50 protein-coding genes and 1 other annotated feature (1 of these 51 running past the window's edge) are annotated in these 57,671 nt (G+C 45.6%); of the genes, 29 read left to right on the top strand and 21 right to left on the bottom strand.

The features are described from left to right. Both srmB and OH458_RS16940 read right to left on the bottom strand, forming a co-directional pair. A protein-coding gene (gene srmB / locus OH458_RS16945; RefSeq protein WP_269979206.1) for an ATP-dependent RNA helicase SrmB crosses the window boundary here: on the bottom strand, positions 1 to 16 show its start. The gene continues 1,223 nt to the left of window position 1, outside the view; 16 of the gene's 1,239 nt are visible here — the first part of the coding sequence; its start codon is at positions 14 to 16; the stop codon falls past the left edge of the window. A 90-nt stretch (positions 17 to 106) separates the two neighbouring features. After that, entirely contained in the window at positions 107 to 814 is a 708-nt protein-coding gene (locus tag OH458_RS16940) for a tRNA1(Val) (adenine(37)-N6)-methyltransferase (RefSeq protein WP_269979205.1), read from the bottom strand. Between the two features lie 316 nt (positions 815 to 1,130). On the opposite strand from OH458_RS16940, the gene brnQ reads away from it, so the two are divergent. From brnQ to OH458_RS16915, 5 genes are all read left to right on the top strand, one after another. Further along, positions 1,131 to 2,444, top strand: a complete 1,314-nt coding sequence (gene brnQ, locus OH458_RS16935; protein ID WP_269979204.1) for a branched-chain amino acid transport system II carrier protein — start codon at positions 1,131 to 1,133, stop codon at positions 2,442 to 2,444. Between the two features lie 162 nt (positions 2,445 to 2,606). Then, positions 2,607 to 3,705, top strand: a protein-coding gene (prfB, locus tag OH458_RS16930; protein WP_126575070.1) for a peptide chain release factor 2 whose coding sequence is annotated in 2 segments (ribosomal slippage) — positions 2,607 to 2,681 and positions 2,683 to 3,705 — 1,098 coding nt in all. Because the reading frame shifts where the segments join, the coding sequence is not laid out codon by codon here. Positions 3,706 to 3,743: 38 nt separating this feature from the next. After that, complete coding sequence (gene lysS, locus OH458_RS16925; protein WP_269979203.1) at positions 3,744 to 5,261, top strand: lysine--tRNA ligase; 1,518 nt, start codon at positions 3,744 to 3,746, stop codon at positions 5,259 to 5,261. A gap of 380 nt (positions 5,262 to 5,641) precedes the next feature. After that, entirely contained in the window at positions 5,642 to 6,976 is a 1,335-nt protein-coding gene (gene vpsR, locus OH458_RS16920) for a cyclic-di-GMP-binding transcriptional regulator VpsR (protein ID WP_269979202.1), read from the top strand. Positions 6,977 to 7,479: 503 nt separating this feature from the next. Then, on the top strand, positions 7,480 to 7,731 hold the full coding sequence (locus OH458_RS16915; RefSeq protein ID WP_038137511.1) for a hypothetical protein: 252 nt from the start codon (positions 7,480 to 7,482) through the stop codon (positions 7,729 to 7,731). A 65-nt stretch (positions 7,732 to 7,796) separates the two neighbouring features. On the opposite strand, the gene OH458_RS16910 is transcribed toward OH458_RS16915, so the two are convergent. Then, entirely contained in the window at positions 7,797 to 8,831 is a 1,035-nt protein-coding gene (locus OH458_RS16910) for an NADP(H)-dependent aldo-keto reductase (RefSeq protein WP_269979201.1), read from the bottom strand. A gap of 127 nt (positions 8,832 to 8,958) precedes the next feature. On the opposite strand from OH458_RS16910, the gene OH458_RS16905 reads away from it, so the two are divergent. After that, the gene (locus OH458_RS16905) at positions 8,959 to 9,270 is read left to right on the top strand and encodes a DUF6482 family protein (RefSeq protein ID WP_038191253.1); all 312 of its coding nucleotides are present in this window, start codon (positions 8,959 to 8,961) and stop codon (positions 9,268 to 9,270) included. Here the strand turns inward: OH458_RS16905 and mutH are convergent. Beyond that, the gene (mutH, locus tag OH458_RS16900; RefSeq protein ID WP_269979200.1) at positions 9,267 to 9,932 is read right to left on the bottom strand and encodes a DNA mismatch repair endonuclease MutH; all 666 of its coding nucleotides are present in this window, start codon (positions 9,930 to 9,932) and stop codon (positions 9,267 to 9,269) included. The two genes, OH458_RS16905 and mutH, sit on opposite strands and share 4 nt — an antisense overlap. Positions 9,933 to 10,549: 617 nt before the next feature. Between mutH and rppH the strand changes: the two genes are divergently transcribed. The 6 genes from rppH to OH458_RS16870 all read left to right on the top strand — a co-directional run bounded on the left by rppH (position 10,550) and on the right by OH458_RS16870 (position 16,862). Beyond that, complete coding sequence (gene rppH, locus OH458_RS16895; RefSeq protein WP_005476957.1) at positions 10,550 to 11,068, top strand: RNA pyrophosphohydrolase; 519 nt, start codon at positions 10,550 to 10,552, stop codon at positions 11,066 to 11,068. A gap of 2 nt (positions 11,069 to 11,070) precedes the next feature. After that, on the top strand, positions 11,071 to 13,317 hold the full coding sequence (ptsP, locus tag OH458_RS16890; RefSeq protein WP_269979199.1) for a phosphoenolpyruvate--protein phosphotransferase: 2,247 nt from the start codon (positions 11,071 to 11,073) through the stop codon (positions 13,315 to 13,317). 5 nt (positions 13,318 to 13,322) lie between these two features. Next, positions 13,323 to 14,117, top strand: coding sequence for a sulfite exporter TauE/SafE family protein (locus OH458_RS16885; RefSeq protein ID WP_269979198.1), 795 nt, complete (start codon positions 13,323 to 13,325; stop codon positions 14,115 to 14,117). A gap of 53 nt (positions 14,118 to 14,170) precedes the next feature. After that, the gene (lgt, locus tag OH458_RS16880) at positions 14,171 to 14,992 is read left to right on the top strand and encodes a prolipoprotein diacylglyceryl transferase (protein ID WP_038137498.1); all 822 of its coding nucleotides are present in this window, start codon (positions 14,171 to 14,173) and stop codon (positions 14,990 to 14,992) included. 9 nt (positions 14,993 to 15,001) lie between these two features. Beyond that, positions 15,002 to 15,853, top strand: a complete 852-nt coding sequence (locus OH458_RS16875) for a thymidylate synthase (protein ID WP_269979197.1) — start codon at positions 15,002 to 15,004, stop codon at positions 15,851 to 15,853. A gap of 223 nt (positions 15,854 to 16,076) precedes the next feature. After that, a complete protein-coding gene (locus tag OH458_RS16870) occupies positions 16,077 to 16,862 on the top strand; it encodes an EAL domain-containing protein (protein WP_269979196.1) in 786 nt (261 codons plus the stop codon). 98 nt (positions 16,863 to 16,960) lie between these two features. On the opposite strand, the gene OH458_RS16865 is transcribed toward OH458_RS16870, so the two are convergent. Then, the gene (locus tag OH458_RS16865; protein WP_038137494.1) at positions 16,961 to 18,106 is read right to left on the bottom strand and encodes a Na/Pi symporter; all 1,146 of its coding nucleotides are present in this window, start codon (positions 18,104 to 18,106) and stop codon (positions 16,961 to 16,963) included. A gap of 407 nt (positions 18,107 to 18,513) precedes the next feature. Here OH458_RS16865 and nhaR point away from each other — a divergent pair, with 407 nt between their 5' ends. Together nhaR and OH458_RS16855 are read left to right on the top strand one after the other, a co-directional pair. Continuing rightward, positions 18,514 to 19,404: a transcriptional activator NhaR gene (gene nhaR / locus OH458_RS16860; RefSeq protein WP_038137491.1), complete on the top strand. Its 891-nt coding sequence runs from the start codon at positions 18,514 to 18,516 to the stop codon at positions 19,402 to 19,404. A gap of 172 nt (positions 19,405 to 19,576) precedes the next feature. Further along, complete coding sequence (locus tag OH458_RS16855; protein WP_038137489.1) at positions 19,577 to 19,873, top strand: ArsR/SmtB family transcription factor; 297 nt, start codon at positions 19,577 to 19,579, stop codon at positions 19,871 to 19,873. 106 nt (positions 19,874 to 19,979) lie between these two features. On the opposite strand, the gene rpsT is transcribed toward OH458_RS16855, so the two are convergent. Continuing rightward, positions 19,980 to 20,240, bottom strand: a complete 261-nt coding sequence (gene rpsT / locus OH458_RS16850; RefSeq protein WP_008077153.1) for a 30S ribosomal protein S20 — start codon at positions 20,238 to 20,240, stop codon at positions 19,980 to 19,982. Positions 20,241 to 20,499: 259 nt separating this feature from the next. Between rpsT and murJ the strand changes: the two genes are divergently transcribed. The 6 genes from murJ (at position 20,500) to ispH (ending at position 28,238) form a co-directional block, all read left to right on the top strand. Continuing rightward, positions 20,500 to 22,062: a murein biosynthesis integral membrane protein MurJ gene (gene murJ / locus OH458_RS16845; RefSeq protein WP_269979195.1), complete on the top strand. Its 1,563-nt coding sequence runs from the start codon at positions 20,500 to 20,502 to the stop codon at positions 22,060 to 22,062. Between the two features lie 70 nt (positions 22,063 to 22,132). Further along, positions 22,133 to 23,077, top strand: a complete 945-nt coding sequence (gene ribF, locus OH458_RS16840; protein ID WP_269979194.1) for a bifunctional riboflavin kinase/FAD synthetase — start codon at positions 22,133 to 22,135, stop codon at positions 23,075 to 23,077. Positions 23,078 to 23,132: 55 nt separating this feature from the next. Next, positions 23,133 to 25,961, top strand: coding sequence for an isoleucine--tRNA ligase (gene ileS / locus OH458_RS16835; RefSeq protein ID WP_269979193.1), 2,829 nt, complete (start codon positions 23,133 to 23,135; stop codon positions 25,959 to 25,961). Positions 25,962 to 26,181: 220 nt separating this feature from the next. Further along, positions 26,182 to 26,685 carry a signal peptidase II gene (gene lspA / locus OH458_RS16830; RefSeq protein WP_005475893.1) on the top strand — a complete coding sequence of 168 codons (504 nt, stop codon included), beginning with the start codon at positions 26,182 to 26,184 and terminating at the stop codon, positions 26,683 to 26,685. A gap of 129 nt (positions 26,686 to 26,814) precedes the next feature. Then, entirely contained in the window at positions 26,815 to 27,246 is a 432-nt protein-coding gene (gene fkpB / locus OH458_RS16825) for an FKBP-type peptidyl-prolyl cis-trans isomerase (protein WP_269979192.1), read from the top strand. 26 nt (positions 27,247 to 27,272) lie between these two features. Further along, positions 27,273 to 28,238: a 4-hydroxy-3-methylbut-2-enyl diphosphate reductase gene (ispH, locus tag OH458_RS16820; protein ID WP_038137477.1), complete on the top strand. Its 966-nt coding sequence runs from the start codon at positions 27,273 to 27,275 to the stop codon at positions 28,236 to 28,238. A 113-nt stretch (positions 28,239 to 28,351) separates the two neighbouring features. Here the strand turns inward: ispH and OH458_RS16815 are convergent, their stop codons facing one another. After that, the gene (locus OH458_RS16815; RefSeq protein ID WP_005475862.1) at positions 28,352 to 29,836 is read right to left on the bottom strand and encodes a carbon starvation CstA family protein; all 1,485 of its coding nucleotides are present in this window, start codon (positions 29,834 to 29,836) and stop codon (positions 28,352 to 28,354) included. 201 nt (positions 29,837 to 30,037) lie between these two features. Between OH458_RS16815 and OH458_RS16810 the strand changes: the two genes are divergently transcribed. Further along, positions 30,038 to 30,379, top strand: coding sequence for a DUF2799 domain-containing protein (locus OH458_RS16810; protein ID WP_005475877.1), 342 nt, complete (start codon positions 30,038 to 30,040; stop codon positions 30,377 to 30,379). 38 nt (positions 30,380 to 30,417) lie between these two features. On the opposite strand, the gene murQ is transcribed toward OH458_RS16810, so the two are convergent. Further along, the gene (gene murQ, locus OH458_RS16805) at positions 30,418 to 31,347 is read right to left on the bottom strand and encodes an N-acetylmuramic acid 6-phosphate etherase (RefSeq protein WP_269979191.1); all 930 of its coding nucleotides are present in this window, start codon (positions 31,345 to 31,347) and stop codon (positions 30,418 to 30,420) included. A gap of 8 nt (positions 31,348 to 31,355) precedes the next feature. Further along, positions 31,356 to 32,471 carry an anhydro-N-acetylmuramic acid kinase gene (locus OH458_RS16800; RefSeq protein ID WP_269979190.1) on the bottom strand — a complete coding sequence of 372 codons (1,116 nt, stop codon included), beginning with the start codon at positions 32,469 to 32,471 and terminating at the stop codon, positions 31,356 to 31,358. A 100-nt stretch (positions 32,472 to 32,571) separates the two neighbouring features. On the opposite strand from OH458_RS16800, the gene nagZ reads away from it, so the two are divergent. Then, the gene (gene nagZ, locus OH458_RS16795) at positions 32,572 to 33,558 is read left to right on the top strand and encodes a beta-N-acetylhexosaminidase (RefSeq protein ID WP_039486397.1); all 987 of its coding nucleotides are present in this window, start codon (positions 32,572 to 32,574) and stop codon (positions 33,556 to 33,558) included. Between the two features lie 45 nt (positions 33,559 to 33,603). On the opposite strand, the gene btsR is transcribed toward nagZ, so the two are convergent. Together btsR and OH458_RS16785 are read right to left on the bottom strand one after the other, a co-directional pair. After that, positions 33,604 to 34,323: a two-component system response regulator BtsR gene (gene btsR, locus OH458_RS16790; RefSeq protein ID WP_005475860.1), complete on the bottom strand. Its 720-nt coding sequence runs from the start codon at positions 34,321 to 34,323 to the stop codon at positions 33,604 to 33,606. Positions 34,324 to 34,332: 9 nt separating this feature from the next. Further along, positions 34,333 to 36,009 (bottom strand): sensor histidine kinase, encoded by a 1,677-nt coding sequence (locus OH458_RS16785; protein ID WP_269979189.1) that lies wholly within the window; start codon positions 36,007 to 36,009, stop codon positions 34,333 to 34,335. Positions 36,010 to 36,245: 236 nt separating this feature from the next. Here OH458_RS16785 and OH458_RS16780 point away from each other — a divergent pair, with 236 nt between their 5' ends. Then, positions 36,246 to 37,316, top strand: coding sequence for a 3-deoxy-7-phosphoheptulonate synthase (locus OH458_RS16780; RefSeq protein WP_005475883.1), 1,071 nt, complete (start codon positions 36,246 to 36,248; stop codon positions 37,314 to 37,316). A 29-nt stretch (positions 37,317 to 37,345) separates the two neighbouring features. Then, positions 37,346 to 38,473 (top strand): bifunctional chorismate mutase/prephenate dehydrogenase, encoded by a 1,128-nt coding sequence (tyrA, locus tag OH458_RS16775; protein ID WP_005475847.1) that lies wholly within the window; start codon positions 37,346 to 37,348, stop codon positions 38,471 to 38,473. Positions 38,474 to 38,519: 46 nt separating this feature from the next. On the opposite strand, the gene OH458_RS16770 is transcribed toward tyrA, so the two are convergent. The 3 genes from OH458_RS16770 to ettA form a co-directional block, all read right to left on the bottom strand. Beyond that, positions 38,520 to 39,533: a M23 family metallopeptidase gene (locus OH458_RS16770; RefSeq protein WP_269979188.1), complete on the bottom strand. Its 1,014-nt coding sequence runs from the start codon at positions 39,531 to 39,533 to the stop codon at positions 38,520 to 38,522. 10 nt (positions 39,534 to 39,543) lie between these two features. Next, entirely contained in the window at positions 39,544 to 39,915 is a 372-nt protein-coding gene (locus OH458_RS16765) for a PilZ domain-containing protein (protein WP_005475878.1), read from the bottom strand. Positions 39,916 to 40,098: 183 nt separating this feature from the next. Next, positions 40,099 to 41,766, bottom strand: a complete 1,668-nt coding sequence (gene ettA, locus OH458_RS16760) for an energy-dependent translational throttle protein EttA (RefSeq protein ID WP_038137460.1) — start codon at positions 41,764 to 41,766, stop codon at positions 40,099 to 40,101. Between the two features lie 258 nt (positions 41,767 to 42,024). On the opposite strand from ettA, the gene sltY reads away from it, so the two are divergent. Beyond that, the gene (gene sltY, locus OH458_RS16755) at positions 42,025 to 43,986 is read left to right on the top strand and encodes a murein transglycosylase (RefSeq protein ID WP_269979187.1); all 1,962 of its coding nucleotides are present in this window, start codon (positions 42,025 to 42,027) and stop codon (positions 43,984 to 43,986) included. Between the two features lie 16 nt (positions 43,987 to 44,002). After that, a complete protein-coding gene (gene trpR, locus OH458_RS16750; RefSeq protein WP_005475899.1) occupies positions 44,003 to 44,302 on the top strand; it encodes a trp operon repressor in 300 nt (99 codons plus the stop codon). Positions 44,303 to 44,338: 36 nt separating this feature from the next. Here trpR and yjjX read toward each other — a convergent pair whose 3' ends face one another. From yjjX to bamD, 7 genes are all read right to left on the bottom strand, one after another. Then, a complete protein-coding gene (gene yjjX / locus OH458_RS16745) occupies positions 44,339 to 44,872 on the bottom strand; it encodes an inosine/xanthosine triphosphatase (RefSeq protein ID WP_269979186.1) in 534 nt (177 codons plus the stop codon). Then, positions 44,838 to 47,186, bottom strand: coding sequence for a putative bifunctional diguanylate cyclase/phosphodiesterase (locus tag OH458_RS16740; protein ID WP_038137454.1), 2,349 nt, complete (start codon positions 47,184 to 47,186; stop codon positions 44,838 to 44,840). Before OH458_RS16740 ends, yjjX begins: the two co-directional genes overlap by 35 nt. Continuing rightward, the gene (locus tag OH458_RS16735; protein WP_038214684.1) at positions 47,170 to 48,213 is read right to left on the bottom strand and encodes a polyamine ABC transporter substrate-binding protein; all 1,044 of its coding nucleotides are present in this window, start codon (positions 48,211 to 48,213) and stop codon (positions 47,170 to 47,172) included. The genes OH458_RS16740 and OH458_RS16735 overlap by 17 nt, the downstream gene beginning before the upstream one ends. A gap of 161 nt (positions 48,214 to 48,374) precedes the next feature. Continuing rightward, positions 48,375 to 49,553 carry a prephenate dehydratase gene (gene pheA / locus OH458_RS16730; RefSeq protein ID WP_269979185.1) on the bottom strand — a complete coding sequence of 393 codons (1,179 nt, stop codon included), beginning with the start codon at positions 49,551 to 49,553 and terminating at the stop codon, positions 48,375 to 48,377. Positions 49,554 to 49,568: 15 nt separating this feature from the next. Beyond that, positions 49,569 to 49,689, bottom strand: a sequence feature (Phe leader region). A gap of 116 nt (positions 49,690 to 49,805) precedes the next feature. Next, entirely contained in the window at positions 49,806 to 50,141 is a 336-nt protein-coding gene (gene hpf / locus OH458_RS16725) for a ribosome hibernation-promoting factor, HPF/YfiA family (RefSeq protein WP_005475897.1), read from the bottom strand. Positions 50,142 to 50,484: 343 nt separating this feature from the next. Beyond that, a complete protein-coding gene (locus OH458_RS16720) occupies positions 50,485 to 51,915 on the bottom strand; it encodes a lytic transglycosylase F (RefSeq protein WP_269979184.1) in 1,431 nt (476 codons plus the stop codon). A gap of 115 nt (positions 51,916 to 52,030) precedes the next feature. Then, a complete protein-coding gene (bamD, locus tag OH458_RS16715; RefSeq protein WP_038137442.1) occupies positions 52,031 to 52,756 on the bottom strand; it encodes an outer membrane protein assembly factor BamD in 726 nt (241 codons plus the stop codon). Positions 52,757 to 52,927: 171 nt separating this feature from the next. Here bamD and rluD point away from each other — a divergent pair, with 171 nt between their 5' ends. The 3 genes from rluD to clpB all read left to right on the top strand — a co-directional run bounded on the left by rluD (position 52,928) and on the right by clpB (position 57,333). Continuing rightward, positions 52,928 to 53,908: a 23S rRNA pseudouridine(1911/1915/1917) synthase RluD gene (rluD, locus tag OH458_RS16710; RefSeq protein WP_005477020.1), complete on the top strand. Its 981-nt coding sequence runs from the start codon at positions 52,928 to 52,930 to the stop codon at positions 53,906 to 53,908. Between the two features lie 2 nt (positions 53,909 to 53,910). Beyond that, complete coding sequence (gene pgeF / locus OH458_RS16705) at positions 53,911 to 54,639, top strand: peptidoglycan editing factor PgeF (RefSeq protein WP_269979183.1); 729 nt, start codon at positions 53,911 to 53,913, stop codon at positions 54,637 to 54,639. Between the two features lie 120 nt (positions 54,640 to 54,759). Then, entirely contained in the window at positions 54,760 to 57,333 is a 2,574-nt protein-coding gene (gene clpB, locus OH458_RS16700; RefSeq protein ID WP_269979182.1) for an ATP-dependent chaperone ClpB, read from the top strand. Positions 57,334 to 57,671 lie beyond the last annotated feature (338 nt).

Genomic DNA, 57,671 nt, shown 5'->3' with positions numbered 1-57,671 from the left:
CGAAATTTCTGATCACTATAAGGTCTCCACAAGCGAGTTGATGTGAGCATTAAATTTAAGGGGTCGTATTATAGAGTGTTCGGTGACAAGGATCACACCTTATTTTCTACATCTTTAGATAAAACGCCTTTGTTAGTTGGATAAACGCGTCACTGTAGCCATCTGCGGTACGAATCGTGAGTTCGAACGTTTCACAACCTATAGGCTCTTTTCCTATTTGAATCAAAAGCCTACTTACTGCTTTCATTTCTGTAGTTTTGACTCTGCACAAGCGCTGCACATGCCAACCCTGATCGATGGCAAGTGAGATAAAGGCCTCTCCTTCAGTGGCAGGGAGGACAAAACTGGCTTTGCCTTGAGCTGTGAGTCGTTCCCAACAGCGAGTAAGTAACGAAGAGTGATTGAGTGTGTCGGTGTGGCGAGCGATTGCTCGGCTAGTGTCTTGTGCCTTTTCTCCGCTATTGAAGTAAGGCGGGTTGCAAATGATGGCATCAAAGCGATGGCTAAACTCTGCGTTTAGTATGTCACCTTGATGAAGCGTGAGCCTGTCTTGCCAAGGGGAGTTGGAAAAATTACTTATCGCTGCGTCACATGCGTTTTGGTCGATATCAATAGCATCGATGGTTAGAGTGGGTTTTCTCTGCGCACACATTAATGCCAGTAACCCCGTTCCTGTACCTATATCGAGTAAGAAATCTACCTGGCTGAGGTTAGCCCAGGCGCCAAGCAAAACGCCATCGGTACTGACTGGCATGCCCGAGAGGCCGCCGGTGATTTTGAACTGCTTAAACTCAAAGCTTTTTGTTTTTTTCATGAAGTTTTATGTTTGTCGGTATTGGTGTTGTTTTTGAGTTATTTGATCTGTTGTTAATGGTTTGTTTGGTTTTTTGTTCTATTTGTTTGCTGGTTGTTTTTGAAAATGATTGGTTAATCTTGCTGCGTTAGTTTTTTAAAATAGTGATATGTGCTGCAAATTTACTGTTGTTATAAATTTATATGGTGTTTTTGGCCTTTCGGTTGCGGATAGATGAGTATTTCGTCATTATGCGCGCCTTAATTTATCGATTGAAAGGCATATTCGACCTTTCAACAAACACAACATCATATTAATAGAAATGTAAGGGTTAGCTGTGAAGCAGACTTTAAAAATATCAGACATTATTGCGGTTGGCTTTATGCTTTTCGCATTCTTTTTAGGTGCAGGTAACATCATCTTTCCACCACTCGCCGGTCAATTAGCTGGTGAAAACTTAATTCCAGCCATGACTGGCTTCCTTTTGACAGCAGTAGGTCTACCTCTTATTACCATCGTTGCTATCGCTGTCGCTGGTGGCTCTTGGGATCATCTGACAAAAGATCTACCGAAGCGCGCTGCGATGACCATCGCAGTACTGATCTTCATTATCATCGGTCCTGCATTTGCAGCACCTCGTACTGGTCTTGTAGCCTATGAAATGGCGATTAAGCCGTTTTTTGCTGACGCAGCTCAGCTACACTTAACGATTTTCTCAATCTTATTCTTTGTAGTAGCGATGTCGTTCGCTTGGTCTCAAGGTAAATTGATTGACGTGATCGGTAAGGTATTAACGCCAGTCCTTTTCATCGGGTTGATTATTCTTGCTGCAGCTGTATTTATCGATCCACAAGGTGAGATGATTGCCGCGCAAGGTGAATACCTAACGCATCCACTGCAAAAAGGCTTCCTTGAAGGTTACAACACAATGGATACCTTCGCGTCTTTGATGTTTGGTGGTCTTATCGTTGATGCCCTTCGTAAAAAAGGCGTCCAAGATCAAAGTGCGACAGCCAAATATCTGATCAGCGCAGCGCTTGTTGCCGCTGCGGGCTTGGCATTTGTTTACGTTTCACTGTTCTACCTTGGTGCGACCAGTGCTGCTGTTGCCGTAGGTGCTGATAACGGTGGTGCCATTCTTAGTATGTATGTGCAGTCTCTGTTTGGTCCATATGGCCAAATTGTACTGTCAGTGATCGTGCTTCTTGCGTGTTTAACAACGGCGATCGGTATCATTTCTGCGTGTTCTGACTACTTCAGCTCGATCACTCCAGTCGCTTACAAAGCGTGGGTTGTCATTATTGGTGTCGCGTGTGCAACGGTGGCAAATGTTGGTTTGTCGCAGCTTATTTCACTTTCTGTGCCAGTTCTGTTCGCCCTTTACCCTGTCGCGATTGCGCTGGTTGCATTGACGTTTATTCGCAAAAAGCTACCAAACCCGAAAGTGGCGTACCGTGTGGTTATTCTTGTCTCTTTGATGTTCGCGCTTATTGATGCGGCAAAAGTCGCGGGTGTTGATGTTTCTGCACTAAGCATGCTGCCTCTCTTTGAGGTGGGCATGGGGTGGCTAATGCCGACTGTTGCTGCGATGGTTTGCATGTTGTTCATCGGCAAATCTGAGCAAGTCGAATTAGCGGAAGAAACCGCATAATCACGCAATAAATTTGAATCAAAGATCCCCTGTTACGTAAGGCGTAGCAGGGGATTTTTTATTGCATCGGATTTTTATTCGCTGATAAAAAATTCCTGTATCTTCGTCACACTTTTGAGTACAATTCTTCGGTTAAATTCTACTCATAAATGTTGAGCAAACATGTTTGAAATCAATCCTATTAAAAACCGCCTAAAGGACGTGTCTGAGCGCACCAATGTCCTGAGGGGGTATCTTTGACTATGACGCTAAGCAAGAGCGTCTAGAAGAAGTCAACGCAGAACTAGAACAGCCGGATGTGTGGAACGAACCAGAGCGAGCACAAGCTTTGGGTAAAGAGCGTTCTGCACTCGAAGCGGTTGTTGAAACCATTGATCAACTTGAGCAAGGTGTTGAAGACGTTGATGGTCTTTTAGAGCTTGCCGTTGAAGAAGAAGATCAAGAAACGTTTGACGAAATCGAACCGGAACTGGCAGAGCTAGAAGCGAAGCTAGAGAAGCTTGAATTCCGCCGTATGTTCTCAGGTGACCACGATGCATCAGACTGCTACATCGATTTGCAGTCAGGTTCAGGTGGTACTGAAGCGCAAGACTGGACTTCAATGATGCTACGTATGTACCTTCGTTGGGCTGAAGCGAAAGGCTTTAAGACCGAGGTTATCGAAGTATCAGAAGGTGAAGTGGCAGGTCTTAAAGGTGCAACGGTTAAGATTTCTGGCGAATACGCTTACGGTTGGCTACGCACTGAGACTGGTGTTCACCGTCTGGTTCGTAAATCGCCATTTGACTCGAGCGGTCGTCGCCATACTTCGTTTGCTTCTGCGTTTATTTACCCAGAGATTGATGACAACATCGACATCGACATTAACCCTTCTGACCTACGCATTGACGTATACCGTGCATCAGGTGCGGGTGGTCAGCACGTTAACACCACGGAATCGGCGGTACGTATTACCCACGTACCAACAAATACTGTGGTGCAATGTCAGAATGATCGTTCTCAGCATAAGAACAAAGACCAAGCGATGAAGCAGCTTCGTGCAAAACTGTTTGAATTAGAGATTCAAAAGCAAAACGCAGAGAAGCAAGCCAATGAAGATGCAAAATCTGACATCGGTTGGGGTAGCCAAATCCGCTCTTACGTACTTGATGACTCGCGCATCAAAGATCTACGTACAGGCGTTGAAAACCGCAATACTCAAGCGGTTCTTGACGGCGACTTAGACAAATTTATTGAAGCTAGCCTGAAGTCAGGCCTTTAAGCTTTTCACCGACACTTAAGAAACAGGATACATCGAAAATGACTGATGCTGTTCAAAACGAAAACACACAAGAAGAAAACAAGCTGATCGCTGAGCGTCGTAGCAAACTGGACCATATCCGCCAGAGCTGCAAAGCAAACGGTCACCCAAATGATTTCCGTCGTGAGCACCTAGCAGGCGATCTTCAAGCGGAATTCGGTGAAAAGACGAAGGAAGAGCTAGAAGAGCTAAACCACGTTGTTGCAATCGCTGGTCGTGTAATGGCGAAACGTGGTCCATTCCTAGCGATTCAAGAAACATCTGGCCGTATTCAAGCATACGCTGCAAAAGATGTGCAAAAAGAGCTGAAAGAGAAATATCAAGGCCTAGATATCGGTGACATCATCGGTGTTAAAGGTGCACTTCACAAGTCAGGTAAAGGCGACCTTTACGTGAACATGGAATCTTACGAGCTGCTAACGAAAGCACTTCGTCCACTTCCAGAGAAGTTCCACGGTCTGACTGACCAAGAAATGCGTTACCGTCAGCGTTACGTTGACCTAATCGTCAACGAAGACTCTCGTCAAGCGTTCATCATCCGTTCTAAGCTTGTATCGGCTATCCGTAACTTCATGAGCTCAAAAGGCTACCTAGAAGTTGAAACGCCAATGATGCACGTGATCCCAGGTGGTGCAACGGCTCGTCCATTCATCACTCACCACAACGCACTAGACATCGACATGTACCTACGTGTTGCTCCTGAGCTTTACCTTAAGCGTCTAGTAGTAGGTGGTTTTGACCGTGTATTCGAGATCAACCGTAACTTCCGTAACGAAGGTCTTTCTCCGCGTCACAACCCAGAATTCACTATGATGGAATTCTACCAAGCGTACGCTGACTACAAAGATCTGATGGATCTGACTGAAGAGATGCTAAGCACGGTTGCTATGGACGTTCTAGGTTCAACGTCTATGCCTTACGGTGATGAGACTGTAGAGTTTGGTGGTAAGTACGCTCGCATGAGCATGTTTGAAGCGATCAAACACTACAACCCAGACCACGCTGAAATCCAAGCACTAACAGAAGCGGATCTAACTGACCGTGAAAAGATGGTTGCGATTGCGAAGTCTGTGCACGTTGAAGTGGAGTCTTTCTGGACATGTGGTCAGCTTCTTGAAGAGATCTTTGGTGAAACGGCTGAGCCTCAGCTAATTCAACCAACCTTCATCACTGGCTACCCAGCGGATATCTCTCCACTAGCGCGTCGTAGCGATGACAACCCATTCTTCACTGACCGTTTCGAGTTCTTTATCGGTGGTCGTGAAGTAGCAAACGGCTTCTCAGAGCTTAACGATGCAGAAGACCAAGATGCACGCTTTAAAGCACAGGTTGACGCGAAAGACGCAGGTGATGATGAAGCAATGTACTACGATGCAGATTACATCACTGCACTAGAGCACGGCCTACCGCCAACAGCGGGTCAAGGTATCGGTATCGACCGTCTAGCGATGTTGTTCACAAACACGCACACAATCCGTGACGTAATCCTATTCCCAGCGATGCGTCCACAAGCGTAATGTAAGCAAAACGTTTACCAAGAAAAGTCACCTTCGGGTGACTTTTTTATTGTCTTGTCTCCAAAATAAGACGGTTCATGGTGTTGCTGATTCAGAATAAAATGAAAAAATGACCTCTTATTAATCGTTTAGAGCTAAATTAAAGCAAAGTCTGGTTCATTTATATCGTACTGATGTTGATATAAATAGATGCTGTTTTCCCATGTAACACGAATATATTCTTTGAAATCACTCCCACAACGAGTGGAAAAAACGCTAACCAACCTGTAGTCTTATTTGTGAGACAGATTCTCTGCCTGAGTCTCTATAATGTAACCATCTAAATTGATGTGCCTTCTATGGCACTGCATTGGTGTTATCAATAATAAGGATTAAGCCGTATGGGTAGTCAGTTCCGAATGGATTCCGTTCCTGGGTCTCTTATTGTCGTTGGAGGTACCTACGAACCATGGCTTTCAGTATTAGAACAAGTTGGTTGGAGATGTACACAATGCGCAGACTTGCGCAAGGCAGATGCGTTGTTCGCTGAAACAGGGCCGTGTATTGGTATCGTAGACCTCAGTCACGATGAGTTTAGCCTCAATGGTATTGCCAACCTTGTAAGCAATCACAAACAGGTTCGATGGTTAGCATTTATCCGTGAATCCCAGCTGAGCTCCGATACGATTTGCCAGTTTATCGTTAACTTCTGTATCGACTTCTTTACCGCTCCGATTCCTGATGCGCAGTTGCTGAGCACAATTGGCCATCAATTGGGAATGCTCAAATTAGAGAAGAAAGTATGGCCACATTACGGCAACACCAGTGATATGGGACTCATCGGTGACTCGATTCCGATGAAGAGATTGAGAGACCAAATTAAACGAATTGGTCCAACGGATGTCAGTATTCTTATTTACGGCGAGAGTGGTACTGGTAAGGAGACGGTGGCTCGCGCGGTTCACAAAACGTCTTCTCGAGTGAACAAAGAGTTTATCTCTGTGAACTGTCGTGCGATGTCAGAGCGTCGTATTGAAAGTGATCTGTTTGGTATCAACCGTGAAGATCCCGCGGAACCCTCTATCTTAGAAAAAGCAGACGGTGGCACCATCCTACTCAATGATATTTTGACGCTTCCTAAGTCTCAGCAGGTCAATTTGCTTCGCTTTTTACAAGAAGGCACCGTTGATACGGTGAATGGTCGTCAAGAGGTGGATGTTCGTATTCTTGCTGCTAACTCAGCGGATATCGAAAAAGCCTTAATTGATGGTGACTTCAATGAAGAGCTGTACCACTATATCAATGTGTTGCGTATTAATGTTCCGAGCTTGAAAGAGCGAGCAGGAGACATCGCTATTTTGGCACGTCACTTCCTGCAGGAATACTCAAAAGAGTACAACGCGCAAGCACGCAGTTTTACTGAAGATGCAGTACGTGCTTTAACTCGTTACCATTGGCCAGGTAATGTTCGTGAACTAATGAACCAGATCAAACGTGTCGTGTTGATGTCTGATACGGTAATGCTTGATGATCAGCACCTCGATTTGCCTAAACGTAGTGATGGCAAACGCAGCCTGAAGAGTATCCGTGAGCGCAGTGAGCGGGATGCATTATTGCTGGTGTTAGAGTCTCATTCTGGTCAAGTCTCAATGGCTGCTAAAGAGCTAGGTGTATCGCGTGCAACGATGTACCGTTTGTTAAACAAACACAATCTGATCAGTGATGTCACTGTATAACTGATTGTTTTGTAAATTAAAGCCGCGCGTTTATGTGCGGCTTTTTTGTTAACGTAGTAAAATTATCCACCGTCATTATGTTATCGACACGATTAATATTTCAAATGATGGCTGTTCACATAGTGTTTATAGCTGAAAAGTTTTAATTAAAACTTTTGGTTATAAATTAGTTGAATTAATAATCATGATGTTTAGAATTTAATCATGAGCTAGAGCTCATACCCACTTCACTTTATCGGATTAATACATAGCTAGGAGGCGCACCATGAAACATTTCAATGTTACCCAAATGAATTGTGCGTCTTTCGAACTCGGTGCATTTGCATCTGCGGCTGATCATGCTCGAAAAGCCTCAAACGATCGCAAAGATACACCCAAAATGTAATTAGTCCGTATCCAAATTATCTTTAATTGGCTGCGGGAAAGCAGCGAATTAGAGTACATCCAACATTTTTTTGGATTCGTTGACTTTTCCCCAGCTACAACTCAACTGGAGAAAACTCATGAGTCATTCTGTATACCTAAAATTAGCCACAGTGTTGGTAAAAGCTGATCTACGTCGTGAAGAGCGAGAGTGGAAGCGTCGAGTTAGACGCAGTAGCTTTGATATTCCGTGGGAAAATGCACACTTGTTGCGAGACATTGGTTTAGAGAAAGATGGTCGTCCTGTGGGCCTTCGTGAGCCTGAAAGTGTTACAGCAGAACGCCGTGTTCGTCACCTTCGTCGTGTTTTAAGTGCGCGAATACCTACGTAATCTATTGGGCTGGCTTGCTTCGCCAGCCCAAAGATATCTTAGCTAGCTACCTAAGTAGCTGGCAATTATGGGCAAGGATTGGAGTATGTCGTCCCAATCTCTTGCAGCCCCTGAAGCAACTCATCTGTCAGTACGACATCAAGACTGTTTATATTCGATTCTAGCTGCTCGATGGTTGTTGCTCCGATAATGTTGGATGCGACAAAAGGACGTTGATTCACAAAGGCGAGTGCCATTTGAGCGGGATCTAATCCATGTTCTCGAGCCAAGTTAACATACGCAGCCGTAGCTTCAATTCCTTGTGGCGTGAAGTAGCGGACAAAACGTTCGAATAGCGAGCATCGAGCGCCTTCAGGGCGTTGACCGTCCAAGTACTTGCCACTCAATGTACCAAAGGCAAGCGGTGAATATGCGAGTAGCTGAACGCCTTCATAGTGACTAATCTCCGATAGTCCGACCTCAAAGCTACGATTGAGTAAGTTGTACGGGTTCTGAATCGAGACAATTCTTGGCAGTTCATGCTTTTCGGCTAATCTCAATAACGTCATCACGCCCCAAGGTGTTTCGTTAGACACGCCGATATAGCGAACTTTGCCCGCTTTAATCAGCTCTGCCAACGCTTCTAGCGTCTCAACTAATGTGACTTCTTCTTGCTCTGTTGGATAAGGGTAGTTTAGTTGACCAAAGCAGTTCGTTTGGCGTTGGGGCCAATGAATTTGATAAAGATCGACATAGTCAGTTTGTAGTCTGCGTAAGCTATCATCGATTGCGAGGTGAATGTTGCGCCTGTCTAGCTTCATATTGTCGCGAATGTGCGGCATGTTTCTTGGCCCTGCTACTTTGGTCGCCAAGACAACTTTTTCTCTTTTGCCTGAGTGCTTTAGCCAATTTCCGATGTGTTGTTCTGTCGCCCCTTGAGTCTGTGCGCTTGGAGGTACTGGGTACATCTCTGCGGTGTCGATAAAGTTCACACCTCTTTCAAGTGCAAAATCGAGCTGGCGAAATGCATCTTGCTCAGAGTTCTGCACCCCAAACGTCATTGTGCCAAGGCATATTTGGCTCACTTCTAACGTTGAGTGAGGTAACTTGTTGTATTGCATGGGCCTTCCTCAGTTTCATTATTTTTATCCATCCAATATAGGGGATTCCGTTGTGGGAAGGAATTGGCACTGTTAACAATTTCGCAAAATTATTGGCTTTGGCTAATATGAATAATGGAGGTGAATTATGAACATGACTCAGTTAGATAAGTGGATACATGGTTACCACAAAGATTCTTATCAGCCGCCAAAAGTGTTTGTGATCAGTTGTTCGGACCTTTCTCAATATTTGTTAGCAGTTGAGTATAAGCACAAGTTGGAGCCACTAAAGGTCAATGACGAGCCGATTCACTTTGAATCGTTAGAGCGAGTCAAAGAGGAATTAACTCGTCTGGGGGTCGAGCGTGCTTATTTGCGCTTGCACAATGCTTACGATGAGTGTGGATCGACTGATGGCCCGTTATATCACGATATAGAGTTGTCGCTAGTCACACACTAAGCGTAGTTGCTTTCTAGAAGCGCAGCCGTGAACTGGGTTCGCAGATAGAACCCTCTTGGGCGTGTCTTGATGATTCTTCCGCTGGCGCCATACGCTTCGGTTAATGCTCGGCCATTGGCCGCTTTTGGCCGCAGTTGTAGGACTTCACCATGCCTTGCGGTGATTTGTTCAACATGGCCTGTGACGATGAGGTCCATCAGCTCTTCCCAATCAGTTTTCAGTTGAAGTTCTTCTTCTTGAGTCGGTGACCAGATAAGAGGGGAGCCGACACGTCTTTCTGCCAGTGGGATCTCTCGCTCACCTTCAACGGGTACCCACAGGACTCGAGACAGTTTGTTCCGGACATGGCTGTTTTCCCAACTCAGCCCATGTATGCCAACAAGTGGAGCAACACAAACAAAGGTGGTCTCTAGCGGTTTGCCTGTGTAGCTAATGGGGATGGTTTTAAGCTCAATACCCAGGCTTTCAAAGTCCTGCTGAGGTTTACTGCCTGCTGTAGCGCCTAGGTGCCATTCGAGTAGTTGTCCAACCCATCCTTTATCTCGACGTAAATCAGGTGGAACCGTCATTTTGGCTTCTTGGGCAAGCTCTGCAAATGAAAGTCCGGCAACACTCCATGCGCGCTCTAGCAGTTCAGATTCGGATTGTGGTTCTGGTTTCATACTATTCGCAATTCAATAATTCTGTCTTTATTGTAACGGAAGCGCACCGGGTTCGCTGTGCGAAGTTTGATCATTTCGCGTAAAAGATCGTCTATCAAGTAGTTATCCACAGGAGGAAGGGGTTCCTGTTGCCGTGTTCTTGGGTGTGTATGAATAAACAGGGGTTTTAGAGTGATTATTTACTTGCAGTTTCTCTTGAAAGTTGCATTCCTCAATATGAGGTGTGGATAAAACTGTTGGTGGTGGATCTTTGACCGATCTGATTTTTGCCGAACATTACTAGAGTAGATTGTCTCATTACCTGTAGTGTTTCCGGTTAAGTTTTTGATTTTAATTGTTTTGTTTTTTTATTTTAGAAGAGGAGTTGTGCTTAAGCGTCCTTGTTGTCGATAAAGTGATCACTTTGATGTGGATTTTTCACATGGTTATACACAGAAAAGGTGAATAAATGTGGTCTATGTCTCATTGCGTTGTGCATAAGAGGTGTTCTGCTCAAAAGTTATTCATATTGTGTTTGGTGAGCGATATTTTCCGCCTTAGTCACACTAGTAAGTTTGCTCCAATTGGGGATATGTGGAAAAATCACTGTAATTAAAGATTTTATTAGAGGTTGGCCAGTGATAGATGGCGATGGTTACCGCTTAAATGTGGGAATTGTAATTTGTAACAACCATGGTCAGGTCTTCTGGGCTAAACGATACGGACAACACTCTTGGCAGTTTCCTCAAGGGGGAATTGATGAAGGTGAAACCCCTGAGCAAGCGATGTACCGCGAGCTCTATGAAGAGGTTGGTCTAACTAAGAAGGATGTAAAGATCGTAGCAACAAGTCGTCATTGGTTAAGATATAAGTTACCCAAACGACTGGTTCGCTGGGATTCCAAACCTGTTTGTATCGGTCAAAAACAGAAATGGTTTCTGCTGCGTTTAGATTGTGATGAGTCACGAATCAATATGCTGCGCGGCAGTTCCCCTGAATTCGATGGTTGGCGTTGGGTGAGTTATTGGTATCCTGTACGACAAGTCGTTTCTTTCAAGCGCGATGTATATCGCCGAGCGATGAAAGAGTTTGCCTCCATGGCAATGCCGTTTAAAGAGCGTAGAAGCAAGAACAAGCGCAAACATAGAAGAGGATAGACATGCTTTCTCAACTAAGGGAAATAGTTGAACAGGTTTCCAAAGTCGAAGATGTACATCAGGCTTTGGATATCTTGGTTAAGCAGACGTGCAGTGCCATGAGCACCGAATGTTGTACTATCTATCTCGCCAATGAAGAAATGCAGCGCCTTGAGTTGATGGCGACGCAAGGTTTACGTTTCAAAGGCGACAAAATTCGCATTGGATTTAATGAGGGCTTGGTCGGTCTGGTAAAGCGCACGGCTGAGCCTCTCAATATTGCAGAAGCTTCTAAGCATCCAAACTTCAAATACTTCTCTGAGCTAGGTGAAGAAATTTACCACAGCTTTCTTGGTACGCCGATTATCCACCGCAAACAGGTTTTAGGGGTCTTGGTCGTTCAGCAAAAGACGCCCCGCCAGTTTGACGAGATGGAAGAGTCCTTTTTAGTCACCTTAGCGGCACAGCTTGCGGTGATCATTGCGCATGCTCAAACGCAAGGTCAATGGCGTTTAGAAAAGAAACAGCTTGCGATGAAAGGGGTCCCTGCGTCGAGTGGTGTGGCGATTGGAGAGTTTTGGCTAGACGATACTCAACCAGAACTCACGGATGTGTACCCTGCCTCAACACTAGACATCGAACGCGAGCAGGAAATCTTGCTATTAGCGGTTGAAGCTGCATTGAGTGACTTTCGGCGTATGCGCAAGAAGCTCGATAGTGAGATCAACAAAGATGCGCTGGCTATTTTTGACTTGTTTACGCATTTACTCAATGATCCGATGTTGCGTAAAGATCTTAAAGCGCAAATTCAAAAAGGCGATCGTGCTGACTGGGCATTACGTCAAGTTGTTGAGAGCTATTCGAATCGATTCGCTCGAATGTCAGATGTCTACCTGAGAGAGCGAGCTCAAGATATTCGAGAGTTAGGCCAACGACTACTTTACTTCCTTCATAACACTGAAAAAGAGCAGCCAGCTTTAGAAAAGCCGGTGATCTTAGTCGTCAGAGAACTTACGGCGACAATTCTAGCTTCTATTCCCAAAGATATGTTGTTGGCGGTGGTGTCGATTGAAGGTGCAGCCAACTCACACGCTGCGATTCTCTCCCGTGCGCTCGGGATCCCTGCCGTTATGGGTGCAAACGTCAATTTAAAGAACATCAATGGCAAACAAGGGGTTGTAGATGGTTACAGCGGTAAGATATTAGTCTCGCCCAGCCGTCAATTACTCCGAGCCTACACGTCGCTGGTCAATGAAGAGCGAGAGCTCGCGACCATGGTCAATCAGCGAATCTTAGAGCCTGCGTGTACTCGAGACGGTCAGCGAATCGAGGTTATGCTTAATGCAGGTTTAAGCGCAGATGCTAATATCGCCGTTAACCAAGGTGTTGATGGGGTCGGATTATATCGAACTGAGATTTCCTTTTTGCTCCAGCATCGTTTTCCATCAGAAGAAGAACAAACTCAACAATATCAAGCGGTACTCAATACCTATCCGGACAAGCGGGTGGTGATGCGCACCCTCGATGTTGGCGGAGACAAAGCGCTTCCTTACCTTCCTATCGAAGAAGACAATCCATTTTTGGGGTGGCGCGGTATTCGTTTTACACTGGATCACCCAGACATTTTCCTCATGCAAATCCGTGCCATGATGAAGGCAAGTGCAAATAGCCAAAACCTGAGTATCTTGTTGCCAATGGTGTCTGGAGCACAGGAACTAGATGATGCTATTGACCTGATCGAGCGTGCCTATCGAGAGGTTGTTGAGCTCGATTCTCGAATCCAAATGCCCGACATTGGCGTGATGATTGAAGTGCCTTCGATGATCTATCTGTTGCCTTTGATTGCCGAAAAAGTGGACTTTGTTTCCATTGGTACTAACGACTTAACGCAGTATTTGTTGGCGGTTGATCGAAATAATGCACGTGTATCGGATGTGTATGAATCGATGCACCCCGCGGTGGTGATGGCGCTCAATCATATTCAGCTTATGTGTCAACAGCTCAAGCTACCTGTTTGTATTTGTGGGGAACTAGCGGGCGATCCGATTGGGGCGCTGTTAATGGTCGGGTTAGGTTATCGAAGCTTAAGCATGAACACCTCCAATGTGGCGAAAGTAAAATACTTATTGCGGCATACTGACAGCCAGGAGCTGAAGCAACTTGCTGACAAAGCTCTGATGCAACCTTATGGCAATGATATTTATAATATGATGCAAACTTTCTTTGAAGATAAAGGCTTTGCAGGCTTTATCCGTGCAGGTAAACGATAGAAATCATGGTAAATATCGAGTTTTTTGCCCTGTTGCTGCTTTTAGGTAGTGTGGTTGGTATCATGGCTGGTCTATTGGGGATTGGCGGCGGGCTGATTGTGGTACCAGCTTTGATGTTCCTCTTACCCATGGCGGGCATTGACGCGAACATTGCGATGCAGATGGCGCTGGCAACCTCTCTGGCGTCAATCATTGTCACATCGGGATCGTCGGCATATAACCACTTTAAGCTGGGCAACGTGGACATGTTTGTCGTTAAATGGCTAATGCCGGGAGTTGTCATCGGCGGCTTTCTAGGGGCCAACGTGGCGGAATGGGTTCCTTCGCAGTATTTACCTAAGGTGTTTGGTGTCATTGTGCTGTGCCTATCCATCCAAATGCTGTTCTCGATTCGGGGGAAAACTCAACGCTCCATGCCAAACAGCAGTGTGACAATGGCGATCGGTGCGGGGATCGGCATTGTCTCGAGTCTTGCTGGAATTGGCGGTGGTTCATTGTCGGTTCCGTTTTTGAATCGTCATGGCATCGAGATGCGCAAAGCGGTGGGATCTTCCTCGGTTTGCGGATGTTTTATAGCGTTATCTGGAATGTTGGGGTTTATTCTTCATGGCTATAAAGCAGAGGTACTGCCAGCCTACAGTTTAGGTTATGTCTATTTGCCGGCATTAGTTGGCATCACCGCGACCTCTATGATAACGACTCGATTTGGTGCTCGCCTTGCCTCGACTATGCCGACGGTGCGGTTGAAGAAAATCTTTGCCCTATTTTTAATCTTTGTCGCAGGAACTATGTTACTGTGATGCACTCTCATCTATACCTATCGTAATTTTGAACATCTAAGAGTAATAATCCTATGTCTCAGGGATATCTTGAATTTCCTAATATAGATCCTGTATTGGTCTCTATTGGCCCTTTATCTATTCGTTGGTACGGGCTTATGTACCTCGTTGGTTTTGCTTTTGCGCTTTGGCTTGCGAATCGCCGAGCGGATAAACCTGGTAGCGGTTGGACACGTGAGCAAGTGTCAGATTTGTTGTTTGCGGGCTTTTTAGGCGTCGTTGTTGGTGGTCGAGTAGGGTATGTATTGTTCTACAACTTTGACTTGTTTCTGCAAGACCCGCTTTACTTGTTCAAAGTATGGACCGGAGGCATGTCATTTCACGGTGGATTGTTAGGTGTGATCACCGCGATGTTCTGGTACGCCAAGAAAAACGGTCGAACTTTCTTTGGCGTTGCAGACTTTATTGCGCCGTTAGTGCCATTTGGCCTTGGTATGGGTCGACTTGGCAACTTCATGAACAGTGAGCTTTGGGGGCGTGTAACCGATGTTCCTTGGGCGTTTGTTTTCCCGAATGGTGGCCCACTGCCGCGTCACCCTTCACAGCTCTATGAAATGTTCCTAGAAGGGATTGTTCTATTCTTCATCTTGAACTGGTTTATTAAAAAGCCTCGACCACTGGGCGCTGTTTCAGGGCTATTTTTGGCGGGATATGGTACATTCCGTTTCCTCGTTGAATACGTTCGTGAGCCTGATGCGCACTTAGGTTTGTTCGGTGGCTTTATCTCTATGGGACAAATTCTATCGTTGCCGATGGTGATCATTGGTGGCCTTCTGGTCGCTTGGGCGTATAAACGTGGCTACTACAAAGACGAACTCCCGCAACAAACGAAGTAAGGAATTGGTGTGAAACAGTATTTAGAACTCTGTCAGCGAATTGTCGAACATGGTGAGTGGATTGAAAATGAGCGTACCGGTAAACGCTGTTTGACCGTCATCAACGCTGACTTAACCTATGATGTTGCCAACAACCAGTTTCCCCTCGTCACCACGCGCAAGAGCTTTTGGAAAGCAGCGGTTGCCGAGCTACTAGGTTATATCCGAGGTTATGATAACGCGGAAGACTTCCGTAAGCTTGGAACCAAAACTTGGGATGCGAATGCGAACCTGAATGAAGCATGGTTAAATAATCCGTACCGCAAAGGTGAGGATGATATGGGGCGTGTTTACGGCGTACAAGGGCGTGCTTGGGCTAAGCCTGATGGTGGCCATATTGACCAATTACGCAAAATTGTCGACGACCTCACTCGTGGCGTTGATGACCGTGGTGAGATCCTAAACTTCTACAACCCTGGTGAGTTCCATATGGGGTGCTTACGCCCGTGTATGTACAGCCATCATTTCTCGTTGCTTGGTGATACCTTACACCTCAACAGCACGCAGCGCTCTTGTGATGTCCCTCTGGGCCTTAACTTTAATATGGTTCAAGTGTATGTGTTTTTGGCGGTCATGGCTCAGATTACGGGGAAAAAGCCGGGGCAGGCCTACCATAAGATCGTCAACGCTCACATTTATGAAGACCAGCTTGAGTTGATGCGTGATGTGCAGCTTAAGCGCGAGCCACTAAAAGCGCCGACCTTCCACATCAACCCAAATATTAAGTCTCTTGAAGATCTAGAAACCTGGGTAACATTGGATGATTTTTGGGTCGAAGGCTACGAACATCATGATGCAATAAAATATCCGTTTTCTGTTTAATTGACTTACGAATTGAATCAGTGGCTTGGTTGTTCCGATCATACGACCAAGCCATTTTTTATCCCCAACCGCTTGCCCCTTTTTTCCTCGCTACGTCTCATTTCTCTTATAAAGCAGCATCTTATCAATAATGCGACAAGGTTATCCGTCCATTGCTGAGTAATTTGTATGTTAACATTACTTTAAAAATTAACATGCTGTGTTGTATAAGGTTGTGTGATTGATGGAATGTGATTATCGAAAACTGAGAGATACCGTCGCCAAGCAGATTCAATGGGATGAATTTGGGTGTGCCTATATTCAACACAATGGTCTGATGTTCCACAGCTTTTTTCAGCCGATTTATGACCGTAGCATGGATATTTTTGGTGTAGAGGCGTTGGCTCGTATCTACGACAACAACGGCGACCTTGTCCGGACGGATCACTACTTTAAATCGCTTGAGCAAGATGATGACGCGTTGCTCTACAGCACCTATATGTGCGCAGCCATTCATGTGATTAACTTCGCACGCTCTATTTACCGCTCTAAGTGTATTTTTATCAACGTTGCTCCTGTTGTATTTGAGCTGATCTCTAATGATTCCTTTGCCATCGAGAGTTTGTTGCAGAAGTTGGATGCATTACAGCTAAAACCAGAACAGATCATTTATGAGCTAATAGAACTTCAAAGTCACGATTATCAACTGGCGGTGAGCGGGGTAAAGGCGTTAGAGAGTGTGAATATTCGAGTAGCGGTTGACGACTTCGGTGTAAAAAGCTCTACAGAACACAGAGTAAAAATAGTGCAGCCGAGCTTTTTGAAGCTGGACAGAAGTTTAGTTGTGAATGCTGTGGAGACCGGATGCCATGGTATCGAACAGGCGATAAGTCTTGGTCGCTCAACCCGTTCCTTGATTATCGCGGAAGGAATAGAGAATCAAGCAATGTTATCCCATTGCCAGTCTTGTGATATCGACTTTTATCAAGGGTACTATTTAGCTCGCCCACATAAAACTCCTCTTGCCTAAGTCGTTTTGTCCCTCTACCCCTTTAAGTTTCTAATTGCAAACAGCAGGAATAAAAAAGCCCACGATACTTCGTGGGCTCTAAAGGGAATCGGTGATGCTTAAGTGGTTAGCGCTAGGATTGTTCCTGGCAGTACAACGAAGACTGCTAGAAGGTAACCCGCGACAACCGCTTTGTTCTTCACTGCCATGTCAGAGATGAAGTCAGCGCCTTTCACTGGTAGTTCGCGTAGGAACGGAATACCGAAGATGAATACCGTTGCCATGATGTTAAACACTAGGTGAACAAGTGCAATCTGTAATGCGAACACTGCAAACTCACCAGATACCGCTGTCGCAGCTAGAAGTGCCGTAATACATGTACCGATGTTTGCACCTAGAGTGAATGGGTAAACATCACGTACTTTTAGAACACCAGAACCGACCAGTGGTACCATCAAGCTCGTTGTCGTTGAAGATGACTGAACCAGTACAGTAACGATTGAACCTGACACGATACCGTGAATTGGACCACGACCGATCGCATTCTTTAGAATCTCACGAGCACGACCAACCATTAGGCTCTTCATCAGTTTGCCCATCACTGTAATCGCAACGAAGATTGTCGCGATACCCAAGACGATAAGCAGCACACCACCGACTTGGTCACCAAATGTTGATAGTGGCTCTTTTACAGCGCTAACGACAGGTTTAGTAATTGGCTTAATGAAGTTAAGTCCTTTGATGCTCATGTCACCTGTTGCTAGGAATGGAGAGACTAGCCAGTGTGAGATCTTATCAAGGATGCCAAACATCATTTCTAGAGGTAGGAAAATAATTACCGCAAGAAGGTTAAAGAAGTCATGGATTGTTGCACTTGCAAATGCGCGTTTAAACTCTTCTTTGCAACGCACGTGACCAAGAGATACCAGAGTATTGGTCACTGTTGTACCGATGTTTGCACCCATCACCATAGGGATGGCTGTTTCGACCGGAAGACCGCCGGCAACAAGGCCCACGATAATTGAAGTAACTGTACTTGAAGATTGGATAAGTGCTGTCGCCACTAGACCGATCATCAAACCTGCTACTGGGTGAGACGCGAATTCAAATAAAACCTTGGCTTGATCACCTGTCGCCCATTTAAAACCGCTGCCTACCATTGATACTGCTAAAAGTAGTAGGTACAACATGAATGCCAAGTTAGCCCAGCGTAACCAGCGAGCCGTGCTCGAGATTGGTGCTGCTGTAGTAGTAGCTTGGTTCATAATTTTTCTCCGTGGACCGTTTAAATCTTGTTTGGTCTGTTGTTGAAACTGAGGGCGATGTTAGAGGGGAAATATTTCAGTAATATTACAGTTGTGTGTAATAACACTTTTTTTGCGGCTATGGTCGTTTTTGGGGTGTAGTTAATGTTTTACATTGGCTTTAAGGTGTTGATTTTACTGTTTTATTTTTACCTTTGTTTTGCTCGAGTTTTATTGGGTTTTTATCAATGATTTTGTCATTTAGCACTTGTTTATCACTGCTATATGACAGTTGTAAGACAAGAATGAAGAGCTATTTTTCGGTAAAATCATAATATAATGACGATGCCTTCGTTTTTGCCGAATCGTTGTTGTCATTGAGTGGATTTGCTATAACCTAAGCATTCACTTTATCTTGAGTTAACACTATGTCCCACCTCAATTATAACCACCTTTATTACTTCTGGATGGTGTGTAAACAAGGCTCTGTTACGAAAGCGGCGGATGCTCTGTTTCTTACTCCACAAACCGTAACGGGTCAGATTAAAGCGTTAGAAGAGCGCATGGATGGAAAGTTGACCAAACGAAATGGTCGTAGTGTCGAGCCAACAGAGCTAGGTCAGCTTGTGTTTAAGTATGCTGATCGAATGTTTGGTCTTAGCTATGAGATGCTGGATATTGTGAACTACAGTCAGCGATCCAATATCTTGTTTGATGTTGGTGTTGCAGATGCGCTCTCTAAACGGTTAGTGAGTAAAATTCTCATGACAACGGTACCGCCTGATAGCAGTATTCACCTTCGCTGTTTTGAATCGACCCACGAAATGTTGCTTGAGCAGTTATCGCAGCACAAGCTGGATATGATTCTGTCTGATTGTCCTGTGGATTCGAGCCAAAGCCCAGGTTTGTACAGTAAGAAGCTTGGTGAGTGTAATATGAGCTTCTTCTGTTCTGGTAATGTGGATGATGTGCAGTTCCCAGCAGTACTTGAACAGAGAAAATTGTTGATTCCTGGCAGCCGAACGGCAATGGGCCGAAAGGTATTGCAGTGGTTTGACAGGCAAGGGCTTAAGCCAAACATTTTAGGTGAGTTTGATGATGTTGCCTTGATGAAAGCTTTTGCGCGATACCATCATGATGTCATTTTCTTAGCGCCTTCGCTTTATATGACAGAAGTTGAAAGCGATCTTCCTCTACAACTGATCGGTCATATCGATGAGTTAAAAGAAGAGTATTATGTCATCTTTGCTGAGCGTATGATCCAGCATCCAGCGGTAAAAAATGTGTGTGACGCGGACTTCATCTCACTGTTTAAATGATGATTTCATTTATAACAAATAGATTACTTGTTACAAATCGATTAATATTGTCAATATTAAATTTTAGTGTGATCCACCAAAGCAAGTCATATGTGCTAATCGTGCCACATTCCGTCGTGGTCATACGCGCGTTATCAGCGACTCCTAGTTTGGCTTCAAGAGGTACTGGCCGATGAATTTACAAGAGATGGAACAAAATTCTGCCAAAGCAGTTGTGCTACTGAAAGCAATGGCGAATGAAAGAAGGCTCCAAATATTATGTTTACTACATAACAATGAGCTTTCGGTCGGTGAACTGTGCAACAAACTAGAACTGAGTCAGTCAGCATTGTCTCAGCACCTAGCATGGTTAAGGCGTGATGGCTTGGTACACACTCGAAAAGAAGCGCAAACGGTGTATTACACATTGAGCAGTGAAGAGGTCAAGTCGATGATCCAACTACTGCATAGTTTGTATTGCAGTCAATAAAACGAAAGAGGAGGCGATAGCCTCTTTTTTATTTACATGCGTAAATTGCAGACATAAAAAAACCGGCGTTAGCCGGTTTTTTTCTTCACTGGAAATCAGAGTTCTATTAAAGAGCTTTGATTGCAGCAGAGAAGCGAGACTTGTGACGAGCTGCTTTATTCTTGTGAATAAGGCCTTTAGTCGCCATGCGGTCTAGGATTGGTGTAACTGCAGCGAATGCAGCAGTTGCAGCTTCTTTGTCGCCTGCTTCGATAGCAGCAACAGTTTTCTTCATGTAAGTACGCATCATTGAGCGACGGCTAGCGTTGTGCTGACGACGTTTCTCAGCCTGGATAGCGCGCTTCTTAGCAGATTTACTATTTGCCAAGGGTCTAACTCCCAAAAACTTAGTTCGGTGACAATTTAAGGGCGAGGACTATCCCTCATTTGCGCTTAAATGTCAAATAATTTGTGCAAAAACCAATCGAAGCCAAACAAATTTTGGATTAGAAGGGTCTTCACGGTTAAGATGGCGGGGATTCTATCAGTATTTTTTTTTCAATGCTAATACTAATCTGCTCTCGACGAGTTATTCGTGAATAAGATAGGCACATTATTATTAGTATTCGCGATTTTCTGAGGTAACTGTGAGTAAACGTCTTCTAAAGTCAGGCATGATTGTCAGTGCTATGACTTTGATTTCACGCGTGTTGGGTTTAGTGCGTGATGTGGTTGTCGCAAATTTAATGGGAGCGGGTGCTAGCGCTGACGTCTTCTTCTTTGCAAACAAAATCCCCAATTTTCTGCGTCGACTTTTTGCTGAAGGTGCTTTTTCACAGGCCTTTGTTCCCGTTTTAACGGAATATCACGCCAGTGGCGATATGGATAAAACGCGCCAGTTGATCGCTCGAGCGGCAGGGACGCTCGGAGTCATTGTCTCAATAGTCACGCTTTTGGGTGTTTTAGGTTCAGGTGTTGTTACCGCGCTGTTTGGTTTTGGTTGGTTTTTAGACTGGATGAATGGCGGTCCATCAGCGGAGAAGTTTGAGCTCGCGAGTTTTATGCTCAAAATTACCTTCCCATATCTCTGGTTTATTACTTTCGTTGCGCTTTCAGGTGCCATTCTCAATACCATGGGTAAGTTTGCGGTCTCTTCTTTTACCCCTGTGTTCCTTAATGTCATGATTATTCTCTCTGCGTGGTTTATTGCTCCGCAGTTATCACAACCTGAAATCGGATTGGCCATCGGGGTATTTCTTGGCGGGTTAGTCCAATTTTTGTTCCAGTTGCCGTTTTTAATCAAAGCGGGTGTCATGGTTAAACCCCAGTGGGGCTGGCGGGATCCTGGGGTAGTAAAAATTCGCACCTTGATGATCCCTGCATTGTTTGGGGTATCCGTTAGCCAAATCAACTTACTGTTTGACACTTTTATTGCCAGTTTTCTGCAAACGGGATCGATCAGTTGGCTTTACTACTCTGACCGTTTACTCGAGTTTCCGCTTGGATTGTTTGGCATTGCGATTGCGACGGTCATTTTGCCAGCCCTGTCTCGTAAACATGTCGATGCACAAAGCCACGGTTTTGCCCACACGATGGACTGGGGGGTACGGATGGTGACTTTACTTGGTATTCCAGCCATGTTAGGGCTGATGGTGTTGGCCAAGCCGATGTTGATGGTGTTGTTTATGCGAGGTGAGTTTAGCCCGCAAGATGTGCAGTTTGCGTCAATGTCTTTGGTCGCTTACGCGTCAGGCTTGCTTAACTTTATGTTGATTAAAGTTCTGGCTCCGGGCTACTACTCGCGTCAAGACACCAAAACCCCCGTTAAGTACGGAATTATTGCAATGGTAACGAACATGGTCTTCAACGCCATTTTTGCTTGGTTTTATGGCTATGTTGGTTTGGCGATTGCTACTGCGCTTTCTGCGTTTGTGAACATGTCTCTTCTATATAGAGGTTTGCACCTTGCTGGTGTGTACCAGTTGACTCGTAAAACCTTGCTGTTCATTACCAAGCTGGTGATTGCTGGTGGGCTGATGGTCGCTGCGATCTTATGGCAACTTGAAGAGATGCAAGCGTGGCTAGAGTGGCATTTCGCCGAGCGTGTTATGTGGCTAACTGCTTTGATCGCTTTAGGTGCCAGTGTCTACCTTGTGACTCTCATGATTTTGGGTGTACGTTTAAAAGACTTAAAAGCAGCGACAGAGTAAGGTTGATTAGTATATAATCCGTCGGTTTCACGCAACATAAATATCAAATACAGGTTTTTAGCAGCTTCCAATGGAATTGATTCGAGGCATTCACAACATAAAGTCACATCATTCAGGGTGTGTTTTGACGATCGGAAACTTCGATGGTGTGCATCTAGGGCATCAAGCGGTTTTACGCCAAGTATCCGAAAAGGCAAGAGAATTAGGCTTGCCTGCGACGGTGATGACCTTTGACCCACAACCCCTGGAGTTGTTTGCTAAAGAGAATGTGCCAGCTAGGCTGACTCGACTTCGTGACAAGTTTGTCCAACTGAGCAAATTAGATATTGCGAGATTGCTGTGTGTAAACTTTAATCACCAGTTTGCCAACCAAACCGCTGACGAGTTTATTAGTGACTTGTTGGTAACGCGTTTGGGTGTTAAGTTTCTGGTCGTTGGCGACGATTTTTGTTTCGGGCGTGGAAGAGAAGGCAACTTTGCCATGCTCAAAGAAGCGGGCAAAAAGTTTGGCTTTGAAGTCGTCAGTACTCACAGTTTTTGTCTTCAGAAACTGCGCGTGAGTAGCACTGCGATCCGAGAAGCGCTTGCGCTAGATAAGCTTGACGCAGCTGCGCGAATGCTAGGGCGTGATTACAGTATCAGTGGGCGTGTATCTCATGGTCGCAAGCTAGGTCGAACGATTGGCTTCCCTACTGCAAATATTCCCCTGAAACGCAGTGTCTCACCTGTATCAGGCGTGTATGTGGTTCAAGCGCTAGGCTTGGGGGATAGACCTGTCGGCGGCGTGGCGAACATTGGCAATCGACCGACTGTGAATGGCGTGCGCCAACAACTCGAAGTACATTTATTCGACTTTCATGCCAATTTATACGGCAAACAGCTTGAAATAGTGCTTTTACATAAGCTGCGAGATGAGCATAAGTTTGACTCTTTCGACGCTTTAAAACAACAAATTGAATTGGATGCTGAGGCAGCAAGGGTGTGGCTGCGTCAGCGTGAAGACCAAGTGGTTTAGTTCGCTGCTTGGCATAATGTCTAACTGTCACCCAACACAACGGAATTAAGAATCGATGAGTGAGTATAAAGATACCCTGAACCTTCCTGAAACAGGGTTTCCGATGCGCGGCAATCTGGCGAATCGCGAGCCAGAAATGCTTAAGCGTTGGTACAAAGAAGATCTTTACGGCGCAATCCGTGAAGCGAAGAAAGGCAAAAAATCTTTCGTTCTACATGATGGCCCTCCATACGCGAATGGCGACATTCACATTGGTCACGCACTAAACAAGATTCTTAAAGACATTATTATTAAATCCAAAACACTTTCTGGTTTTGATGCTCCGTACATTCCAGGTTGGGACTGTCACGGCCTACCAATTGAACTAATGGTAGAAAAGAAAAAAGGCAAACCAGGCCAAAAAATCTCTGCGGCTGAATTCCGTGAAGAGTGTCGTAAGTACGCGGCAGGTCAGGTAGAAGGTCAAAAAGAGAGCTTCAAGCGCCTTGGTATCATGGGTGAGTGGGACAAGCCGTACCGCACGATGGATTTTTCGACAGAAGCAAACATCATCCGTGCACTAGGTAAGATTGCTGATAACGGTCACCTACTTAAAGGTTTCAAACCTGTTCACTGGTGTACAGACTGTGGCTCAGCGCTTGCTGAAGCAGAAGTAGAGTACAAAGATAAAGTGTCTCCATCTATCGACGTACGCTTTAAAGCGGCAGATGAAGCAGCGCTTCTATCTAAGTTCTCATTGAACGAAGGTCATGAAGGCGAAGGCGATATCTCGATCGTAATCTGGACGACCACACCGTGGACACTGCCTGCAAACCGAGCAGTCTGTCTACGTGATGATCTAGAGTATGTCTTGATCCAAGTAGAAGGTGAGTCGAAGGAACGTATCATCGTTGCTTCTGAGCTAGCGAAAGACGTGATGGATCGTGCGGGTATCGAGCACTTCCATAACCTTGGTTTTGCAAAAGGTAGTGACCTTGAGCTATCTCAGTTTAATCACCCATTCTACGACTTTACCGTTCCTGCGATCCTTGGCGATCACGTAACCACTGAATCTGGTACAGGTGTGGTTCACACTGCACCAGGTCACGGTCAAGAAGACTTCGCGGTAGGTAACAAGTACGGTCTAGAAGTAGCTAACCCAGTCGGCTCAAACGGCGTTTACTTGCCAGATACTGAGCTATTTGCTGGTCAGCACGTATTTAAAGCAAACGATGCAGTGGTTGAAACGCTAAAAGAGAAAGGCGCGCTTCTACATCACCACGCTTATGAGCATAGCTACCCACACTGTTGGAGACACAAAACGCCAATCATCTTCCGTGCAACACCACAATGGTTCGTCTCTATGGACCAAGCTGGCCTTCGTGCAAAAGCACTAGAGTCAATCAAAGGTGTTGAGTGGATGCCTGAGTGGGGCCAAAGCCGAATCGAAGGTATGATTGAAGGTCGCCCAGAATGGTGTATCTCTCGTCAACGTACTTGGGGCGTGCCAATTGCTCTGTTCGTTCATAAGGAGACGGCAGAACTGCATCCAAACACACTAGAGCTTATCGAGAAGGTTGCTCAGCTAGTAGAAGAAAAAGGCATTCAAGCTTGGTGGGATCTGGAAATCTCTGACCTACTAGGCGAAGAAGCAGACAACTACGAGAAAGTGCTTGATACGCTAGACGTATGGTTCGACTCAGGTGTGACTCACTACTCAGTGGTTGATGCTCGTGAGGAGTACAACGGCGCGTCGGCAGATCTATACCTAGAAGGTTCTGACCAACACCGTGGTTGGTTCCAATCTTCACTGATTTCATCTATCGCGATGAAAGACGAAGCGCCATACAAGCAAGTGCTAACTCACGGCTTCGTGGTTGATGGTCAAGGCCGTAAGATGTCTAAATCTATCGGTAACGTCGTTGCACCAAAAGATGTAACGAACAAGCTAGGTGCAGATATCCTGCGTCTATGGGTTGCTTCAACTGACTACACAGGTGAAGTTGCGGTTTCTGATGAAATTCTAAAACGTTCTGCAGATGCGTACCGTCGTATCCGTAACACAGCGCGTTTCTTCCTAGCCAACCTAAGCGGTTTCAACCCAGCAACGGATCTTGTTCCTGCTGAAGAAATGGTTGCTCTAGACCGCTGGGCAGTAGGTCGCGCTCTAGCTGCGCAAGAAGAGATTGTAAAAGCGTACGGTGAGTACAACACGCACGCTGTAACTCAGCGTCTAATGCAGTTCTGTTCTATCGAAATGGGCTCATTCTACCTAGATGTTATCAAAGACCGTCAATACACAGCGAAACGTGGCGGCCATGCGCAACGTAGCTGTCAGACAGCGCTTTACTACATCGTAGAAGCATTAGTTCGTTGGATGGCGCCAATCATGTCATTCACTGCAGATGAAATCTGGAACGAGATGCCGGGCGAGCGTGATAAGTTCGTATTCACTGGCGAGTGGTTCGAAGGCCTATTCGGTCTTGCTGAAGGCGAAGAGCTGAATAACGAGTTCTGGTCGGACGTTCAATCAGTTCGTGGTAGTGTGAACAAGCTACTAGAAGATGCTCGTAAAGAGAAGATCATTGGTGGTTCGCTACAAGCAGAAGTAACGCTTTACGCTGATGACGCTCTAGTGGTGAAACTAAGCAAGCTTGAAGATGAGCTACGCTTTGCACTACTGACTTCAGCGGCAGTTGTTAAGCCTCTAAGCGAGAAGTCTGAAGCAGCGCAAGCGACTGACGTTGAAGGTCTGTTTGTTGAAGTTAAAGCGACAGAAAACGAGAAATGTGACCGTTGCTGGCACCATACACCAGACGTAGGCACAATTGCAGGTCATGAGAAGATCTGTGGTCGTTGCGTATCTAACGTTGATGGTGAAGGTGAAGTTCGCAAATTTGCGTAATTGCTTGTCATTCTTGGCGCTGTAGCGGCGTTGACTGCATTTACTCCGGGTTGCCGGACCAGCTCCATCACATAGGACAACTATGCTCAGGAGTCTCGTAAATTTGTCGCCTTGCTACAACACCAATAATTTAGAGCAATCCGAAGTGGAACTTTATTGTTAATTTATAGCCCCAGTATCTACTGGGGTTATTTTTAGGCTTAATGCTTTAAGGGATAAGATGTCAAACATTCCATTAAAACAATCAGGTGTACGTTGGCTGTGGTTAGCCATTGTGATCTTCTTTGCTGATATAGGTATCAAGTTGTTTGTGATGGACAACATGGGGTATGGCTGGGCAAACCGTATTGAGGTATTGCCTTTCTTTAACCTGTTGTATGTTCACAACTACGGTGCGGCATTCAGCTTTCTGAGTGACCAAGCGGGCTGGCAGCGTTGGTTGTTTACCGGTATTGCGTTTGTTGTAACCGGTATGCTGACCTATTGGATGAGCAAGCTACCAAGCAAAGAGAAATGGAACAACATAGCGTATGCGATGATTATTGGCGGAGCTGTGGGTAACGTGTTTGATCGTGTTGTGCATGGTTTTGTCGTGGACTACCTGGACTTCTTCTGGGGAGATTATCATTGGCCTGCTTTCAATTTGGCAGATACGACCATTTGTATTGGTGCTGCCATGATTATTCTTGATGGCTTTCGTAACAAAGAAGAAGCTAAAGCATAATTCGTGATTGAGCGAATAACCTTAAGCGCTGTCGGTTGATTCGGGCAGCGCTTTTCTTTATGTTGAAGCGCTAATCGGTGTGCCTTTCTAGCATCGATAAAATAACAACAACGCCAAGGAAGCAGTAACGTGACGACAATTGCCCAAGACTCCGCAGTAACTCTGCATTTTACTATCAAGATGAATGACGGCGCAGTGGCTGATAGCACTCATAATATGGGTAAGCCCGCTAAATTAGTTATCGGTGATGGCAGCCTCAGTGAAAACTTTGAACAATGTTTAATTGGCTTGAAGGCCGGTGACCAGAAAGTGATTGAGCTTAAAGCCGCAGACGCATTTGGTATGCCAAACCCAGATAATATTCATTATATGGATCGTGCAAAGTTTATTGGTGATGCCGAAGTGGAAGTTGGTACGATCATGGCCTTCTCTGGCCGTGATGGTATGGAAATTCCTGGAATCATTACAGAAATCGCGGGAGACTCGGTGACGGTTGATTTCAACCACCCTCTTGCAGGGCAAGATGTGACTTTTGAAGTCGAGATTTTGTCAGTAGAATAGCGAGCCAGAGCGAAAACATAAACATCATGAGCAATGAAATGAAAATCCTTTTAGCAAACCCACGCGGTTTTTGTGCCGGTGTTGATCGAGCGATCAGTATCGTTGAGCGTGCATTAGAAATGTATCAGCCACCGATTTATGTACGCCATGAAGTCGTGCATAACCGCTTCGTTGTCGAGGGGCTTAAACAGCGTGGGGCAATCTTTGTCGAAGAGCTGCATGAAGTGCCGGACGATAACATTGTCATTTTCTCTGCTCATGGTGTGTCTCAAGCTGTACGCAAAGAAGCGAAAGAGCGTGACTTAACCGTCTTTGATGCGACTTGTCCTCTTGTGACCAAAGTTCATATGGAAGTGGCTCGCGCGAGTCGTAAGCATATGGAGGTTGTATTGATTGGTCACGCAGGGCACCCAGAAGTTGAAGGTACGATGGGACAGTATGCTAGTGACCAAGGTGGCATGTATCTGGTTGAGACACCCGCTGACGTCGTAGGGTTGAAAGACAAAGTGAAAGACCCAAGCAACCTTCATTATGTAAGTCAAACCACACTATCTGTAGATGAAACGGCGGATGTGATTGAAGAGCTACGTCGAGTATTTCCAGAGATTCAAGGGCCGCGTAAAGACGATATTTGTTACGCGACACAAAACCGTCAAGATGCGGTGCGTGAAATGGCGACAGATGTTGACGTAGTGATTGTTGTTGGCTCGAAAAACTCATCAAACTCAACACGTTTGAAAGAGCTAGCAGAAAAGCTGGGAACACCAGGTTACTTGACTGACTGCCCAGAAGATATCAAACCTGAGTGGTTCGAAGGTAAAGTGAAAGTTGGCGTAACCGCCGGCGCATCTGCACCTGAAGAGCTCGTGAATCAAATTCTTGAACGCATCAAAGAGTTGGTTGGCACCCGTTCTGTTGAAGAAATCCAAGGCCGTGAAGAAAATATGTTCTTTGAAGTGCCTAAAGAGCTACAAATCAAGCAAGTCGACTAGGTTTGCATTAAAACCCAATAAGCCAGCGTTTATCGCTGGCTTTTTTGATTTTGTCTCTCTAAAGAAAAGGCTCCCGAAGGAGCCTTAAATGTTTGCAAGCGAAGTGCATTAGCTTAGGCAGTTTCTGTGACTGCTTGTGGTTTCTCTTCATCAGCTAAGTCAGTTTCACCTTTACCTTTCGAGGTTTTGATGACGTATGCTGCGATAGCGATGGCGAAGAGGATGCCAGAGACTGTTGATACCTGAATCGGTAGGCCAAAGCCTAGTGTGCTGTTGTTAAGGATGAACGTTGCACATACCGTTGTCATGAATAGAGCCGGAACGGTTGTAATCCAGTGCATTTTGTTATGACGAAGCAAGTAAGCAGAAGCGGTCCAAAGCATCATAACGGCCGTTGATTGGTTTGCGAAGCCGAAGTAGCGCCAGATAATACCGAAATCAACTTGAGTCAAGATACCACCAATGACAAACAGTGGAACGGCCATCATTAGGCGATTACGCAGTGCTTTTTGGTCAACGTTAAAGTACTCAGCTAGGATTAAGCGGCTAGAGCGGAACGCAGTGTCACCCGATGTAATAGGAAGAATCACCACACCTAAGAAAGCAATCACACCGCCAAACACACCCAGCAAGCCAAATGAAGCGCTATAGACGACATTACCAGGGCCACCATTTTTCACGGCTTCAGATAGCGCATCTAGGTTGCCGAAGAACGATAGGGCAATCGCACACCAGATAAGAGCAATCACGCCTTCACCAATCATTGCGCCATAGAATACGAAGCGACCGTTTTTCTCATTTTCCATACAGCGAGCCATCAGTGGAGATTGCGTCGCATGGAAGCCAGAAATCGCACCACAAGCAATGGTGATAAATAGTGCTGGCCACAGAGGCATATCGTTCGGGTTAAGGTTTGTAAACATATCGCTGACTTGGAAATCACCCATCACAGTATGCTCGCTCGAGAAAGCGACCGCAGTCATCAAGCCAACAGACATGAAGATGAGAAGTGCACCAAACAGTGGGTAGAAGCGGCCAATGATCTTGTCGACAGGAACAATCGTCGCGATGATGTAGTAAGCAAAGATAGCAACAACCATAGTCGTCATGCTAACGCTTAGGCTAGTTTGATCATTGATAAGGTTTGTGATCATACCCGCCGGAGCAGAAACGAAAACGACACCAACAAGCAGTAGGAGGACAATGGCAAAAATGTTCATAAAGTGTTTTGCGCCATTACCTAAGTAACGACCTGTGATAGTTGGGACTGAAGCTCCGCCATTACGCACGGACAACATCCCTGAGAAGTAGTCATGAACTGCGCCAGCGAAAATACAGCCAATCACAATCCAAAGCATGGCAGCAGGGCCGTATAGTGCACCCATGATTGGACCAAAGATTGGACCAACCCCTGCGATGTTCAGCAACTGGACAAGGTAAACCTTTTTGGTCGACATCGGTACATAGTCGACACCATCCGTTTTCGTATGAGCAGGTGTCTGGCGTTTTTCGTTGATGCCAAACACTTTCTCAACGAAAGCTCCGTAAATAAAGTAGCCGCCAATCAATGCCGCCACACAGGTCAAAAACCACAACATAACACTTGCTCCTTAGTATTTAAGCTCACGATGCATATTACGGAAGGATTAAGAAAGAAACATTCGCTTATGAAGTGAGTGGTCGTATCCAGAATTGAACGGTATCGACGTCAGTTAAGTGGTTTTCATCGTTCGTAAGTGGCAATTTGGGGTGTTTAGTGGTTTAGTTAAATAAGAATCCAAGAAAATGAAGAAAAAACAATGAGAAAACTGATCATCGGCTTACTCTCCATCCTACTGGCAGCGTGCTCGGCCTCTCCAGAAGAGCTTGCCCAACAAGGGGATTGGTATCAAATTGGTTATCAAGATGGTGTGGCAGGTCACACTCAGCGCTCAGTCAAGAACCTTTCCCGTCTTGGTTCTGCCAAATATGGGGAATATGAACAAGGGTATATGGATGGAGTGAACGAATACTGTAACCCTAATTTTGCTTATCAGATTGGCTTATCTGGTCAATACTACGAAGGGGTCTGCGAAGGTACTCAATATGGGCAGAAATTCCGTATGGAATGGCAACGGGGTTGGAACGACTTCAACCAATAGTTGGGATTAAGGGAGAGAGGCTCTCCCTTTCGACTGAACTAGGATTGATTGTGATGATGCTGCACCGCTTTTCGTAGAAAGCCATCTTGGTGATGCAACTGCTTACGAGCAGAGGGAAGATCCATACCTGTTAGAATCATGAGAATCGCCAGTTTTACATCGTAGTCGGTCTGTTCGAGTGTGTTGGTGGCCTGATTTTTATCGCAGTCAGTGGCTTGCATCACGATTCGAGCAGCACGCGCAACCAACTTTTTATTGGTGGCTTTCACATCGACCATGAGGTTTTGGTAACTTTTACCCAAACGAATCATACTTGCTGTGGTAAGCATATTAAGCACTAACTTTTGCGCGGTACCGGATTTTAATCGGGTTGAGCCGGTGAGCGCTTCTGGGCCAACCACCGGGCTTATCGCAATGTCGGCGATATCAGCAATGGTAGAATCGGGATTACACGAAAGGGCAATGGTCGTTGCACTCATCTCATTTGCGTACTCCAATGCGCCAATAACATAAGGCGTTCGTCCACTCGCTGCGATGCCGACGACCACATCTTTCTGACTAAACTGGATTGATTTAAGGTCATCGACGCCTAAGGTGAGTGAGTCTTCCGCTCCCTCTTTGGCTTTCAAAATTGCATCTGGCCCCCCTGCGATTAAGCCTATTACCATTTGATCTGAGACGCCAAACGTTGGCGGACATTCAGACGCATCCAAAACGCCCAAGCGCCCACTGGTGCCTGCACCCATGTAGATAAGCCGACCGCCCACTTTGAAGGCTTCGGTGATTTTGTCTACAGCCAGTGCAATTTCGGGAAGCACCTTTTCTACCGCAAGTGGTACCAATTGATCTTGTTGATTAATTCTTTGCACAATCTCAAGGGAAGGAAGAAGGTCGATGTCCATAGTTTCAGGATTCCGGCCTTCTGAGACAAGGTGAGAAAGTGCAGCGATCAGTGCATCGTTAGTCATGTTAGGTCCTAATTGTCAGCAAAATATATCACACCAAGAGATACCGCTTTTGAGGCTCCGGTGACTTCGGGAAGATTACTTGGCAGATTATGCATGCGGCGATAGGCAAGCCAAGCAAAGGCCATTGCTTCCATATTGTCGCCGTCGATACCTCGGCAGTCCGTTGTTGCCACCTTCCATTGTGGTAACAAGGCTTGTAAGCGATCCATAAGGAGCGGATTACGTGCGCCGCCACCGCAGACGAGTAGTTCTGGTAACAGGCCAGAGGCAAATGCTTCGACCTGCTGAGAAATGGTTAGTGCGCTAAACTCGCATAAAGTGCGTTGGACATCTTCAGCAGATACAGAGTGCTCTGCCAGCTTGCTGTTTAGCCACTCAAGATTGAATAACTCTCTTCCGGTACTTTTCGGCGCAGGTAGCGCAAAATAGGGTTCGCTTAGAAGATCATTCAGTAGAGGCTGGTGAATATCTCCTTGTAAAGCGAATTGCGCGCCGCGATCAAACGCTAGGCCCAACTGTTTTTGACACCAAGCGTCCATGAGCATGTTCCCAGGTCCCGTATCGTAACCTAAGACGGCTTTGCCTGGTTGAACAACTGAAATATTAGCGATCCCCCCAATATTGAGGATGATCGTGGTGGCGTCTTGAGGTTCAAAGAGCGCTTGGTGAAAAGCGGGCACTAAAGGGGCACCTTGACCTCCTAACGCGATATCTTTGCGCCTAAAATCAGCAATCGTCGTGATTCCTGTGCGAGCGGCAATGATATTGGCATCACCCAACTGGATCGTAAATGGGAGTGGGGCACTAGGGTTGTGGTAGACCGTTTGACCGTGATTGCCGATGGCGCAAATTTGATCGGCTTGATAGCCACTTTTATCGAGCAAGGCTTGAATGGCGTTAGCGTAGAGAAGACCGAGCTCATGATCTAGTTGACCAATGTCGACTAAATTGGTGGCTTGACCGGTACAGACGTTAAGGACGCGCTGCTTAAGCTGTTCGGGATAAGGGTAGTCATTGGCAGCCAACAGCTTGGGCTGCCCAGAGTCCATTTCAATAATAACAGTATCGACACCATCTAGACTGGTGCCGGACATCACTCCGATATATCGCTCTTTTGTCGTCATACCCAAATTTTACTACGCCTGACAGAGATTCCATTGTAAACAGAGAATAATCCTAATACTCTCGGCAGCATAGCGAAAATTCAGTTTGGCTGGAGCAATTATGGGACCATTATGGCTGGATGTGGAAGGCTGTGAGCTAACCGCAGAAGATAAAGAAATTCTAGAGCACCCGACGGTTGGTGGCGTGATCCTTTTTTCACGTAATTATCATGATAATCAACAACTCTTGGCACTCAATCAGTCCATTCGCCGAGCGGCAAAACGTCCTATCTTAATCGGTGTCGATCAAGAAGGGGGCCGTGTACAACGTTTTCGTGAGGGCTTTACGATCATTCCTGCAGCGCAAGAGTTTGCAAAGCGAGCCGACGGTGAGGTGCTCGCCCGACAAGCTGGCTGGCTGATGGCGGCAGAGCTGATTGCTCACGATATTGATCTGAGCTTCGCGCCTGTATTGGATAAAGGGCATCAATGTAAGGCGATCGGCAACCGAGCGTTTGGCGATGATGTTGAGTCGATAGTACGTCATAGCACCGCTTATATGCAGGGGATGAAGTCAGTTGGAATGGCAACCACGGGTAAGCATTTTCCCGGTCATGGTGGGGTGGTGGCAGATTCTCATTTGGAGACTCCGTACGATCAACGTGACACAATTTTTCATGTTGATATGCAGGTATTTAAGGCTCAAATCGACAGTGGCATCTTAGACGCAATGATGCCTGCACATGTGATTTACCCCCATTATGACGATCAACCTGCTAGCGGCTCTGCGTATTGGTTGCAGCAAGTACTGCGAGAGCAACTTGGCTTTAAAGGCATTGTTTTTTCTGATGATCTCTCTATGGAAGGCGCTGCGATCATGGGCGGTCCAGCCGAGCGAGCTCACCAAGCGATGGTGGCTGGGTGCGATATGATTCTGGTGTGCAACAATCGACAGGCGCAGGTAGAGGTGTTAGATAACCTGCCGATTATGGAAACGCCGGGAGCCGAGGTACTGCTCAAGCAGCAAAGTTTTACCTTGTCGCAGGTTCAATCCAGTGACGAGTGGAAGCAAGCATCAGAAGCGATGAAACGCATTACTGAGCAATAAAATAACCGCCACATTGAGTGGCTGTTTTTTTAAGAAGTTCATAGCTTAATGGAAGCCCAATAATTCTTTGAGACTTTTGAGGTATCGGCGGCTCACGGGCAGCGGGTGATCGCTGGTGGTGACAATCTCAGCTAGTCCATTTTCTAATAGTTTTATCTCTTTAATCGCTTGGACATTGATTAAGAATTGTCGATGGCAGCGCACTAAGTTGGTTTTTTCTTCCAGTACTTTTAGTGTCAACTGAGAGGTCGCCTTTTGCTGCGCCGTTTGCACATGTACGCCACTAATATCGCTGTAGGCGAACTCGACTTCTTTGGTCGGGATGATCACGATGCGATTCAAACCAATACACGGGATTTGATCCAAACATTGTGGAGAGACGGCGCTGATTTGCTCTAACGTATTTTGCTGAGATTTGAGCAAGCGACGCACCGTTTTGTCTAGGCGTTGGGTATCCACAGGTTTGAGCAGGTAGTCAAAGGCGTTATCTTCAAATGCTTGAATGGCGAATTCGTCATACGCAGTGACAAACACCACTTTGGGCATGGTATCTGGATCTAGCATTCCAAGCAGTTCAATGCCCGTAATTTGCGGCATTTGGATATCAAGGAACACCACATCTGGCTTGAGTTGGTTGATAAACTTTAGGCCTTCAATGGCATTGCTGGCTTGGGCTATGACTTCAATTTTTCCGGTCTCTTCCAAGAGTTCTGTTAACTCTTCACGAGCAAACAATTCGTCATCAATGACTACTGCAGATAGCATGCGTGTACCTTAATACGTGTTTTCATCGGGAATGATAAAGCTCATTCGGGTCGATTGGTTCGCTTCAACTTCAATTGTGAGAGCCGCCGCACGTCCAAATTTATTGGTAAGACGTTTATCAACAATTTGCATCCCTAGTCCAACGTGCTCGTCATGGGGAGGACGATAGCTCCCCGCATTATCCTCGACTGTGATCTGCACGCCGTGTTCTTTCTGCTGGCTATAAATTTTGATTTGGCCACCTTCAAGTAGATGGGAAATACCATGTTTAATGGCATTTTCGACCAGAGGCTGCAGTGTGAAGGTGGGCAGTTTACGTTGCAGCAGGTTTTTATCAATATCGATTTCAACTTCTAGTCGATCGGTGAAGCGCGCTTTTTCTATCGTCAGGTACGCATTCACATGTGCCAACTCTTCTTCCAGCGTTACCGTCTCGATGCTTTGTTTCAAATTACTACGAAAGAACTGAGACAAATGTTGGATGAGCTCACGTGCTTTGTTGGGATCTCGCCTGACGACGGCACTGATGGTGTTCAATGCATTAAACAAGAAATGTGGGTTGACCTGAGCATGCAACAACTTAATTTCGGCTTGAGCAAGTAAGGTTCGTTTTTGTTGATAGTCACCAAACAAGATCTGGCTCGAGAGGAGTTGTGCGATACCTTCAGCCATCGACATATTGATGGTCGAGAACAGTTTACGTTTAGGCTCATAAAGCTTAATGGTGCCGATGACTTTGTCACCCGCTCGCAGCGGAATAATCAAGGCAGAGCCGAGTTTGCAGTCTGGATTGAGTGAACATTGGTAAGGCTTTTCTTTTCCATCAAGGTAGATAATGTCATTTTGGCCAATTGCATCTAAAGTGCTTTGTGATGAGATGGGAGTTTCGGGTTTGTGGTGATCATCGCCAATGCCGACAAAAGCCAGAATTTTTTGGTCATCAGTGATTGAGACGGCGCCGACATTGGTCTCTTCATAAATGATTCGAGCGATTTTTTCAGCGTTTTGACTGTTGAACCCAGAAGCGAGTATACCGACGGAGCGTTCTGCAATATTCAATGCTCGACGTGAAAAGGTGGCGGAGTATTCTTCAAAAATGGTTTTTCGATCCAGAAGGATACTCATAAACAGCGCTGCACCAACGGAGTTGGCAATTATCATTGGCGCTGCAATGGCGGAGACCAAGTCATAGGCTTGGATAAAGGGTTTGGCGACGATTAAGATGATCACCATTTGGACGATCTCGGCCACTAGTGTTACAGCAAACACGACGCTGGGGTTAAACAGTTGGTCGCTTTTCCCTTTACGCACAAGGTAGGTATGGAGTAATCCGCCAATCAGTCCTTCAGCAGTGGTCGATATGGTGCACGCCAAGTCGGTAAAGCCACCGAGCGTATAACGATGGATGCCTCCGGTTAAGCCGACAAAAAATCCCACCACTGGACCGCCGAATAACCCGCCCATCACAGCACCGATCGCCCTTGTATTGGCGATTGCATCGTTGATCTGCAATCCAAAGTAAGTTCCCATCACGCAAAATAGTGAAAACAGCACGTAAACCGTGACTTTGTGCGACAGTCGGTTGGAAATGGTAAACAGTGGCAGAAAAATGGGTGTCTTACTCAGCATGTAGGCAAGAACAAGATAGACACACATCTGCTGAAGCAGGGAGAGAATTAAGTCCATAACTTTTTCAGTTGTTGGTTTTCAACTATTTTAGAAAACTTTCCCTACAGAAAGTATGCTTGACTCGCGATTTTTATCTTTAGATGTAAAAAATACTATTTGTAAATAAAAGTTTACGCATGGTGTTTTTTTAAGTTTACGGTTGAAATCTAAATTTAGCCTGTTATTGTTTCGTTATTCCTCGCTCAATATGAAAGGATAATTGGGTGTAAAATTAAATGTACAGGTTTAAAGTTATGCAGAAAAGTGAACTCAGCAACATCAATATCAGTGAAGAACAAGTTCTTATCACACCGGAAGAGCTAAAAGCCAAAATCCCTCTGAGTGATAATGCACGTCGCTCGATTCAAGAATCACGTCAAACCGTTGCCGATATCATTCATAAAAAAGATCATCGCTTACTTGTGGTATGCGGCCCTTGCTCAATTCATGATGTAGACGCAGCAAAGGATTATGCGCGTCGCCTTAAAGCTCTTTCTGCAGAGCTAAATGACCAGCTGTACATTGTTATGCGTGTTTACTTTGAAAAACCACGTACCACTGTAGGGTGGAAAGGTCTCATTAATGACCCACACCTCGATGGTTCATTTGATATTGAGCATGGCCTTCATGTCGGCCGCGAGCTTCTAGTGGATCTGGCAGAGATGGAGATTCCACTTGCGACCGAAGCGCTGGATCCAATTAGTCCTCAATACTTGGCAGATACCTTTAGCTGGGCGGCGATCGGCGCGCGTACGACGGAATCACAAACGCACCGTGAAATGGCGAGTGGTCTATCTATGCCAATCGGCTTTAAAAATGGTACGGACGGAAGCCTTGCTACGGCGATCAATGCGATGCAAGCCGCCTCTTCGAGCCATCGTTTCATGGGAATCAATCGAGAAGGTCAAGTCGCGCTATTAACCACCCAAGGGAACCCTAATGGTCATGTGATTTTACGTGGTGGTAAGCAAACTAACTACGATTCTGTGTCTGTTACTGAGTGTGAGCAAGACATGGCGAAATCTGGCTTAGATGCCTCTTTGATGGTGGATTGCAGCCACGCTAACTCACGCAAAGATTTTCGTCGTCAGCCTTTAGTTGCAGAGGATGTGATTCACCAAATTCGTGAAGGTAACAAATCAATTATTGGCTTGATGATTGAAAGCCATATCAATGAAGGTAACCAGTCATCGGACATTCCGTTAAGTGAAATGCAATACGGTGTTTCTATTACCGACGCATGTATCAATTGGGATACAACTGAGGCACTATTACGTCATGCACACAAAGAACTTGTGCCATTTTTAGAAGATCGTCTGAAGTAATCATCGCCGACAAGAGATAAGGAAAGTGAATGGCTGTTGAACTGAACGAGTTGCGTGATCAAATTGACGCAGTAGATAAGCAGATTTTAGATTTATTGGCTCAGCGACTTTCGCTGGTGGAAAAGGTCGGTGAAGTTAAGAGTGAACATGGCTTACCTATATATGCTCCGGACAGAGAAGCAGCTATGCTGGCCTCACGCAGAGAAGAAGCCGAGAAGAAAGGGGTGCCGCCTCAACTTATCGAAGACATTCTGCGCCGCACAATGCGTGAATCTTACGCCAGTGAAAAAGATTCGGGCTTTAAGTGCCTCAATCCAGAATTGCGTTCAGTGGTCATTGTCGGTGGTAATGGTCAATTAGGTGGTTTATTCGGACGAATGTTTAAACTGTCTGGTTACGATGTAAAGGTGTTGGGCAGTCAAGATTGGCACCGCGCTGATGAGATTCTCGAAAACGCAGGTATGGTTGTCGTAACTGTGCCTATTCACCTGACAGAGGGGGTGATTGAAAAGCTATCCCAACTTCCTGATGACTGCATCCTATGTGATTTGACCTCGATTAAATCCAAGCCTCTGCAAGCGATGTTAAACGTCCACTCGGGGCCAGTTGTGGGCTTGCACCCAATGTTTGGTCCGGATGTCCCAAGTTTGGCTAAGCAAGTGATTGTCTACTGTGATGGTCGAGGTGAAGAGCATTACCAGTGGTTGCTGAAGCAGTTCTCTATTTGGGGAGCAAGTCTGTGTCAGATTGATGCTAGTGAGCACGATCATGGTATGACGCTGATTCAGGCGCTGAGACACTTTACCTCGTTTGCCTATGGCTTACATTTGAGTCGTGAAAATCCAAGTATTGATAAGCTGCTGAAGTTAAGTTCGCCAATCTACCGTTTGGAATTGGCAATGGTAGGAAGGCTGTTCGGTCAAGACCCGAACCTTTACGGCGATATCATCCTCTCTTCGGATGAAAACATTGCCATGATCAAGCGTTTCCACCAATGTTTTGGGGAGGCATTACAAGTGCTCGATAGCAAAGATAAACAGGCATTTGTCACTAGTTTTAATAAGGTGAGTGACTGGTTTGGCGATTACTCTCAGCAGTTTATGAACGAGAGCCAGAATTTGCTCAAACAAGCCAACGATTCTATCCATCGAGGGTAAACAGCAAAAGAGCGACCATTTGGTCGCTCTTTTTTGTTGGAATAATCTATTGGACGGTTACGTTCTCGATTGCTTGCTCTGGCTCGTTTTTTACCGTGCTGACCGAGCTATCTTGATAAGGTTTATTGGTCAAGTTGACTTGAAGTCTAACCGTGTTATCAATTAACTGAACGAGCGGTCCCCATTTTACTTTTTTCTCTTTCTCAAAGAGGTAGTTAAAGTTCTCAGGGCTCCAGTCCATCGTGTATTGCGGGTTGAGCGCTCGACCTAAGAAGCGTACCTCGTAGTGCAGGTGCGGCCCTGTTGAGTTGCCAGAGTTACCACAGGTAGCAATCAAATCTCCTTTGCTAACAAACTGACCGCTGCGCACTTTAAATCGAGACAAATGCGCGTATGAGCTCATGAATCCGAAAGAGTGACGCAAGGTGAGATAATTGCCGTAGCCTTTTGAGCTTGGACGTACTGTCTCAACCACACCATCTGCTGGGGCGTAAATTTCTTCTCCGCGCTTGCAGGTCAAATCGATCCCCGTGTGCGTGTGGCGCTTGCCGGTGATGGGGTTAGTACGGCGGCCGTAAGAAGATGAAATACGCAAGTACTCCATTGGCGTATCATTTGGAATCATACGGAACATGGTTGCTCTAACCGCGGAGTCAACGGCTGCGGCGTCCAAACGATCTTCTAAGTTTTGTTCACCCAGACTTTCTTCATTGGCGAGTCCTAGTACCGACTCCACATCGAATACGCGCTTACCGAGTATCTGGATTTCGTTTTTCTTATCTTCGAGCTCTTGAGTGACCGCATGAGTTTCGTTGACCTGCTCTTCATAGAGTTGCTCGAGTTCGCTTCGCTCTTGCTCTGAGTAGGTTAGCTGAGTCATCAAGAGGCTGTAGTTATGCTGGGCGGCGCGTTTCTCTTGCCAAGTCTGGTAAAAAAATGTGCCGCAGGCCACAACTGTAATCAAGAGTGTGGATAGGAGTATTATTAAGCTCTTTCTAGAGACATGAAAATGTTGTACCCCAGAAGCATCTGGGATAAAGATGGTAATTTTATTGGACATACTGCTTTCGTTAGGTGTATTCACCTAGGTCAGACAAGTGCTCGATATCACGATGCAATAACTCATCATCACCTACATTGAGTTCAATTAGTCGCTTGAGATGCCCGATACTTTCAATATCAATATGATCAATGCTGAGACGGATCATATTGTTATTAACCCCAACAATGTTCCCTACGAGTTGGATCGTTACATCACTTCCTGGAAGCGAAAATTCTACATCGATTTGTTCATTCGCATTGAGCAGGGCGGCTTGTTCACAGCTAATCAATAAGCCATGTAACGACAAGTCACTGATTGAAGCTTCAACAGCATTCATAGCTTGCTTCAGTACTGCTGGGGCGCGATAAACAATACGCGAAAAACGACGGCGTTCTATCATAGTTTTCTCTCTTAATTTGAACTCTCAGAGTAACAAAATTAAAAATACAGCTATGCGGAGTCGTTCGCATTATTTAGCATCATCAATCAGAATAATTATCCGTATTGTGAGCTATATAATAAAGGCCGCTAATTTAAGCGGCCTTTGAACAAATTTCAAGCGTTAACGTCTGAGAGAGTAAAATTACTTCGCAATACGCTTGTACTTGATGCGATGCGGCTCTGCTGCTTCTGGACCTAAGGTCTTCTTCAGCCACTCCATGTACTCAGTATAGTTACCTTCGTAGAAGTTCACCTGACCTTCATCGCGGTAATCGATGATGTGTGTTGCGATACGGTCTAGGAACCAACGGTCGTGCGAGATAACCATGGCACAGCCAGGGAACTCGAGTAGCGCTTCTTCTAGAGCACGCAGAGTCTCAACGTCAAGGTCGTTGGTTGGCTCATCGAGTAGCAGAACGTTACCGCCCGCTTTAAGTAGCTTAGCAAGGTGTACACGGTTACGCTCACCGCCTGACAACTCGCCGATCACTTTTTGTTGATCTGAGCCTTTGAAGTTAAAGCGAGAACAGTAAGCACGAGCAGGGATTTCGAAGTTGTTGATCTTGATGATGTCCGCGCCTTCAGAAATCTCTTGGTAAACCGTTTTTGAGTCATCCATTGAATCACGGAACTGATCCACAGATGCCAGCTTAACCGTGTCACCCATTTCGATTGTGCCCGCGTCAGGTTGCTCTGTACCGCTTAACATCTTGAATAGTGTCGACTTACCCGCACCGTTGGCACCAATGATACCTACGATAGCACCTTTAGGAATGCTGAATGATAGATCATCAATCAGTACTCGGCCGTCAAATGACTTAGTGAGGTTATTCACTTCGATAACCTTATCACCTAGACGCTCACCTGGTGGAATGAACAGTTCGTTAGTCTCGTTACGTTTTTGACGATCACCGCTTTGCAGTTCTTCGAAGCGAGCCATACGCGCTTTAGACTTAGACTGACGACCTTTCGGGTTTTGACGAACCCATTCAAGCTCTTTCTCGATGGTTTTTTGACGAGCTTTCTCTTGAGACGCTTCTTGTTGTAGACGCGCATCTTTTTGCTCTAGCCAAGAGGTGTAGTTACCTTGCCATGGAATACCTTCACCACGGTCAAGTTCTAGAATCCAACCAGCAGCGTTGTCTAGGAAGTAACGGTCGTGGGTGATTGCTACAACGGTACCTGTGTAATCCACTAGGAAGCGTTCTAGCCAAGCGACAGATTCTGCATCCAAGTGGTTGGTTGGTTCGTCTAGAAGTAGCATGTCTGGCTTCGAAAGCAGTAGACGACAGATCGCAACACGGCGACGCTCACCACCGGATAGGTGCTCGATCTTTTGATCCCACTCTGGAAGACGGAGTGCGTCAGCCGCGCGCTCTAGTGCGTTTTCAAGGTTGTGACCTTCTTTCGCTTGGATAAGCGCTTCTAGTTCACCTTGTTCTTTCGCAAGCGCGTCGAAGTCAGCATCTGGTTCAGCGTATGCTGCGTATACTTCGTCAAGACGCTTCATGGCACCCGCAACGTCAGAAACGGCTTCTTCAACGATTTCACGAACAGTCTTAGATTCATCCAGTACCGGCTCCTGAGGTAGGTAACCTACGTTTAGACCTGGTTGTGGACGTGCTTCGCCATCGATGTCAGTATCGATTCCCGCCATGATGCGCAGTAGGGTAGATTTACCTGCACCGTTCAGACCCAAAACACCGATTTTAGCGCCAGGGAAGAAGCTCAGAGAGATGTCTTTAAGAATTTGTCGCTTTGGTGGCACAATTTTGCTCACGCGCGACATGGTATATACGTATTCAGCCATTGCCGATCGTTCCTAACATTCAATTCACGTAAATGGCTATTTTATACCAAGATGAAGCGCTTTGTTACTCCCTGTGAGGTATCCCATCAAAATCCACTTTTCCTATTGATGCTTTGCTGACCAAATAGGCGTACAAAGCTAGGAAAAAGTCACAGTTGTGTGAATTTATTATTATTTACATCTACGCCCTTTACAGGACTGCATAGAATAAGCATTAATTAAGAACTTAATTGACTATTCTCAACAGGAAGAGAATCTATGATGCTGACGTTTTCTAAGCCGCTGCATCGCATTCCTTCATCGTTACTTGCTTTAGTTTCGATGGTTTGCAGCGCAAGTTATGCCACTTCAGCACTGGCCACTGATTTAATAAAGCAGCGTGAGATATACGATCAGGCGCAACAAGCGTTAGACAAAAAAGATGTCGCTCGTTACCAGAAACTTCGTCGACAAATTACAGATTACCCACTCACACCCTACGTCGACTACCGTGCCTTTCTTATCGACCTTGGTGAGCGCTCACCTCAAGAGGTCAACAAGTTTATCGATGATTACCATGCCCTGCCATTCTCGGGGCGAATTCGGGCGCCTTACATTGACCGTTTAGCGGCGCAAAAAGATTGGCGAAGGTTGCTTGAGTTTCAAACGGTAGAGCCGCGAGGAGAAACTTACCAGTGCCACTATTACAATGCGCTTTATCAACAAGGGCAGTTTGAGAAAGCGTACTCAGGTGCAGAAAAGCTGTGGCTCTCAGGGCACTCTATTTCAGACGCGTGCGATCCCCTATTTGAAGGTTGGAACAACGCCGGGTTGAGAACTGACGAGCAGATATTGCAGCGCATGCAACTTGCATTTGAAGCGCGAAATGGGGCGATTCTGAACTACTTGAGTAAATTGGTCTCTGGGGCTGAGAATGAGAAAAAGCAACAAGCGAAAGCAATGACGGAGTTGTTCCGTAAACCTGAAAGTGTCGTTGAGTTTGCGCGCAGCAATCCCGCTGAGAGCTTTTACCAACAGCAAACCATTCAAGCATTGAAAAAAGTCGCTAGAAAAGACATCGAGCTTGCTCAATCCATGTTTGACGATGTGGTCAAGGCGCAAAAGCTATCTGATAAACAGGCACAAACGTTGGCGGATTACATGGCGTTTCGTTTGATTAATACGGATTCTGATGACTTAGCGCAGTGGCGAGATGGTCAGATTTCAGCATCAAAAAGCACGGTATTAATTGAACGACGAGTTCGGTTAGCGATTCAGCACCTTGACTGGCAAAGCGTCCAACGTTGGATTGATTTACTGCCGATCGCGAAGCAGCAGAGCTTACGTTGGCAGTATTGGCTCGGTCGAAGTGAGATCGCGCTGGGGGAGCAATCTAAAGGCATGAATCGATTGGAACAACTGGTTGGTCAGCGAAACTTTTACAGCGTTGCTGCTGCGAAAGAAATTAAACGTTCCATTGATTACCCAGTTTCTACCGTCACGTTGGATAAGAGCCTGATTTCACCCTTTGATGCTTCACTGGTGCGGATTGCTGAGTTGATTGAACGCGATAAAATTGCCGCGGCCAAAAGCGAGTGGCGTTGGTTGCTAAGACGAGCGAGCGAGCCGCAAAAAGAGATGTTGGCGGCTTATGCGTCCTACAAACGATGGCACCATTTAACGGTCACAGCGAGCATCGCAGCCAAAATGTGGGACAACGTTAAGATACGTTTCCCAATTGCCCATCGCTGGTGGTTTAACTTTTACGGCGAGAAACATAGTATCGACCCCATTACCTTGATGTCACTGGCTCGCCAAGAAAGTGGTATGGATGTCGAAGCTCGTTCTCCGGTGGGAGCTCGCGGTATCATGCAAATTATGCCTTCGACGGCAAAGTACACAGCTCGGAAGTATCAATTGAGCTATGGTGGTACGCAAGATTTGTACGAAGTTGGCAAGAACATCGAGATTGGCAGCCACTATTTGAAAGGCTTACTCGAACAGTACGATAACAATCGAATTTTTGCGCTCGCTGCGTATAATGCAGGACCAAACAGAGTAAAAACTTGGCGAGAGCGTACTCAGGGCAAGCTTGATGCTTATGCCTTCATTGAAGCGATTCCATTCAAGGAAACACGCGGGTATGTGCAAAATATTTTGATGTTTGAAACCTACTATCGAGACTTGTTAGGTGAAGATGGTGCGTTCCTAAACCGAAATGAGATGACCGCTAAGTATTGATAGGTAACAAGAACAGATGGCAACTGAACCTGAGTATACAGACTGGCAGCAGATTCTAGATCTGGTCAAAAGCAGCAGTGAAGCGGAGCAGCATGAGATGTTGCTTACCATGCTATTAACGCCTGATGAGCGAGAGTCGTTGGTCGCTCGAGTCAATATTTTTCGCGAGCTACTAAAAGGGGAGTTGTCTCAACGCCAAATCAGTCAAATGCTAGGTGTGGGGATTGCAACGATTACTCGCGGTTCCAATGAGTTAAAGTCCAAGTCCGAAGAGGACAAACAGTTGTTAAGCCAACTACTTAAGCAAAAGTCTTAAAAAAAGGTGCCACGAGGCACCTTTTTCTATTTAGTGTCACAGGTTACTTGGAAAGTGTGTCGGGTTGGTAAAAGGAATCAGCGCTAAAATCAGTGCTTGGTGATAAACACTGCTACGGGTTAACAGATCTTGTGTCAGCAGGCTGATCGCTCCGCCTTTTTGCTTGATGTTTTCCGTAGCAAAAACCTCATCCATCACATCACCCAGTTCATTTGCTTGAGCCAGCTTGTCCAGCACGAGTGGGGGCAGCATGAGACTTGCGGAGCGAGATTCGCCGCGGTGAGTGCTGGATTCTATTACCATCCATGCAAAGGTCATGTTGCATTCAATCCCAGCTTCAAGCCCGACGTAGAAATCGCCACCAGGAAACACTTTTTTGGCATTCCTCACACGATTGCGTGCGCCTTCATAGGTTTCATCGTTGCTCATTGGCTGGTCAGCAACCTCGCTAGGAACTTTTACTCCTGAGAATTCGAAGGTTTGTTGCGGGAAGGCGGCTTGAAATGCACTTTGTACGGCGTTGATTTTTGCTGGGTTAAGCGAAGCGACAATAACTTTCTTCACTGACATCTGTGTTTCCTTTCGACTTTTTGTTGTGCTGTCTCAGTTGCTCAATGGAGATTGGTGGAGACAGATAGTAGCCTTGCATATAATCACATTGATTGTTCGCCAGCCACTGATGCATCTCTTTCGACTCAATCCCTTCGGCGGTCACAAGCATAGATTGAGAATGGCAAAGGTCAACTAGTGGCTTCACCACTGTTTGGTTATTTGTCTTGGTCAGTGCTTCTAGGAACTCACGATCAAACTTAATTTTTTGCACTGGGTATTCAACCAGTTGGGTAATGGACGTGTAGCCAGAGCCAAAGTCATCAATAGTCAATTTAAAGCCCATCTGTGACAGCTCATACAACAAGAGATAACTTTGAGAGTCTGATGCGAACGTCTCTGTTATTTCAAAGTCGATAAGATCCGGACGAACAGAGTACCGTTCGGCCATGGTTTGAATATATTGCGCGAGCTGCAATGAATCTAGTTCAGCGGAGGACAAGTTAATCGATAATTGGACGGGCCAGTCGAAACAATTCTGAATGGCTGAAAAGTCTTCAAAGGCTTGTTTTACCACCCAGCGGTCAATTGTGCCAAACAAACCAATTTGCTCGGAGATAGGAATAAATTCACTCGGATTGACCGTGCCTAGTTTGGGTGACTCCCAGCGAAGTAGCGCCTCTAGCCCGCGCACTTCTAGACCGCTTCGATCAAAATAGGGTTGATAGAGTAATTGGAATTCCTGATCTAGGTTGCTTGAACGCAAAGCTCGCTCCACTTGAGAGCGGCGGCGGACGATTTGATCCAGTTCTTTAGAGTAGTGTGCGATTTGATTTTTACCCGCTCGTTTCGCTTGATACATCGCAGTATCAGCATGAGAGAGCAAGCTAGTAAGGTCTCGTCCATCTTCTGGGTATGAAGCGATGCCGATACTGGCGGTAATCGGAAAGTTGCCAAGTGGAGAGTTCGCGCTATTTTGAATCGGCTCTAACACCGCCCTCGCAATCTCAGGAGCGTAACTAGAATGCTGGTTTACTGACGAAATAAAGACAGCAAACTCATCGCCTGACAGCCTTGCAGCAAGGCATTTTACACTGTACTTCAATTCAAATTCGTTACAGCGCTGACGAATGTGCTCTGCGAAATTGACTAGCAGTGAGTCGCCAATATGATGACCGTATTTGTCGTTGACGTATTTGAAGTTGTCTAGGTCAATGTAGAGGATCCAAGCGCGAGTATCGATTAACTTGTTGGCTATCGTCCTCTCAACAAACATTTGGAACTGATACCGATTGGCGAGTTGCGTGAGGTGATCGTTCTCTGCCATCGCTTTGGTTTTTTGATAACTCGAGTTGAGCTCTTTATACATGTCATAAAAGCGGACTGACAGGCGTCCAATTTCATTGTCTGCGGAGAGTTTTTCGATGTTTGAGCGTTTTTGCAGTTCGACTTCTTGGAGCTGGTGATCGAGTCTTGTTATCGGCTTAATTACGTGGCGATAGAGTAAAAACAACAAGATAAGAACGGTAGAAACGGCCGAAGCCCCAAACGCAAGTAAGAGCTTGTTTTCAATCTTGTTCAACTGTTCATTGAGTAAGTACTGGGCAGGATCCAACACCGCGTATAAGTTGGGCTTTAACTCAACCGATTGAGTGAGTCCTGATTTTTTGACGGGTTCTTGAGCAAAGAAGATACTGCTGTCGTTATCAAACTCTAAAATGTGCTTGAGTTGGTCAAAGTTATCGAGAGATAAAGAGACAACAACGAAAAATACTTGCTCTTTGTTGTAGCTAAGTGGCGAGGTGAATGTGTCGTTGTCGAGCACATCATAACGAATCAGTATGCTTTGTCCCTGATAATTGTTGGCAAATCCGGTGTGAGAGAGTTGCCCAGTTTGTTTGTATATGTGACGAATGTATTTGAGGACATTCTCATCAAGGGTGGCAAAGGGATCGGTTTGGTTATCGGCGTAGAAACGAACGTGTTGGTCACTGTCCACGATGGCGACAGCAATGTTGTCTTGTTTGTTAGGTTGTAGGTTATCAATGGTTGTTTGCAGGTTTTCGATCAACCGCATCTCTCGGTAAGGGTTCTCCGGTTGACTAAAGTAGTGGCGAATAATATCGCTTTTAATCAATGTCAGTGAGTAGCTGTTAATTAGGGAGACCGATTGGCGAAAATGGCCAGCAAGCTTCTCCATCGTGAGCTGCAAGTAACTGTTTTCACGCTTAATGAGCGTGTCTTTCTGGTTTACGTAAATACTATAGCTCGACATTGCTGCGCTGAGCATAACAACAGGGGCAACCAAAAGCAGAACTCTAGTACTGAGCTTCATGATTCTTAACTATTTGATTAATGATTTTCGTTCTTAGGCTTATGTTTTCTGCAGAAAGCATACTGTCTATGTAACTGTTTTTAAGTTGTTCTGGGCTTGGGAACAATGATGCATCATTTTTGTACCAATCAGGCATCAGTTTTAATGCACTTAAATTGGGCGTTGCAGCTTTAATATCTGTTGCATTCATTGCAGCAATTGTGGGATCAGACAAATAGTTAAGAAAGGCTTTTGCTGCCTTTTTATTACTTGAGTGGCTGCTTATCGCTAAACAGTCTAGCCATATATAAATTTCCCCTTCCGGCAGAACAAACTCCCACGCGTCACGACCAAATGAACGATTGAGTGAATACTGATCGCCGCTGTAGGCAAGGGCCAGCTGAAGCTTGTCAGAGTTTTCTTGGCTTCGGATGTAGCTCAGTATGTATTCAAAGGTGAGGACTTGCTGACTGAATGTTTTGAGGGCAGGGTAGGCTTGTCTGATTTCTTCGCGGCTTTCAGTTGTTGGTGATAAACCTAAGCTGTAAAACAAGGGTAAGAATGATTCAACGGTATCGTTGATCATACCTATTCGACCTTTGAGTTCCTCGCTGGGCTCGACAAACTCCTTCCAAGTAGTGGGTGGGTTCTCGATGCGATCTTTTCGGTAAGCAATACCCACTGTGCCCCAAAAATAGGGAACTGCATAATCACCACACGCTTGGTTCCACTTATTATCGTTATGGGCTCGATTGGGAAGGTCACTGATGCGCTCGAAACTGCCTAAGTTGCCATAGATGTTTGCTGAAACGTTGTCTAGAACCACAATATCAAATGGCAACTGAATGCTCTTCATCATTAATAGACTGCGTTCATCGTCATTATCAAAGTGGGATAACTGCAGCGGCGTTTCATGTGTTTCTTGCCAGTCATTAATGACTTTGGGGGATAGGGTATCCTCCCATAAATAGATATTGAGTGGTGTTGGCGTCGCGATGGCACTATTGGTCCAACATGCGAGGAGAAATATAGAGATGAGCGCTCTCATACTAACGAGTAAATAGCCTTACATTGAGGGGTGGTTGTTTGCTATGGCGTCAGTATGTAGTGCTGACACTGTATAAATATGCAACTTAGCTTCTGAATACTAAGAAGTTTTATAAACAGTGTCAGCTTAGATATGAAATAATTTGAGCTAGGTAGAGATATTTACTGCAACTTAACTTGTGTCGGTTTCACATTTTCCGATGGGTAACAACCCAGAACTTTCAGGTGTTTTGTGATCTTAGTCAGTTCGTTGAGGGCGCTCTGCATTTCATTGGAGTCTAAATGTGAAGCGAGATCAACATAAAACATCTCTTCCCAAGGATTGCCCATGATTGGGCGGGATTCGAGTTTGGTCATGTTGATGCCGTAGCGCTGCAGCACCAGTAAAGTCTCGACTAAGGAGCCTGCTTCTTGTGATGTTGACATAATTAGTGTCGTCTTCGCTGGAATTTGCGCCGAGACTTCCACAGGCTTGCGAGCGACAACAATGAATCGGGTATGATTTTCAGTTTGATTGGCGATATTACTTTGAATCGGTTGAAGACCATAGAGCTTTCCACTTGAGGCATTACCAATCGCGGCAACGTCACTACGGTTCATCTCTTGCACTTTCTGCATTGCATCTGCTGTACTGGCACAAGACTCTAATTGCACGCCTTTTAGTTTGCCCAAAAATTCACTGCATTGCTGGTGGGGCTGTGGGTGAGAGTAAAGCGTTTTGAGTTCTTCCAAACGAATATCTGATGTAGCCACCAAGCAATGTTCAATGGGAAGCGTCAATTCGCCAACAATGTAGAGAGTGGTGTGTTGAAGCAGGTCATAGACTTCATTAATTGAACCTGAGCTGGTGTTCTCAATAGGTAGCACACCGTAGTCCGCATGACCTGATTCTACGGTATTGGCGACTTCTTTAAAGTGCTCGCAATTGAGCTCAATGAGTTCCGTATTTTTCCGGCTGAAATACTCACGGCTTGCAAGGTGCGAGTATGAGCCTTTGGCGCCGAGGAAAGCGACTCGAGCAAGAGGTTTTCGGCTAAGTTCAGGGTTAGCAAGATTTTGTAGATACGATTGTTGCAGTAGTACGGAGTCTTCAATGATGGTATGGAAAAGTTTCGTGATGTATTGAGCATCTAACTCATACTTGTCTTTGCCTGCATTAATGAGTTTGACAAGAAGCTGTTGCTCTCGGCTAGCATCGCGCACGGGCTTAGATGTTTGAACTTTACTCTTCGCGACTTCAATACTCATTTTTCTACGCTCAGATAGTAGATGCAGTAATTGATCGTCAAGCTCATTTAGTCTTAATCGGATCTCTTCGAGCGAGTATTTTTGTTCAGTCATCCTGTATTCCTTAAAAATAAAAAAGCCTCCCAGTGGGAGGCTTCCTGTTCGTTTTTGACTTATCTTCCGCAAACGAGGCTGCCTCCAAACTTAGTGGAGAAAAAAGAAGTCAAAAAAGAACAGGTTGTTTGTTTGCATAAATCACTACTTATCGTGGGAACCGTAAACACAATAAGCAACCACCAGTGGAGCGTCAAGCAAAAAAATAGCGCCTTTCGGCGCTATTTTTTGAATCCTCTTAGTGCAGTAAACCTATTCTGCTTCTAGCTCAGTTTCTTCTAGCTCTGGCTTCTCAGTGCGGCGAGCTTCTGGTTTGTGGCGTAGTTTGTTTAGCTGACGTTCTAGTTTCTGTTCTACCTCATTAACGGCAGCGTATAAATCTTCGTGTGTTGCAGATGCAACCAGTTGGCCTTTTGGTACCGTGATGACAGCTTCAAACTTCATCTGTTTATTCGGCTCCTCACTGAAGCTTGTTTGGCAACCAATAATGTCTACTTGCCATTTTTCCAACTTTTTAAATTTGCTCTCAATATGAGTGCGGATTGCAGAGGTGATGTCGATATTTTTACCAGTGATGTTTACTTTCATAGATGTTTTCCTCTGTGTCATCCCTCATGGGTTGAGTTCAGATTACCGCTCATGGATAAAAATAATGTGACATAAATCACCCTTTGGTCGCTATTTTTCAACACCCAAAACAAACGTGATCCATCTCAAAGAGTGCATCGATGTCACTACGAAAAAGCTTGTGTAAGAATGAAATCTCATTAGATTGGGAGAGGTAAGGCACTAAAAATCATTCGTTTTTTAGCGCATTTTTGCGATTCAAAAAAAGCCTTGGTTAAACTTTAACCCAACCAAAAGTGTGAATGTTCTTCCACTTTTTCTCACGTTCTATCCCAATTCCTCCTCAGTGGCTCCTTGTGTTCGGCTATCGCCAAAAATCTATTTTGATGGCGTTTGACGCAGACTGGTTCTCACGTAGCGTTTTCAATGCTTCTAATTGCTTATAAATAACGAAGTAGCGGTTGATGTTAGCGACGTAGTGCACGGGCTCTCTACCAATATGCCGTCTAGCCATGATTTCGACATTCTTAAACCACTTGTTTGGATCGTAGCCTTGCTGGGAAGCCAGTCGGCGAACGCGTCTGATGTTAGCAGGGCCGGCGTTATATGCAGCGAGTGCAAAGTAAACCTGGTTGTCTGGACTGATTTTATCATCACTAAAGTATCGGTCTTTTAGGAAGCGCATATATTTCACGCCAGCGTGGATATTATTGTCGACCTTGTAAATGTCGGGAATATTCACGTTAGGGTCTTTCGCCGTGCTTGGGAGGACTTGCATAACGCCTACTGCGCCTTTGTGTGACACTTTACTTTGGTCTAACCCCGACTCTTGGAAGCCTTGGGCTGAAATCATCATAGGATCAAAATCATATTGGTCGGAGTAGAGAGAAAAAATCCCCGACAGCGCTTCTAATCGGTTGATATGGTTTGGGTTAAGGATTTTTCTCAGCCACTGAGTATTGTCTAGATACTTGCTGTAAATAACGTTGCCGAGCAAGGTACCTGATCGGGAAGTCTTCAAATATTGATTTACAAAGGTTTGCAGCTGTGGGCTGTTCTTTCTCATAGCCCAAGCAATTTCTCCATTTATTCTTAGGGGAACTAAGTCATGTACCTGAATATTGTCCATGATTTTGAGCCAAAGCTCTGTTTTGTGGCTGTCTAAGATAGTTGCGCTGATATGGCCTTGATTGACGAGTTCGACCAACTCAAGATCCTGCAGTGTTTCTTCGACAAACCGAACAGTCACGGGAGGAAGGCCAAGGCTATCTAGCTGGAGGTTTAGTTGCTGAAGGCTTTCGAAGTAGCTGGAACTTGCGCGAACCCAAACCTCTTTACCGCTAAGTTGTTCGATGTTTTCTATCGAAGCAACGGATTGGTCAGTGACGAGCAGTTCTTTGACCCCCTTTAATACGGGTAAGCTGAAATCGATAGAATTAAGGCGTGCGGGCGTTATCGTTAGGTTGGCCACAATCAGATCGCCGTATCCTTGCACTAATGAAGGAATCAGCTCATCACGATGGACGGGAATGATTTGTAGATTGAAATAGGAAGAGCGTTGTTTGAGCTGTTTTTCGAAATGGTAGAGGAGTTCCGCGAGGATGCCTTTCGGTCTGCCATCTTCGATGTAGTAAAAACCTAGATCGGCAGCGACCAGAACACGAATGACGCCTTTTTTCTCTAGAGCTGGCAAGTCTCCCAAGTAAGGCTCTTTTTGCAAAGGAGAGAGAGAAAGAGCAAAACAGCGGGATATAGAGAGTGACAAAATAATAAGACTTAATACAACTTTGAACATTCATTAACCTCTTAACTTCATTGGTTAAAAATAGGTCCAAGGATTGATTTGAGCCAAGAAAGTGCATAAAAAAACCGCTCCAAATGTGAAGCGGTTCTGATTAATTAATCACCAATTAAATTGGGTTGAGTTTTATCAACTCTTCCGTACGTTTGATCGCATCTTCTAAACCAAGCTGCTTGTAGGCTTCCAGCTGTATCTTCAGTGACTTGCGAGCCGCTACCGTATCTGGATAGGTTTTTTGTAGTTCTTGCGTACGGTTGATTGCCGCAATCCAAGCCTCTCGGCGAAGATAAAAATCTGCGGTAGCCAAATCGTATTCAGCTAGACGGTTCTTTAGCGCGAGCATTCGTTTTTGCGAATCTTCTGCATATAGGCTAGTCGGGTAGCGTTCAAGTAGGCGCTTAAAATCAGCAAACGCTTTTTTCACCGGTTCAGGATCGCGGTCGCTACGATCGACATTGAACAAATCGTGCATAAAGTTACGATCTTGTGCCATGTGTGTCAGCCCGCGCATATACAAAACCCAGTCGAGCTTTTCATGGGTTGGGTTTAGGCGGGTAAAGCGTTCAATGGTTGCCAGCCCTAAAGCTAAGTCGTCATTTTTGTAGTAGGCGTAAATCAAATCCAACTGAACTTGCTCTGAGTACGCGCCAAATGGGTAACGAGAGTCCAAGGCTTCAAGCTGACTGATGGCCGAAAGCCAGTTACCACTTTGAAGCGAAACCTGGGCTTCTGAATACAGCTCAGATGGTGGCACGTCTGGCACGATCTCTTCGCTGCTTGAGCAGCCAACCAGTACAGATAGTGCCAACAAGCCAGATAAAGTATGCTTTTTCATATCAGGATTCGATTCCTTGAGATAAATATTTCTGCTCTTCCGTTACTTTCTGGGCAGTAACGGATACAATGTCCAATTATACCCGATCAACTCGAGTGAATGAGTTGTGGTGAGTAGTCTATTTTTCCACAGTAGTGACAATTAGTCTCACAGTTTTTAAAAAAGTTCGATATGGCTCAGCAGATTGAATTAACCAATACAGTAAAAGATAGCCAACTGGGTCAACGCCTGGATCAAGCTATCGCCGAATTATTCGCCGATTTTTCGCGCTCTCGACTAAAAGAATGGTTGTTGGCGGGGAAAGTCCAAGTCAATGGTGAAGTTGTAACCAAACCTCGCACCAAAGTGATGGGCGGGGAGGAAATCATTCTGCAAGCGGAACTTGAAGATGAAGAGCGCTGGGAAGCGCAAGATATTCCTCTTGATATCGTCTATGAAGATGACGATATTTTGGTGATTAACAAACCGCGTGGTTTTGTTGTTCACCCAGGTGCGGGTACGCCAGATGGCACCGTCCTTAATGCGTTGTTGCATCATTACCCAAACATAGCCGAAGTGCCTCGCGCAGGGATCGTCCATCGTTTAGATAAAGATACTACCGGCTTAATGGTTGTAGCGAAAACCGTCCCTGCGCAAACTCGTCTAGTACGTGCTTTGCAGAAAAAACGCAATTTTGTCCGTGAGTATGAAGCCATCGCGATTGGCCGCATGACAGCGGGTGGTCGAATTGAACAGCCGATCGGTCGTCATTCGACTAAACGTACTTTGATGGCGGTTAGCCCAATGGGTAAACCAGCGGTGACGCATTATCGTGTTGCGGAGCACTTCCGCGAACATACGCGCATCCGCCTTCGCTTGGAAACGGGTCGTACTCACCAAATTCGTGTTCACATGTCCTATCTTCAGCATCCTCTATTAGGGGATAGTGCGTATGGTGGTCGAGCGCGTATTCCTAGTGGCGCAACTGAAGAACTGGCGGAAAAAATCCGCAGCTTTGACCGTCAAGCGCTGCACGCGGTGATGCTTAAATTTGAACACCCTATTACCGGTGAAGAAGTCGAATTCCATGCTCCTGTTCCTGATGATATGGTCGAAATGGCGGAAGCGCTGCGTCAAGATACTCAAGAACACGGTTTACAAGACGAGTTCTAGCTATGGAAATGATTATCCCCAACTGGCCTGCGCCCAAAAATATCAAAGCGTTTGCTTCAACTCGAAATGGAGGCTGCTCACAGGCCCCTTATAACGGCTTGAACCTCGGGGCTCACGTTGGGGATGATGATAAAAAAGTTCAGCAAAATAGAGCATTGCTGGCAGAGTTTGCCAAAATGCCATCGGCGCCTGTTTGGCTTAACCAGACACACTCGACAGTGGTCACTAAAGTGAACCAACCCACAGATGAAGTGTTAAATGCTGATGGACTGTTTACCCAAAACTCAGGCATTGTCTGTTCTGCGATGACCGCGGATTGCTTGCCGGTTTTATTAACCAATACAGATGGCACTCAAGTCGCGGCGGTTCATGCTGGTTGGCGTGGTTTGGCCAATGGCATTGTCGAAAATGCGCTTCTTCATTTTGAAGGGGAAGTCATGGCTTGGCTTGGGCCTGCCATTGGTAAAAGTGCATTTGAAGTTGGCGAGGATGTATTGAATGCGTTTTGCTCTTTTGATCCTCAAGCTAAATTCGCTTTTCAAGACAAAGGTAGCTCAGGTAAATATCTGGCTGATATGACTCTTCTTGTCACACAGAGACTTAATAAATCAGGCGTTACGCAAGTCTACTACAGTGACCTGTGTACCTATCAAAACCCAGAACAGTTTTACTCATATCGCCGTGATGGTGTTACCGGACGCCAAGCCACGTTTATTTGGATTGAATCCTAGTTCATTTCCACATCAGATAAGGTGATTTTATCTTATCTCCTCCCTTGAAAATCTGACATCGCGTAGCCATCTTTCATACTGATTATAGAATTCTTCTCAGTTGAGGTTAGGAAGGTAGATATGCGTCTTGACAGATTCACAAGTAAGTTTCAAATCGCGATATCTGACGCTCAATCGTTGGCGTTGGGCCGCGATCATCAATACATAGAGCCAGTTCATTTAATGGTTGCACTGATGGATCAGGATGGTAGTCCGATTCGCCCGTTGTTAACAATGCTCAATGTAGACATCACGCAGCTACGCTCAAAGCTTAGTGAGATCTTAGAACGATTGCCTAAAGTCAGTGGCATTGGGGGAGACGTTCAACTCTCTAGTGCGATGGGGACCATGTTCAACTTATGTGACAAGGTTGCCCAAAAGCGTCAAGACGCCTACATCTCTTCTGAAATTTTTCTACTTGCGGCAATTGAAGATCGCGGTCCGTTAGGTGCATTGCTAAAAGAGCAAGGTCTAACGGAAGATAAAATCAGCGAAGCGATTGATAAAGTGCGCGGAGGTCAAAAGGTTAATGACCAAAACGCAGAAGAGCTACGTCAAGCGTTAGAGAAGTTTACGATTGACCTGACTGAGCGGGCTGAACAAGGCAAACTGGATCCGGTGATTGGTCGTGATGATGAAATTCGCAGAACTATCCAAGTACTGCAGCGTCGCACCAAAAACAATCCAGTAATCATCGGTGAGCCTGGGGTTGGTAAAACGGCCATTGTAGAGGGTTTAGCGCAGCGTATCGTTAACAATGAAGTGCCAGAAGGGCTTCGCGGACGTCGAGTACTCTCTTTGGATATGGGCGCGCTGGTGGCCGGTGCTAAGTACCGTGGTGAGTTTGAGGAGCGCTTAAAATCGGTCTTGAACGAACTCTCTAAAGAAGAGGGCAATATTATCCTCTTTATTGATGAAATTCATACCATGGTCGGCGCGGGTAAAGGCGAAGGCTCTATGGATGCCGGTAATATGTTGAAGCCCGCTTTGGCGCGCGGAGAACTGCATTGCGTTGGTGCAACAACTTTGGATGAATACCGGCAGTACATAGAGAAAGATCCGGCGTTAGAGCGTCGCTTTCAAAAAGTGATTGTCGATGAGCCAACCGTTGAGGATACGGTTGCGATCTTACGTGGTCTAAAGGAGCGTTACGAACTGCATCATCATGTTGAAATAACCGATCCGGCCATCGTAGCTGCGGCAAGTTTGTCACATCGCTATGTGTCAGATAGACAGTTACCTGATAAAGCCATCGACCTGATCGATGAGGCCGCATCGAGTATTCGTATGCAAATTGACTCCAAGCCTGAAGCGCTCGACAAACTCGAACGGAAAATCATCCAACTTAAGATTGAGCAACAAGCGTTAACGAATGAGCATGACGACGCCAGTGAAAAACGCCTCAATATACTCAATGAAGAGCTTGCAGAGAAAGAACGCGAGTTTGCGGAGTTAGATGAGGTCTGGAATGCAGAGAAAGCAGCGTTGTCAGGGACTCAGCATATCAAATCTGAGCTAGAACAAGCTCGCTTAGATATGGAGTTCGCTCGCCGTGCAGGTGATCTCAATCGAATGTCTGAACTTCAATATGGGCGTATTCCCGAACTGGAAAAGCAACTCGATCTGGCAACACAGGCTGAGATGCAAGAAATGACCTTGCTCCGTAACAAGGTCACAGACAACGAGATTGCAGAAGTACTCTCAAAGCAAACGGGTATTCCTGTTTCAAAAATGCTCGAAGCGGAAAAAGAGAAACTGCTTCAGATGGAGGAAGTTCTCCACAAGCGTGTTATTGGTCAAACGGAAGCCGTGGAAGTGGTTTCCGATGCAATTCGCCGTAGTCGAGCTGGCTTGTCGGATCCCAATAAGCCAATTGGTTCGTTCCTATTCCTAGGGCCAACTGGCGTGGGTAAAACAGAGCTTTGCAAAACACTGGCTCACTTTATGTTTGACAGTGAAGATGCGATGGTTCGTATCGACATGTCTGAGTTTATGGAAAAGCATTCCGTCGCGAGACTCGTTGGTGCGCCTCCGGGCTATGTGGGTTATGAGGAAGGTGGTTACCTCACAGAGGCAGTTCGCCGGAAACCTTATTCGGTGATATTGCTTGATGAAGTAGAAAAGGCACATCCAGATGTTTTCAATATTTTACTGCAGGTGCTTGATGATGGTCGACTAACCGATGGTCAAGGGCGAACTGTTGATTTTCGAAATACGGTTGTGATCATGACATCAAATCTCGGGTCTGCGCGTATCCAAGAAAACTTTGGAGCGGTTGATTATGAGGGAATGAAAGAGCAAGTGATGGAAGTGGTAAGCAAGCACTTCAGACCTGAGTTCCTAAACCGCGTCGATGAAAGTGTCGTCTTCCACCCATTGGCTCAAGAGCATATTAAATCGATAGCGTCCATTCAGTTGAAACGCTTGTCTAATAGAATGGAAGACAAAGGGTACGTACTTGAAGTCTCGGATAAGGCTCTTGATCTGATTGCGCAAGTTGGGTTTGATCCTGTGTTTGGAGCACGACCTTTAAAACGTGCAATTCAACAGAGTGTAGAAAACCCACTTGCTAAAGCGATATTAGCGGGCAGAGTTATCCCTGAGAAACCGGTAAAACTCTTGGTTAACAATGACCAGATCATCGCGCATCAGTAGTTATGTTTTATTTAAAGGGCCTTTTAAGGCCCTTTTTGTTTGAGTTTTGCGCGCTTTGTGTGAAATGTATGCGAACGATTCAATGGTCGGTGTTTTTTTGCATTTAGGACTTGTGCTTGCCAGATAACTCCCTATAATGCGCCTCCGTTGTCACGGGAAACCTGATTAACAAGCGGCTTGAAAGTGAAGTTAGTAACTTTCAGAGAAGTAACGAAAAAAGTGTTTGACACTTAAAGTTATATCGATAGAATGTCCGTCCGCTCTGAGAGAAAGCTCAAAGCAACGCTCTTTAACAATATAAACCTATCAATCTGTGTGGGCACTCGTTGATGATAATA

Origin of the sequence: Vibrio sp. MarTm2, assembly GCF_027587055.1 — a bacterium.
Classification (GTDB): Bacteria; Pseudomonadota; Gammaproteobacteria; order Enterobacterales; family Vibrionaceae; genus Vibrio; species Vibrio sinaloensis_D.
The sequence above is the reverse complement of the archived record's forward strand: the minus strand, read 5'-3'. Positions and strand labels throughout refer to the sequence as shown.

What these genes read in the sequence shown, in the direction of transcription:
- btsR (WP_005475860.1), bottom strand. Translation starts at nt 34,323, where the DNA reads ATGCTATCTGCAGTAGTCATTGATGACGAATTGTTTGCTCGTGAAGAG.
- OH458_RS16905 (WP_038191253.1), top strand. Translation starts at nt 8,959, where the DNA reads ATGAACATGACTCAGTTAGATAAGTGGATACATGGTTACCACAAAGAT.
- OH458_RS16865 (WP_038137494.1), bottom strand. Translation starts at nt 18,106, where the DNA reads ATGAACCAAGCTACTACTACAGCAGCACCAATCTCGAGCACGGCTCGC.
- OH458_RS16940 (WP_269979205.1), bottom strand. Translation starts at nt 814, where the DNA reads ATGAAAAAAACAAAAAGCTTTGAGTTTAAGCAGTTCAAAATCACCGGC.
- nhaR (WP_038137491.1), top strand. Translation starts at nt 18,514, where the DNA reads ATGTCCCACCTCAATTATAACCACCTTTATTACTTCTGGATGGTGTGT.
- ispH (WP_038137477.1), top strand. Translation starts at nt 27,273, where the DNA reads ATGAGCAATGAAATGAAAATCCTTTTAGCAAACCCACGCGGTTTTTGT.
- lysS (WP_269979203.1), top strand. Translation starts at nt 3,744, where the DNA reads ATGACTGATGCTGTTCAAAACGAAAACACACAAGAAGAAAACAAGCTG.
- ileS (WP_269979193.1), top strand. Translation starts at nt 23,133, where the DNA reads ATGAGTGAGTATAAAGATACCCTGAACCTTCCTGAAACAGGGTTTCCG.
- OH458_RS16915 (WP_038137511.1), top strand. Translation starts at nt 7,480, where the DNA reads ATGAGTCATTCTGTATACCTAAAATTAGCCACAGTGTTGGTAAAAGCT.
- OH458_RS16765 (WP_005475878.1), bottom strand. Translation starts at nt 39,915, where the DNA reads ATGATAGAACGCCGTCGTTTTTCGCGTATTGTTTATCGCGCCCCAGCA.
- OH458_RS16910 (WP_269979201.1), bottom strand. Translation starts at nt 8,831, where the DNA reads ATGCAATACAACAAGTTACCTCACTCAACGTTAGAAGTGAGCCAAATA.
- bamD (WP_038137442.1), bottom strand. Translation starts at nt 52,756, where the DNA reads ATGAAAAAGCATACTTTATCTGGCTTGTTGGCACTATCTGTACTGGTT.
- murQ (WP_269979191.1), bottom strand. Translation starts at nt 31,347, where the DNA reads ATGACTAACGATGCACTGATCGCTGCACTTTCTCACCTTGTCTCAGAA.
- OH458_RS16740 (WP_038137454.1), bottom strand. Translation starts at nt 47,186, where the DNA reads ATGAAGCTCAGTACTAGAGTTCTGCTTTTGGTTGCCCCTGTTGTTATG.
- ribF (WP_269979194.1), top strand. Translation starts at nt 22,133, where the DNA reads ATGGAATTGATTCGAGGCATTCACAACATAAAGTCACATCATTCAGGG.
- lspA (WP_005475893.1), top strand. Translation starts at nt 26,182, where the DNA reads ATGTCAAACATTCCATTAAAACAATCAGGTGTACGTTGGCTGTGGTTA.
- vpsR (WP_269979202.1), top strand. Translation starts at nt 5,642, where the DNA reads ATGGGTAGTCAGTTCCGAATGGATTCCGTTCCTGGGTCTCTTATTGTC.
- OH458_RS16855 (WP_038137489.1), top strand. Translation starts at nt 19,577, where the DNA reads ATGAATTTACAAGAGATGGAACAAAATTCTGCCAAAGCAGTTGTGCTA.
- lgt (WP_038137498.1), top strand. Translation starts at nt 14,171, where the DNA reads ATGTCTCAGGGATATCTTGAATTTCCTAATATAGATCCTGTATTGGTC.
- rluD (WP_005477020.1), top strand. Translation starts at nt 52,928, where the DNA reads ATGGCTCAGCAGATTGAATTAACCAATACAGTAAAAGATAGCCAACTG.
- mutH (WP_269979200.1), bottom strand. Translation starts at nt 9,932, where the DNA reads ATGAAACCAGAACCACAATCCGAATCTGAACTGCTAGAGCGCGCATGG.
- OH458_RS16870 (WP_269979196.1), top strand. Translation starts at nt 16,077, where the DNA reads ATGGAATGTGATTATCGAAAACTGAGAGATACCGTCGCCAAGCAGATT.
- yjjX (WP_269979186.1), bottom strand. Translation starts at nt 44,872, where the DNA reads ATGTCAGTGAAGAAAGTTATTGTCGCTTCGCTTAACCCAGCAAAAATC.
- OH458_RS16780 (WP_005475883.1), top strand. Translation starts at nt 36,246, where the DNA reads ATGCAGAAAAGTGAACTCAGCAACATCAATATCAGTGAAGAACAAGTT.
- OH458_RS16800 (WP_269979190.1), bottom strand. Translation starts at nt 32,471, where the DNA reads ATGACGACAAAAGAGCGATATATCGGAGTGATGTCCGGCACCAGTCTA.
- pheA (WP_269979185.1), bottom strand. Translation starts at nt 49,553, where the DNA reads ATGACTGAACAAAAATACTCGCTCGAAGAGATCCGATTAAGACTAAAT.
- clpB (WP_269979182.1), top strand. Translation starts at nt 54,760, where the DNA reads ATGCGTCTTGACAGATTCACAAGTAAGTTTCAAATCGCGATATCTGAC.
- pgeF (WP_269979183.1), top strand. Translation starts at nt 53,911, where the DNA reads ATGGAAATGATTATCCCCAACTGGCCTGCGCCCAAAAATATCAAAGCG.
- hpf (WP_005475897.1), bottom strand. Translation starts at nt 50,141, where the DNA reads ATGAAAGTAAACATCACTGGTAAAAATATCGACATCACCTCTGCAATC.
- OH458_RS16735 (WP_038214684.1), bottom strand. Translation starts at nt 48,213, where the DNA reads ATGAGAGCGCTCATCTCTATATTTCTCCTCGCATGTTGGACCAATAGT.
- ptsP (WP_269979199.1), top strand. Translation starts at nt 11,071, where the DNA reads ATGCTTTCTCAACTAAGGGAAATAGTTGAACAGGTTTCCAAAGTCGAA.
- OH458_RS16770 (WP_269979188.1), bottom strand. Translation starts at nt 39,533, where the DNA reads ATGTCCAATAAAATTACCATCTTTATCCCAGATGCTTCTGGGGTACAA.
- ettA (WP_038137460.1), bottom strand. Translation starts at nt 41,766, where the DNA reads ATGGCTGAATACGTATATACCATGTCGCGCGTGAGCAAAATTGTGCCA.
- OH458_RS16885 (WP_269979198.1), top strand. Translation starts at nt 13,323, where the DNA reads ATGGTAAATATCGAGTTTTTTGCCCTGTTGCTGCTTTTAGGTAGTGTG.
- tyrA (WP_005475847.1), top strand. Translation starts at nt 37,346, where the DNA reads ATGGCTGTTGAACTGAACGAGTTGCGTGATCAAATTGACGCAGTAGAT.
- OH458_RS16720 (WP_269979184.1), bottom strand. Translation starts at nt 51,915, where the DNA reads ATGTTCAAAGTTGTATTAAGTCTTATTATTTTGTCACTCTCTATATCC.
- nagZ (WP_039486397.1), top strand. Translation starts at nt 32,572, where the DNA reads ATGGGACCATTATGGCTGGATGTGGAAGGCTGTGAGCTAACCGCAGAA.
- OH458_RS16810 (WP_005475877.1), top strand. Translation starts at nt 30,038, where the DNA reads ATGAGAAAACTGATCATCGGCTTACTCTCCATCCTACTGGCAGCGTGC.
- OH458_RS16785 (WP_269979189.1), bottom strand. Translation starts at nt 36,009, where the DNA reads ATGGACTTAATTCTCTCCCTGCTTCAGCAGATGTGTGTCTATCTTGTT.
- trpR (WP_005475899.1), top strand. Translation starts at nt 44,003, where the DNA reads ATGGCAACTGAACCTGAGTATACAGACTGGCAGCAGATTCTAGATCTG.
- sltY (WP_269979187.1), top strand. Translation starts at nt 42,025, where the DNA reads ATGATGCTGACGTTTTCTAAGCCGCTGCATCGCATTCCTTCATCGTTA.
- OH458_RS16815 (WP_005475862.1), bottom strand. Translation starts at nt 29,836, where the DNA reads ATGTTGTGGTTTTTGACCTGTGTGGCGGCATTGATTGGCGGCTACTTT.